Origin of the sequence: Bacteroides sp. RTP21281st1_H5_RTP21281_210402, from assembly GCF_040918965.1 — a bacterium.
GTDB lineage: Bacteria > Bacteroidota > Bacteroidia > Bacteroidales > Bacteroidaceae > Bacteroides > Bacteroides congonensis.
This window is the reverse complement of record NZ_JBCOWR010000001.1, coordinates 440915-495296: the sequence shown is the minus strand read 5'-3', so window position 1 is coordinate 495296 and position 54382 is coordinate 440915. Positions and strand designations below refer to the sequence as shown.

44 protein-coding genes are annotated in these 54382 nt (G+C 43.5%); 22 read left to right on the top strand and 22 right to left on the bottom strand.

The annotated features are described in order from the left end of the window. The 7 genes from AB5443_RS02030 to AB5443_RS02000 all read left to right on the top strand — a co-directional run. Positions 1 to 268, top strand: a 268-nt coding sequence (locus AB5443_RS02030) for a hypothetical protein (RefSeq protein WP_368119583.1), incomplete at its 5' end; no start/stop codon positions are given. A gap of 12 nt (positions 269 to 280) precedes the next feature. Further along, entirely contained in the window at positions 281 to 1999 is a 1719-nt protein-coding gene (locus AB5443_RS02025; RefSeq protein WP_289621884.1) for a RagB/SusD family nutrient uptake outer membrane protein, read from the top strand. 33 nt (positions 2000 to 2032) lie between these two features. Next, positions 2033 to 3469, top strand: a complete 1437-nt coding sequence (locus AB5443_RS02020) for an Ig-like domain-containing protein (protein ID WP_333697253.1) — start codon at positions 2033 to 2035, stop codon at positions 3467 to 3469. A gap of 28 nt (positions 3470 to 3497) precedes the next feature. Continuing rightward, positions 3498 to 4886: an alginate lyase family protein gene (locus tag AB5443_RS02015; protein WP_289621882.1), complete on the top strand. Its 1389-nt coding sequence runs from the start codon at positions 3498 to 3500 to the stop codon at positions 4884 to 4886. Positions 4887 to 5094: 208 nt separating this feature from the next. Then, positions 5095 to 6909, top strand: a complete 1815-nt coding sequence (locus tag AB5443_RS02010; protein ID WP_368113105.1) for a RagB/SusD family nutrient uptake outer membrane protein — start codon at positions 5095 to 5097, stop codon at positions 6907 to 6909. 281 nt (positions 6910 to 7190) lie between these two features. Continuing rightward, positions 7191 to 8840 carry a glycoside hydrolase 43 family protein gene (locus tag AB5443_RS02005; RefSeq protein WP_368113103.1) on the top strand — a complete coding sequence of 550 codons (1650 nt, stop codon included), beginning with the start codon at positions 7191 to 7193 and terminating at the stop codon, positions 8838 to 8840. A gap of 49 nt (positions 8841 to 8889) precedes the next feature. Continuing rightward, entirely contained in the window at positions 8890 to 10110 is a 1221-nt protein-coding gene (locus tag AB5443_RS02000) for a glycoside hydrolase family 88 protein (RefSeq protein WP_022139926.1), read from the top strand. Between the two features lie 119 nt (positions 10111 to 10229). Here AB5443_RS02000 and AB5443_RS01995 read toward each other — a convergent pair whose 3' ends face one another. From AB5443_RS01995 to AB5443_RS01980, 4 genes are all read right to left on the bottom strand, one after another. Continuing rightward, the gene (locus tag AB5443_RS01995; protein ID WP_044655449.1) at positions 10230 to 10709 is read right to left on the bottom strand and encodes a copper resistance protein NlpE; all 480 of its coding nucleotides are present in this window, start codon (positions 10707 to 10709) and stop codon (positions 10230 to 10232) included. Between the two features lie 52 nt (positions 10710 to 10761). Further along, positions 10762 to 12048 (bottom strand): hemolysin family protein, encoded by a 1287-nt coding sequence (locus AB5443_RS01990; protein ID WP_022139924.1) that lies wholly within the window; start codon positions 12046 to 12048, stop codon positions 10762 to 10764. 243 nt (positions 12049 to 12291) lie between these two features. Then, entirely contained in the window at positions 12292 to 13077 is a 786-nt protein-coding gene (locus AB5443_RS01985) for a M48 family metallopeptidase (RefSeq protein ID WP_044656364.1), read from the bottom strand. Positions 13078 to 13106: 29 nt separating this feature from the next. Further along, a complete protein-coding gene (locus tag AB5443_RS01980; protein ID WP_368113101.1) occupies positions 13107 to 15485 on the bottom strand; it encodes a TonB-dependent receptor in 2379 nt (792 codons plus the stop codon). 115 nt (positions 15486 to 15600) lie between these two features. On the opposite strand from AB5443_RS01980, the gene AB5443_RS01975 reads away from it, so the two are divergent. Beyond that, a complete protein-coding gene (locus tag AB5443_RS01975; protein ID WP_368113100.1) occupies positions 15601 to 16035 on the top strand; it encodes a DUF2007 domain-containing protein in 435 nt (144 codons plus the stop codon). A 23-nt stretch (positions 16036 to 16058) separates the two neighbouring features. After that, the gene (locus AB5443_RS01970; protein ID WP_044656362.1) at positions 16059 to 16877 is read left to right on the top strand and encodes an alpha/beta hydrolase family protein; all 819 of its coding nucleotides are present in this window, start codon (positions 16059 to 16061) and stop codon (positions 16875 to 16877) included. Positions 16878 to 17388: 511 nt separating this feature from the next. On the opposite strand, the gene AB5443_RS01965 is transcribed toward AB5443_RS01970, so the two are convergent. Beyond that, the gene (locus AB5443_RS01965) at positions 17389 to 18849 is read right to left on the bottom strand and encodes a S41 family peptidase (protein WP_368113099.1); all 1461 of its coding nucleotides are present in this window, start codon (positions 18847 to 18849) and stop codon (positions 17389 to 17391) included. Positions 18850 to 19002: 153 nt separating this feature from the next. Here AB5443_RS01965 and mnmA point away from each other — a divergent pair, with 153 nt between their 5' ends. After that, a complete protein-coding gene (mnmA, locus tag AB5443_RS01960; RefSeq protein ID WP_368113098.1) occupies positions 19003 to 20070 on the top strand; it encodes a tRNA 2-thiouridine(34) synthase MnmA in 1068 nt (355 codons plus the stop codon). A gap of 30 nt (positions 20071 to 20100) precedes the next feature. On the opposite strand, the gene AB5443_RS01955 is transcribed toward mnmA, so the two are convergent. The 7 genes from AB5443_RS01955 to AB5443_RS01925 form a co-directional block, all read right to left on the bottom strand. Further along, positions 20101 to 20760 (bottom strand): response regulator transcription factor, encoded by a 660-nt coding sequence (locus tag AB5443_RS01955; protein ID WP_368113096.1) that lies wholly within the window; start codon positions 20758 to 20760, stop codon positions 20101 to 20103. Between the two features lie 101 nt (positions 20761 to 20861). Beyond that, positions 20862 to 21452, bottom strand: a complete 591-nt coding sequence (locus AB5443_RS01950) for a DUF4251 domain-containing protein (RefSeq protein WP_022139916.1) — start codon at positions 21450 to 21452, stop codon at positions 20862 to 20864. A gap of 67 nt (positions 21453 to 21519) precedes the next feature. Next, entirely contained in the window at positions 21520 to 22947 is a 1428-nt protein-coding gene (locus tag AB5443_RS01945; RefSeq protein ID WP_368113094.1) for a Na+/H+ antiporter NhaC family protein, read from the bottom strand. A gap of 155 nt (positions 22948 to 23102) precedes the next feature. Further along, the gene (locus tag AB5443_RS01940) at positions 23103 to 23537 is read right to left on the bottom strand and encodes a hypothetical protein (protein ID WP_022139914.1); all 435 of its coding nucleotides are present in this window, start codon (positions 23535 to 23537) and stop codon (positions 23103 to 23105) included. Positions 23538 to 23582: 45 nt separating this feature from the next. After that, positions 23583 to 24758 carry an MFS transporter gene (locus AB5443_RS01935; protein ID WP_368113093.1) on the bottom strand — a complete coding sequence of 392 codons (1176 nt, stop codon included), beginning with the start codon at positions 24756 to 24758 and terminating at the stop codon, positions 23583 to 23585. Positions 24759 to 24783: 25 nt separating this feature from the next. Continuing rightward, complete coding sequence (gene pbpC / locus AB5443_RS01930) at positions 24784 to 27150, bottom strand: penicillin-binding protein 1C (protein WP_368113091.1); 2367 nt, start codon at positions 27148 to 27150, stop codon at positions 24784 to 24786. A 119-nt stretch (positions 27151 to 27269) separates the two neighbouring features. Next, on the bottom strand, positions 27270 to 32987 hold the full coding sequence (locus AB5443_RS01925; protein WP_368113090.1) for an alpha-2-macroglobulin: 5718 nt from the start codon (positions 32985 to 32987) through the stop codon (positions 27270 to 27272). 98 nt (positions 32988 to 33085) lie between these two features. Between AB5443_RS01925 and AB5443_RS01920 the strand changes: the two genes are divergently transcribed. Then, the gene (locus AB5443_RS01920) at positions 33086 to 33487 is read left to right on the top strand and encodes an FKBP-type peptidyl-prolyl cis-trans isomerase (RefSeq protein ID WP_277130925.1); all 402 of its coding nucleotides are present in this window, start codon (positions 33086 to 33088) and stop codon (positions 33485 to 33487) included. Between the two features lie 18 nt (positions 33488 to 33505). On the opposite strand, the gene AB5443_RS01915 is transcribed toward AB5443_RS01920, so the two are convergent. The 6 genes from AB5443_RS01915 to AB5443_RS01890 form a co-directional block, all read right to left on the bottom strand. Then, positions 33506 to 33904, bottom strand: a complete 399-nt coding sequence (locus AB5443_RS01915) for a LytTR family DNA-binding domain-containing protein (protein WP_022139908.1) — start codon at positions 33902 to 33904, stop codon at positions 33506 to 33508. Positions 33905 to 34051: 147 nt separating this feature from the next. Continuing rightward, positions 34052 to 35152, bottom strand: coding sequence for a helix-turn-helix domain-containing protein (locus tag AB5443_RS01910; RefSeq protein WP_338127973.1), 1101 nt, complete (start codon positions 35150 to 35152; stop codon positions 34052 to 34054). Between the two features lie 126 nt (positions 35153 to 35278). Further along, complete coding sequence (locus tag AB5443_RS01905; protein ID WP_277130923.1) at positions 35279 to 35632, bottom strand: DUF1622 domain-containing protein; 354 nt, start codon at positions 35630 to 35632, stop codon at positions 35279 to 35281. A 380-nt stretch (positions 35633 to 36012) separates the two neighbouring features. Beyond that, positions 36013 to 36312 carry a nucleotidyltransferase family protein gene (locus AB5443_RS01900; RefSeq protein WP_138343319.1) on the bottom strand — a complete coding sequence of 100 codons (300 nt, stop codon included), beginning with the start codon at positions 36310 to 36312 and terminating at the stop codon, positions 36013 to 36015. 222 nt (positions 36313 to 36534) lie between these two features. Next, positions 36535 to 37545, bottom strand: coding sequence for a GGGtGRT protein (locus tag AB5443_RS01895; protein WP_044653787.1), 1011 nt, complete (start codon positions 37543 to 37545; stop codon positions 36535 to 36537). 19 nt (positions 37546 to 37564) lie between these two features. Beyond that, positions 37565 to 38266, bottom strand: coding sequence for an iron-sulfur cluster assembly scaffold protein (locus AB5443_RS01890; RefSeq protein ID WP_004296942.1), 702 nt, complete (start codon positions 38264 to 38266; stop codon positions 37565 to 37567). A gap of 238 nt (positions 38267 to 38504) precedes the next feature. Here AB5443_RS01890 and AB5443_RS01885 point away from each other — a divergent pair, with 238 nt between their 5' ends. The 9 genes from AB5443_RS01885 to AB5443_RS01845 all read left to right on the top strand — a co-directional run bounded on the left by AB5443_RS01885 (position 38505) and on the right by AB5443_RS01845 (position 46843). After that, the gene (locus AB5443_RS01885; protein ID WP_073348271.1) at positions 38505 to 38909 is read left to right on the top strand and encodes an HsmA family protein; all 405 of its coding nucleotides are present in this window, start codon (positions 38505 to 38507) and stop codon (positions 38907 to 38909) included. A gap of 444 nt (positions 38910 to 39353) precedes the next feature. Beyond that, positions 39354 to 39854 carry a DMP19 family protein gene (locus AB5443_RS01880; RefSeq protein WP_022139567.1) on the top strand — a complete coding sequence of 167 codons (501 nt, stop codon included), beginning with the start codon at positions 39354 to 39356 and terminating at the stop codon, positions 39852 to 39854. An 82-nt stretch (positions 39855 to 39936) separates the two neighbouring features. After that, the gene (locus AB5443_RS01875) at positions 39937 to 40683 is read left to right on the top strand and encodes a hypothetical protein (RefSeq protein WP_277130892.1); all 747 of its coding nucleotides are present in this window, start codon (positions 39937 to 39939) and stop codon (positions 40681 to 40683) included. Between the two features lie 32 nt (positions 40684 to 40715). Next, positions 40716 to 41261: a Yip1 family protein gene (locus AB5443_RS01870; RefSeq protein ID WP_277130890.1), complete on the top strand. Its 546-nt coding sequence runs from the start codon at positions 40716 to 40718 to the stop codon at positions 41259 to 41261. A gap of 9 nt (positions 41262 to 41270) precedes the next feature. Then, positions 41271 to 41723, top strand: a complete 453-nt coding sequence (smpB, locus tag AB5443_RS01865) for an SsrA-binding protein (RefSeq protein WP_022139564.1) — start codon at positions 41271 to 41273, stop codon at positions 41721 to 41723. Positions 41724 to 41736: 13 nt separating this feature from the next. After that, positions 41737 to 44484 carry a methionine synthase gene (metH, locus tag AB5443_RS01860; protein ID WP_368113087.1) on the top strand — a complete coding sequence of 916 codons (2748 nt, stop codon included), beginning with the start codon at positions 41737 to 41739 and terminating at the stop codon, positions 44482 to 44484. Positions 44485 to 44496: 12 nt separating this feature from the next. Further along, complete coding sequence (locus tag AB5443_RS01855) at positions 44497 to 45096, top strand: nitroreductase family protein (RefSeq protein WP_368113086.1); 600 nt, start codon at positions 44497 to 44499, stop codon at positions 45094 to 45096. A gap of 71 nt (positions 45097 to 45167) precedes the next feature. Then, positions 45168 to 45293 (top strand): symporter small accessory protein, encoded by a 126-nt coding sequence (locus AB5443_RS01850; RefSeq protein ID WP_022139562.1) that lies wholly within the window; start codon positions 45168 to 45170, stop codon positions 45291 to 45293. Next, positions 45290 to 46843 (top strand): sodium:solute symporter family protein, encoded by a 1554-nt coding sequence (locus AB5443_RS01845; RefSeq protein WP_277130884.1) that lies wholly within the window; start codon positions 45290 to 45292, stop codon positions 46841 to 46843. Before AB5443_RS01850 ends, AB5443_RS01845 begins: the two co-directional genes overlap by 4 nt. Positions 46844 to 46853: 10 nt before the next feature. On the opposite strand, the gene AB5443_RS01840 is transcribed toward AB5443_RS01845, so the two are convergent. Both AB5443_RS01840 and udk read right to left on the bottom strand, forming a co-directional pair. Continuing rightward, a complete protein-coding gene (locus AB5443_RS01840; RefSeq protein WP_368113275.1) occupies positions 46854 to 48245 on the bottom strand; it encodes a transporter substrate-binding domain-containing protein in 1392 nt (463 codons plus the stop codon). 37 nt (positions 48246 to 48282) lie between these two features. Next, complete coding sequence (gene udk, locus AB5443_RS01835; RefSeq protein ID WP_044653296.1) at positions 48283 to 48894, bottom strand: uridine kinase; 612 nt, start codon at positions 48892 to 48894, stop codon at positions 48283 to 48285. Positions 48895 to 48995: 101 nt separating this feature from the next. On the opposite strand from udk, the gene AB5443_RS01830 reads away from it, so the two are divergent. Next, positions 48996 to 49295, top strand: a complete 300-nt coding sequence (locus tag AB5443_RS01830; RefSeq protein WP_022139558.1) for a Dabb family protein — start codon at positions 48996 to 48998, stop codon at positions 49293 to 49295. Between the two features lie 16 nt (positions 49296 to 49311). After that, a complete protein-coding gene (locus AB5443_RS01825) occupies positions 49312 to 51372 on the top strand; it encodes a cytochrome c biogenesis protein CcdA (RefSeq protein ID WP_277130880.1) in 2061 nt (686 codons plus the stop codon). Between the two features lie 73 nt (positions 51373 to 51445). Here the strand turns inward: AB5443_RS01825 and bglX are convergent, their stop codons facing one another. Beyond that, positions 51446 to 53686, bottom strand: a complete 2241-nt coding sequence (bglX, locus tag AB5443_RS01820; RefSeq protein ID WP_277130878.1) for a beta-glucosidase BglX — start codon at positions 53684 to 53686, stop codon at positions 51446 to 51448. Between the two features lie 7 nt (positions 53687 to 53693). Continuing rightward, a partial coding sequence (locus tag AB5443_RS01815) for an FAD-dependent oxidoreductase (protein ID WP_368119582.1) occupies positions 53694 to 54382 on the bottom strand: 689 nt, incomplete at its 5' end.

Sequence of the window (54382 nt, the reverse complement as noted above, 5' to 3'; positions counted from 1 at the left end):
CTATAACTATCAGTGTTCCTCGTGGGCGGTAGAAGACGGTTCTTATCTCCGTCTGAAGAATGTGACATTGGGATATACATTGCCTTCTACTTTGCTGAACAAGACAAAAGTGCTCTCTAAAGCTCGTGTCTACGTATCGGGAGCCGACCTTTGGGAACACAGTAATATCAACGACGGTTGGGATCCGGAAGCCAGTCGCACTGTGGACGATGCAAAGCGTTATCCGTTCTTACGTACAGTGACTTTTGGATTAAACTTAACCTTTTAATTGAGACGAATTATGAAATATACATTAAAAGCTATTTTGATACTGGCATTGGGATGCCTTACTTATTCATGTCTTGATTTGGATCCGAAAGACCAGATTGCAGATGGTAACTATTGGGGAGAGGCATCTGATTTCAAATTATTTGCCAATCAGTTTTATGGTTGGACGCGCGACTTCTCGAACAGTGTCTATGATGCGCCCCATTCAGACAAACGTTCGGACTTGATTATGGATAAAAGTGGAACGAATGTTTATAGCAATGGGACAAACTCCATTCCGGCAGGCGATAATAACTATACGGACAACTACAACCGTATCCGCCGTACTAATATTCTCTTGCAGAAAGCTGAAACTTACAGTAACCAAAGTGATATTGCTCAATACATAGGCGAAGCAAAATTCTTCCGCGCTTACTGTTATTTTGAACTGTTGCAGCTCTATGGCGATGTCATAATAACAAAAACTCCACTGGATGTTACTGATTCCGAAATGAGTGCTGCCCGTAATGACCGTGGAGAAGTTGCCGATCTGATGATTCAGGATTTGAAGGATGCTGCCGGATTGTTGCCGCTTACTTCTGCGGTAGAAAATGGTAGAGTTGGAAGCGAAGGTGCTTGGGCATTCTTGTCAAGGGTTGCTCTTTATGAAGGTACATGGCAGAAATTCCGCGGCAATGAGGCACGTGGTAAAGAATTGCTGGATATTGCTGCAAAAGCTGCCAAAGAAGTGATAAACAGCAAGAAGTTCTCTTTGTACACTCCGGCTGTGTTGGGGGATAGCGCTCAGAAATACATGTTTATTCTGGAAGATGTGAAATCCAACCCTGCAGGACTCCTGAAGGCTTCTAATACAGAATATATTTTCTCCCGCCGTCATGACGAAACATTGAACCCGATAGGCAAGAATATTACAAAAGAATGTCTTGCTAATGCACAACTGATTTCTCAAAAGTTTGCGGCGATGTATCTTTGCCAGGATGGGCTTCCTATTGAAAAATCGTCTTTATACTTGTTCAAGACAGATGGAAAGATTGCCCATGAGTATTTGAACCGTGATAACCGTATGCTTTACACTTTGTGTGTTCCCGGTGCTTATTATTGGAGTAATGAAAATTCTCGTGTCAATTGGACTAATGATGCTGTGGATAGAGCTTCGGCTTCCATCAAAGGGTATTCTCCTGCAAGCGGCAGTGGGTACGCTAATCAGAAGTGGGCGGCAGAACGAAATGTGAAATCAGAAAATGAAGGCTATGATTATCCGATTATTCGTTATGCAGAAGTGCTGTTAAACTATGCGGAAGCAGTCTTTGAGCGTGATGATGCCATTTCGGACGAAGATTTAAATATATCTCTGAATTTGGTGCGTAACCGTATCAATGCGAAAATGCCGAAACTGAGTAATAGCTTTGTTACGACAAACGGACTGAGTATGCGTGATGAAATTCGTCGCGAACGTACAGTAGAATTGTTTAACGAAGGTTTCCGTATCGACGACCTGAAACGATGGAAAACTGCAGAAACAGAAATGCCAAAGGATTTTTTGGGTATCAAGTGGAAGGGTACGGAGTACGAAACCAAATGGCCGAATGTCTCTTACGCCAAAAACAGCGAAGGTTATATTATACTGGAAACCGGACGTAAATGGGAAAGCAAACATTATCTCTATCCGTTGCCGACAGACCAGTTGCAGTTGAACCCGAACTTGAAGCAAAACCCGGGTTGGGGAGAATAACCGTTCCTTTCATTCATTAAATTATAATTAGGTATGAAAAATAGAAAATCGATATATAAGAACTTGCAAGGTGTGTCAATGGGAATTGTGGCTGCCTGTCTGGCTTTAACTGCATGCGACAAGGATAAAGAATTTACACCTGCCATGCCTGAAGCAAAATTGATAAATTCCATTACGTTTGATGTCAGTCCAATATTGCCGTTGGCTATTGATATGGATTCTACTATTGTTTATAAAGTTGAGGCCCCGGATGATTTGGAAGATCGGACTATTCTTTGGAGATCTACGAATGAAGCTGTGGCGCGTGTGTCGCAGGACGGTACAATTACCGGTGTCTCAGAAGGTACGGCCGTGATTAGTGCTACTCCTTCTATCGGTTTTGGAGCTGAGGCTACAGTGGCAGTAAATGTTATTCCTCAGATAATAAAAGCCGAAAGTGTGACACTTGTTAATCCACGTGAGGGAGAAGTGATTTACGAAACGGATCGTTTGCAGTTTGCTGCTGACATATTACCAGCCAATCATACATATTCTTATTTGACATGGAGCAGTACTGATGAAAATGTGGCTACTGTTTCGCAAAATGGATTAGTGACTTGCCAGAAAGCCGGAACGGCAAAAATCCTGGCTTATACGCACGACTATAGCAAGGTGTTTGGTTCGTATGATTTGACTGTAGTGAAATATATTCCGGTAGAGAATGTTGAGATCAAATCCTATACCGAACCTGTCTGCGTTTCTTTGGGGGACATCAATTTGGATGTCGTTTATACACCAGCTAACGCAACTTTAGGTTCTGTTGACTGGGCATCTAGTAATGAAGATGTAGCTACTGTGGATTTGGGTGTGGTTACTCCGAAGGGATTCGGTACAACTGAGATTACTGCTACTTGTCAGGCAACAGGCGTGAAATCTACCACTACTATCACGGTTGTAAGTGGCTGGTGGATTTGGGACGGTCGGAATGAATTTAAGAATTGGGGACTGGGGCAAGCATATTCAAGCATCGCTATTGAAGATGGGAAAATGGTTGTCACCGCCGGTGCACAAAATGCAACAATGAAACGTGCCGACTTGAAATATACCGCTGTACCCGTTACTATGGACTTTGGACAATATCCTGTTATTGCATTGCGTACCACTCTGCCGAGTGGCGGGAAAGGCTCCGGAAAAGGAGGGGAATATACATTGGATTTAGTGACAAGTGCCGGAAACGTAAGTGGTAAAAAGTGTAATACGGGGGTAATACTGGATGATGGCACACACATGTTGTATTATGATGTGGCTCAATTAAATCCTGGCGTTGCTGCGGCAGGCGCAGTAACTGCTAATACTTTTCAAGTGAAAATAGCTGATATAATGAATGAAAACTTGCCAACTAGTAAATATACAGTTTACTGGATTCGCACTTTCAAGAGTCTGGATGAAGCTAAAGCTTTTGCCGAAGCAGAAGTGGCGGCAGGCAAGTAATTGAATAATAACCATTAATGAAGACAGTATGAAAAAGAATATGATATTTGCATTAGGATTTTTATTGGCAACAGGCTTTTCAGCCTGTTCCAGTGAAATCGAAGATGGAACAACCGATATAGACAGCTGGCCAATGCCCTATATTGAGGTCGACGGGCGTTATACTTACCAACATCCGTGTGCTATGTACAATGATGCAGATTTTGCTCGTGTAAAGACTATGTTGGATGACGGTACGGCTCCACAGGCTGTAAAAGATGAATTTGAGAAATTGAAGAACAGTGCCTATGCTTTGCCAAGTTATGTAGCAGACCCCACCGAATGGATTGTGCGTGGTGATCCTACTGGTACGGGAGTGGATAGGGAAAACTATGATAAAGCTATGCGCGACGCGGCTGCTGCCTATCAATTGGCTATGTTGTGGAAGCTGACGGGAAATATAGAATATGCTAATGCTTCTATCAAGGTAATGAATGCCTGGGCGGATAAGTGTAAAGGAATTACATCTAATGATGCTAATCAAGTGTTGGCAGCCGGTGTGCAGGGATACACCTTTGCCAATGCTGCTGAAATTATGCAAACTTGTGATAAGTGGGCGGATAATGATAAGGCAGATTTTAAGAAGTGGATGATGGATGTATTTGCCGCCAAGAATCTTGACTTCTTGAAGAATCATGCCGGACAGTGTAACGACCACTATTGGGCTAACTGGGATTTGGTGAGTCTGGCTTCTTATTTGGCTATTGGCATCTTAAACGAAAAAGATGATATGGTGAACTATGTAGTGAACTATTTTTATAATGGGGTAGGAAATGGTTATATTGGAAAATTGATTCAAGGTACATTTACAGATCCGTTGGGAAGCGGTGAAGGAATTGCGCAGAATCAGGAAAGTGGTCGTGACCAAGGACATGCCATGATGTCTGTTGCAGTAACGGCAAATCTTTGCCAGATGGCTTATACTTTCTATTTAGGCAATAAATCAGTGCCGCAACTTGATTTCTTTGCAGCTAATGACAACGTTGTCATGAAGATGGGTGAATACACGGCGCTTTTTAATTTGCGTAACGGTTCCGACCAAATGAATACGACCGGTGCGTGGTTACTGGCAAAAGACCAAATGCCTTTTAATACGTATAAATATTGTGTTGACTGCTCATGTTCCAATAAAAGCCACGGTGTCACCCATACATCTGTTGCCGATGATACAGGGCGAGGAAGCCTTCGTCCGGGATGGGAGATTCTATACAATCACTACGCTAAAGTGAAGAATTTGGGTAGCGGTTATAAATATGCCAAGCAGGCCGCCGACAAGATGCGTCCCGAGTGCGGTGCCGACGGAACGAGCCGTTATGGCACTAATAGTGGAGCGTTTGACCAGCTAGGCTGGGGAACACTGATGATGTATCGTGAATAACCGGAAAGTTTTGGAAAAAATAGTTTATGGGGGGATTAGGCGCTTGCCTATTCCCTCTTTTCATATCATAAACAAATATGGCTGGGTGGAATCGGATTGCCTTGTTATATCCCGGGAAACAACCTTGTTTCCGAAAAAGCAAGATACATCTTCATGAAAAATATATAATTTTGCCACAAGCATTGTGTTTTACTTAATTTTATATCGTATGAACAAGAAACTATTAATGTATTTGTTTGGGGTAATGATATGCTTTATGGCTGCTTGCTCCGATAATGAAGATGAACAACCGAAGCCACAGGAACTACCCAAGGAAACGCCGGAAGTGATAATAGAAATAGTAGAGACACTGGAAGAGACAGTGCCTCAGGCTAGTGACTTTGTTGAAGTGTTGAAGAAGGCCGATCTGACAGGAGTGACTGCTGAGAAAATCACTGTATTTGCCGTCAGGAATGAACTTGCTGACACAAGGGCGAAAGCAGGACTGGATACTGTGTCTGTGAAACGTCACATTGTTGTCGGTACTTATAAAAAAGAAGAGTTGACGGACGGGCAGGAACTGACGAGTGTGAGCGGTGAGAAATTATTAGTTTCCAAAGCAGGCGACGAAATTTCAATAAATGGTGTGGTGGTAGCGGGAGAACCGGTACAGGCAGGTGATAGTTATATCTATGTGGTTCCCAAGTTGATACCGGCACGTGAAACCGGCTCGTCCGAACCGATATTGCATCGTACCACATTTAAGGTCATGAAGTTGACAGGAGATGATTACGGCAATTGTATACCATTAGAAGGAGTTGTTGTAAAAGCCTTGAATAGTACCAGGGATTCTTTGGAACGTAATGTAACGAATAGTTTGGGTGAAATCACAATCAGTCACGCTTCCGATACCATTTTCTATCAATTATATAGAGCCGGTTATCAAACGTACGTTGACTGGAATGTCGATGGCAAGATTGACGGGAACGAACAGATACCGGAAGGGGGATTGAATATGGTTATCTATACAGATACCGGAAATAAGACAGAATACTGCTTCATGAGAGAGCAGGCGGATGATGAAATGCCATTAGACAAGGCAAAGGAACAGTGGCAGTCTTGCATTAAGAATTTTTATGACCAGAACCGTATTCTTAATCAAAGGCTGTGTTACGGATATGGCAATTTCTCGTATCGCAATGATATTGATTCGTGTTCTTATGAATATTGGAGAACGGCTTATAAGGCAATAGATTTAGGTGCGGGCTTGCAGAAGAAAGGTACAGATGCAGATGCTTCCTGGAAGGACTTCTTTAATTCGGTACAAATTGACATGAGTCTGATTTATGCGGATGTACTGGGATTTTATAATCAGGTTGCGGTATGGGATGCCGGAAATGATAAGTTTGTATGTACGACGGATGCCTTGACCAATTCTTTGAATGAAGCGGTACAACATCTTCCGGAACAACAGAAGGGAGCTGCTTATGCGATAGCCGCAAGGGTTTACCTGAGCCAGAAAAGATATCAAGAGGCGTATGAATATTGTAAAAGAGTGATAGATATGGGGCGATATGCACTTGTTTCGAATACAGACGTATTCTCCAGTCGGGCTAATAAGTCTGTTATTTGGGGAGACTATGACGATAGCGTTTTCTCGTGGAGTGGCTTGAGTAAAGGCCTTTATTATCATCCTGTCCGCTATCAGGAAGTTCTTCTGATGTATGCGGAAGCGGCCAACGAATTGGGGAATATAGCGGACGCGATAGCACCTTTGAACCAAATAATGCAGGTGGAGGGTAAAGTTGAAATAGCACCTGCCGGTTCTACAAAGGAAGATATTAGAAACCACATCAATACGCTGTTTAGTTCCTATTTGCAATATGAAGGCTTGGAATATTCGACTTGGAGACGTTGGGGAGTACTGGATGCAAAGATTGGAAACAGGTTTGGCTATCAGTCTCCTAAGAACTCATTGCTCCCGATTCCTAAGGCAGCCTTGATGCGATATCCTGAACTGAGACAAAACGCGGGATATTATTAAGTAAGCGGCTATGGTCAGGAAATCTTTCCGGATAGCCTGATGAATAAGACAGGCTTGAAGAGGGAAACTGATAGATTGGAAGATTTACAGAAAAAATATTGGAAGGGGATTAGGTATTTACCTAATCCCCTTCGTATATATAAGCAAATAGGTCAGTAAATAGATTGTTTTAGGAAAGAGAATATATTCAGTTCTCCGATAGATTAGTTTTTATAAAGGTGGAAAGAACCTGTTTTTAGGAATAACAATTGAATTTAGAAAAGAATTATTAGTTAGGTACTATGCGTAAAAAGATTCTGTTTTTAGCAGGAATGATGGCTTGCTGCACCATGGCAGGCGCACAAGAAATTTCAAAGACCTGGGTGGCTGATAAGGGAAACGGTACTTATCAGAACCCGGTTCTTCATGCTGATTATTCCGATCCGGATGTTTGTGCAGCCGGAGATGATTTCTATATGACAGCATCCAGTTTCAATTGTATCCCGGGTATTCCTATCCTTCATTCCAAGGATTTGGTGAATTGGTCGCTGGTAAACTATGCGTTGCCGGTGCAGGAACCGAAAGAGTTTTTTGAGATGGCACAGCATGGAAAGGGCGTATGGGCACCGTCTATACGTTTCCATAACGGGGAGTTTTACATTTACTGGGGCGATCCTGATTTTGGAATCTACATGATAAAGGCGAAAGACCCCAAAGGGGAATGGAGCAAACCGGTGTTGGTAAAGGCGGGAAAAGGAATGATTGATCCGACTCCTCTTTGGGACGAAGACGGTAAAGTATATCTGGTACATGCCTATGCCGGAAGTCGTAGCGGAGTGAACAGTATCGTGGTGATTTGTGAACTGAATGCCGAAGGAACGGAAGCAATATCCGCTCCTGTCATGGTATTCGACGGAAATGATGGAAAGAACCATACGGTGGAAGGCCCGAAACTTTATAAACGTAACGGATACTATTACATATTTGCTCCGGCAGGTGGAGTAGCGACCGGTTGGCAACTGGTACTTCGCTCGAAGAACATCTATGGCCCTTATGAATCGAAAATCGTCATGGCGCAAGGAAAGACGAATATAAACGGCCCTCATCAGGGAGCTTGGGTAGACACGAATGCGGGAGAATCCTGGTTCGTTCACTTTCAGGATAAAGGGGCTTACGGACGTGTGATTCACCTGAATCCGATGGAATGGAAAGCAGACTGGCCGGTAATCGGAGTAGATAAGGACAAAGATGGTTGCGGAGAACCTGTCACTTCATATAGAAAGCCGAATGTAGGAAAGACATATCCGGTAGCCACACCGCCCGAGAGTGATGAATTCAACACCCGCCATTTGGGATTACAGTGGCAATGGCATGCCAATAAGCAGGACACTTACGGGTTTACTACCGATTTGGGATACATTCGTTTGTACGCAGGCAGCCTGTCAAAAGAATTTGTGAACTTCTGGGAAGTGCCCAACCTGCTGATGCAGAAGTTTCCGGCGGAAGAGTTTACAGCAACCACGAAGCTGACTTTTACAGCCAAACAGGACGGCGAACAAGCCGGACTGATTGTGATGGGATGGGATTACAGTTACCTGTCCGTTCGCAAAGCAGGCGATAAGTTTATTCTGCAACAGGCAGTCTGCAAAGATGCGGAGTTGAAAAATCCCGAACAGGTGAAAGAACTTGCCAGTTTCCCGGTAGAATATCTGAAGATGCCGGGCGTGGCGGACAATGAATGGAAAACTGTTTACTTACAGGTAAAAGTTCGTAAAGGAGCAGTTTGTTCGTTTGCTTATAGCCTGGACGGAAAGAAATATACGACGGTAGGAGAGAACTTCACCGCCCGTCAAGGTAAATGGATTGGAGCAAAAGTCGGTGTATTCTGTGTGACTCCCAATGAGGGAAACCGCGGATGGGTGGATGTCGACTGGTTCCGGATGACTAAGTAAAAAAGAATAAAAATAGATAGATTAAGAATTAACGCGAAGATATTGAACGATGAAAAAGGTTGTAGTAGGTTTGGCTGTGATGTTAGGATTCTGTACGTGTGCTCACAAGCCTTCCGGTACATTGGATGTGAATAAGGCATTAGATTACTGTGCGGAACAGACACAACGTACGCTTGCAGAACTGAAAACGGATTCCGGTATTGACTATACGATGATGCCGCGTAATATCATGCCCGACGAGCAGCACTGGAACTGCCGTAAGGCGACGAAAGAAGAATGGTGTGCCGGTTTCTGGCCGGGGGTTCTTTGGTATGATTACGAATATACACAGGATAAGCAGATTCGGGAAGAAGCTGAGAAGTTCACCAACTCCCTGGAGTTCCTGTCTCGAATTCCGGCTTTCGACCACGACCTGGGTTTCCTCGTATTTTGTAGCTACGGAAATGGTTATCGCCTGACCAAGAATCCTGCTTACAAACAAGTGATACTGGATACAGCCGATACATTGGCTACATTATTCAATCCGACAGTGGGCACTATCCTTTCATGGCCTCGCGAAGTGAAGCCGCGCAACTGGCCGCACAATACCATCATGGACAATATGATTAATCTTGAAATGCTTTTCTGGGCAGCGAAGAATGGCGGTAATCCCTATCTGTATGATGTAGCGGTTGCCCATGCGGACAAGACCATGAAATGCCACTTTCGTCCTGACTATACTTCGTATCACGTAGCTGTATATGACACGATTACGGGGAATCTTATTAAAGGAGTCACCCATCAGGGATATGCTGACAGCACTATGTGGGCGCGCGGACAGGCATGGGCAATTTATGGCTATACCGTAGTCTACCGTGAAACGAAAGACCCGAAATACCTGGATTTTGCGCAGAAAGTGACGGATGTCTATCTGGAAAGACTGCCTGAAGATAAAGTTCCTTATTGGGACTTCGATGACCCGGCTATTCCAAATGCTCCTCGTGACGCTTCGGCAGCTTCGGTGGTTGCTTCCGCTTTGCTCGAATTATCTACGTATCTTCCGAACGGAACAGGAAAACGTTATAAGGATGCGGCTATCGGGATGTTGGCGAGTCTGAATTCCGACAGCTATCAGAGTGGTAAAAGTAAGCCTTCATTCCTGTTGCACAGCACAGGACACTGGCCGAATCATTCGGAAATAGATGCTTCTATTATTTATGCGGATTACTATTATATCGAAGCCTTGTTAAGATTAAAACGTCTTCAGGAAGGGCATGGAGTGCTTGGATAAGGCGATTAAGTGAAGTATGCTGCCAATGCCACAGTACAGATTGGCTTAAAAAATAAATGCTCTGCAAGAACTATTCATTCTCTGCAGAGCATTTTTACTGGTTAGGGTCAGGTTGTTTATTATTGTTTCACCTTGATGATGTCATAATTCAAATCGCTTACAGCTTCCTGCAAACTATCGTTTACCAGGCGAAGAGTAGTATCGTTTACAATCACGAAATACATCGGTTCGTCATTACCATCTTTCGGAGTTAACTTAACAGCGGTAACAGGCTTTTTGTTCACGACTTTGTGTACAGTCTGCTGTTTTCCTTTTGAAGTGAAGGTTTTATTTTTACCTTGTCCATCGGCATCCAGGTAAGTCATATCCAGTGTATAAGTGGTATCTACACCGTCGGTTGCAGCGTTCAGGGTCAGTACATAGTCGATGCCCGGGCCGTCGGCAGCAGGAAGGGTACCGGCATAAACTTCAGTCATTTCTGTGATTGGAGTCATGGCAATGGCAAGGCTGTCTGCTTCTGCCTCTGCGGTTTTGTTGGCTTTTGATTGGCAAGATGCCAAAGCAGCTACAACGGCTGCTAACATAATTACTTTTTTCATCATTAAGTGCTTTAAGTTAATATAAATATAGTGAGCTATCGCTCGGTTTTCTCTATTCTTCATCCCGTTTGATGACCAGCAGTTTGTCTACTCGTCCCCGATCCATATCCACTACTTCGAATTGCAGGTTCTTGTAAGTAAAGATGTCTCCGGCTTTCGGGATACGGCCTATCAGGAACATGGCCAGTCCGCCTAAAGTGGTGAAGTCCTCGGACTCCAGGTCTTCATAAGATAAAATTCCCATTTCTTCCATGAAGTCGTCAATGTTCATTGAAGCTTCCACCAGCATCGAACCATCCTGCCTTGTGACGATTTCTTCTTCTTCCGTTTCATCCTCTTCAAGGATGTCTCCAAAGATACTTTCGGTCAGGTCGTGCAGTGTGATAATACCTTCCGTACTACCATACTCGTTAACAACAACTCCGAACTTGTTTTTGTTCTTCTTAAATAGCTCTAAAACTTTATTTGCATACAAACTTTCCGGAATAAAGAGGGGCGGACGGGCTATTTCACGCAGATTGAACTGCCGTTGGCTGCCTACCATCAGGATAATATCTTTGACGGAAACCACTCCGATAATCTCGTCTTTCCGTTCATCCACCAACAGGTATTTGCTGTAATGTTCTTCCTCGATAACTTTCATCACCTTCTCCCGTGTATCGTCAGGATGGAGAATGATGAGATCCCTGCGATGTGTCATCAGTTCGTTGGCACGCTTGTCCGAGAAGCGGAATACGTCACGTATCATTTCCGTCTCTTCCTTGTCAATCACTCCCTGTTCCGAACTTTGATGGAGAATCATTTTAATTTCTTCCTGCGTCATGGGGCGTTCTTCGCTTTTCAGACCGATAAGTCTGTTCAGCAGCCGGGTAGAGATACTTAGCAACCATACAAAAGGGTAAGATACTTTTGTCAGCAGAATCATAATCGGACTGAATAAGATAGCGTATCTTTCCGGATTACTCAGGGCAATGGATTTGGGAACCAGCTCTCCGATGATGAGGGAAAGATAAGTGATGACTGCCACGGTTGTAATCATGGCGAGGTTGCGTGCGTAGGCTTCTGCTCCCGGAATAAGGGAGAACAGGGGGACGAGGTCGTCGGCAATGGCTACTCCACCATATGCACCGGATACAATACCGATCAGTGTAATGCCGATTTGAATAGTGGACAGGAACTTTTCCGGCTCTTCCAGTTGTTTCAATACTCCGCGTGCAGATTTGTTGCCTTTCGCGACAAGGGTTTCAAGACGTGCTTTACTGGATGATACCAGCGCAATTTCATACATGGCAAACACGCCATTAAGTATGAGTAAGAAAAGAATGATAAGAAATTCCATAAATGGATTAAAATGGTTATTGCTTCGAAATTACATAAAAAATGAATACTCTCTATATTTATTAATGATAATTGGGTAAAATTGTTTGCTTCATCATATCAGAATTTTGCATAGTGGGGAAAATGTGCGGATGACCTAAGGCATTAGGATATAATTTGTATTGATAGTATTCAGGCACGGAATTGCTTCAAATTTCGTGCCTGAATGTATTCATTAGAGAGTACTACTCTTCTTTTATTCTAATTATTTCTTTGCGTAGCTGTCTGCTTTGGCTTTAGCGCGTTCGATACGTTTTGCGGTATCTGGGTGAGAGGAGAACATTCTCTGTACATAAGAAGATTTCGGAGCGTCCTTTGCCAGTTCAGCCAGTTTGGTTAATGAATTGGCCATAGCGTAAGGGTCGATGTTGTTTTTTACGCAGAATTCAACACCATACTCGTCTGCTTCGTTTTCTTGCTTCTGTGAATACTGTGCGCCGGCAAGAGCTTCTGCCATGGCTCCAAGTTCGGAGTCGGTCAGTTTGGCAACCTTGTCGCTGGCTGCTCCCGCTGCGTTCTTCACTGCCGAGCGGAGATAGGCGTTCTTCATTGCGTCTTTTGAGTCTGTGTGAACCACGTGACCGATTTCATGTCCAATCACCGCCATCACTTCTTCGTCAGTCATAACGTCCATCAGTCCGGCGCAGATGCGTACGCTACCGTCGCCGCAGGCAAAGGCGTTGACGTCTACTACTTCATAAACACCGAAGTTCAGTTTCAATCCGTCCATTTCTTTGATGTGTCCGGTCAGTTTCTCCAAACGTTTGCCGTACTCTGTGTCAGGTTTTGTCAATGGATTGTGTGTGTCCATCCACGCCATGTATTCCTTACTCATGTTGGCGATGTCGGCATCTGATAAAGTTACTGCCGATACTACGTCTTTTCCTGCTTGCAGGGCTTTACCTACATTAAATTTCTTTCCGAACTGTGCGGAAGCTGTCATTCCCATGCCTAATAATACTAAGGCAATCATAGCAATTTGTCTTTTCATACTCTTTTAATTAACGTTCAATTATAAAATTAATATTCAAATGTAATTCCTAAAGTTGGTAGCAACGTACCGCTTGATTGTTCAATCCGCTTCATCCGGTAGTGCCGGCTATCGGCGGGAGCATCCGGGTTTTCAATGATACCAGTGCTCATAAGCACATCTTGTTGTTTCTGTTTACTCATCGTGATATTCTGCAAGTCGATATAGAATCCCAACATGCAGTGTTTCAGATAGAATGTCTTGTCGATACGGATGTCTGCCTGTGCAAAAGCGGGAAGGCGTTCTTGATTGTATCTCGAATAATCATAGTATGCCTTTCCTTGCGCATCCCAAGCAGATACAAGCGATGATTTGCTCTCGTCATAAGGCGTGTAGGGAGCACCACCGATGCAGCTCACTTTCATTCCGACACTCCATTGATGGGGGAGATTATAAGTTCCGTGCAGGTTGAAAATAAACCGGTTGTCCCATGCGGACGCGATGTATTCGCTCTCTTTGTCGTTGCGGTATTCACTTTTAAATAAGGTAAAGGAAGAAGCTAGGTTCAGCTTCTTGGCTATGAGCCATTTTACCAAAACCTCTGCGCCGTAGGAGCGTCCCTGTGCGGTGGAAGTCAGTAATTCGTTTCCGACTACTCCATAGTCATTTCCTTTGCAGGCAAGGGGAATTCCGTCTACCATAGAGAGTGGTATCTTGTCATAATCCTTGTAGAATCCTTCAACGGAGACCTCGAACGAATCTCCTTTGCGCCAACTGATTCCCAAGCTTTCCTGGCTGACTTTCATGTAGCGGAGATTGTGTTTGTTGGTATACGTTCCATTGTTATTCTTAAAGCCGAGGGCCGTGTAAGGGGGAAGCTGATAGTAAAGTCCTGCATTGCCACTGACGAACCAATGGTCGGTCAGTTGGTAAGAGAGCGAGATGCGAGGGGATAGTTGGTCGGAAAGTGACTTCATTGCCGACGAATAATTATTGGCATCGGCTCTCAATCCCAGGGAAGCAGTGAAGCGTTCGTCCATTGAGGAATAATTGATAGTTCCGAAAAGTCCCCAACGCAGAATTCCCAAGTAGGTGTGATAATCGAACGTTTGTGCCTGGTTGGTATATACTTTCTGGAAGGTAGTATTGGAATACTGGCTGTAATCCAAATTCACTCCAAGGTTGATTTTCCAGTTTCGGAAAGAAGAATTGTTCTCGAAACGGAACTTGGTTTCCTGTTCGGTTGAACGAAGGCGGAGCATCAGGTTTTCAGGAAGACTTTCGTCATTCTGGCGGTATTTCGTATTACGGTTGTTCAGGTAACTGTGGCTGACAACGACCGATTGCACATGTGCGCCTGCATAATGGCGATATACAGCACCCAGCGTAAATGTCTCCTGCTTGATTTTAGGCAAGTAGCTGAGAATATATTCGTTGTCTTCACTGTCGGCTTTCGTATTCAGTCGCATATTGTCGATTCCACCCAGTCCTAATACGGTCAGTTCGTTCTGCTCGTTGAAGCGGGTTTTCAGTTTGAATTGGGCATCGGTGAAAGTCGGCAGGAAAGGCAGGTCGAGCATATCAAAAAGGAACTGCAAGTAGGATTGGCGCACGGATACCAGATAGGAAGTCTTTTTCCCGATGTGTCCATTGGAAGCGAGAGAAACTTCGGAAGCTCCGAGAGTTGCCTTTAGTGAATTACGTTCCATATCTCCGTCACGCAATTTGAAGTCGAGTACCGAACTAAGTGCGTTCCCTTTATCGGTAGGGAAAGCGCCGGTGTAGAAGTTCACTTCACGTATCAGATCGGCATTGAGGATGCCTACGGGGCCACCGGATGCTCCTTGTGTGCTGAAATGGTTGATATTGGGGATTTCTACTCCGTCCAGATAAAAACGGTTTTCAAAAGGAGAACCGCCACGCACGATGAGGTCATTACGGTAACCTATCGGTGAGAAGGCAACTCCGGGATAAGACTGTACGATACGCGAAATATCCCGGTTGGCTCCCGGACTCTTTTCTATTTCCTGTAGTCCGATGATACGCAGGCTGACAGGGCTTTCCATATCACGACGGAAAGGAGAGGCGGTGACGGTGACTCCTTCGAGTTCGGTCAGGTTCTCTTCCATCTCAATCGGGATATTCAGATTTTTGGTGGAAAGGATGTATTCGGGAGTGGTGACACTTTTGTATCCGATGGCTGATGCTTGCAGGCGATAGATGCCGGGCCGCACTTGTTCTATTGTAAAATGTCCTTCCGCGTCGGTGACACCGCCTTTGTTCAGCCCGATAACCATCACATTGATAAATTCCAATGGTTGGCGGCTGTTTCTGTCAATCACTGTTCCTTTTATTTGATGCATGGGTTGAGCATGCAACGGAAAGAACAGGATATTGAAGAATAAAAGAAGTGTCAACAGTCTTTTCATGTGATTGCAGTTTAGTGCTGCGAAAGTACGAAAAAAGTATTAAAGAATGATATATTCGGTGAATAAAAAAGGAATAAGTCTTATATTTGTAGGACATATTAAAAACAGATTCCTTATGAAGACTGTAAAATTGATTACTTGCAATGATGCGATGAAGGCACATATCCTTCAGGGAGCGTTGGAAAATGAGGGTATTGAGTCTATCCTGCATAACGAGAACTTCTCCACCTTATATAAGAGTTGTGTGAGCAGTATAGCAGGAGTCGACATTTTGGTGGCGGACGAAGATTATTCAAGGGCTGTCCAGGTGTTGAGAGATAACGAGAGCTGGCCGGAAGAGTTGACGCTTTGTCCGTTTTGCGGTTCGCCGGATATTAAGTTTATATTAAAAAAAGGAAAGAAGTTGCGTGCAATAGGGGCGGCAATCCTTTCGGTGTTGGCGGCAGCCCCTCCTGGAGATAATCATTGGGAGTATACCTGTGCACAGTGCCATAAGACTTTTGAAATGCCTGTTTCCAAATTTTCTTCTTCGGAAGAAAGGGAAGAATAACTTTATATAATTATATACATATAATGAATAAGAGAAATTTTTTGTTAGCCGTTTTATTATTACTATTGGCAGCGCCTTCTTTTGCTGCCCGGGTAGATACTTTATTAGTAAATAGTCCTTCCATGAATAAAGATGTGCAGGTGGTAGTCGTTACGCCGGATGCTGCACTGGGGAAGAAAGCGGTGGCTTGCCCTGTCATCTATCTGCTGCACGGTTACGGCGGAAACGCAAAGACATGGATTGGGGTAAAGCCGAATCTTCCGCAGATTGCTGATGAGAAAGGAATTATCTTTGTCTGTCCGGACGGAAAGAATAGCTGGTACTGGGATAGTCCGAAAAATCCGTCCTACCGTTATGAAACTTTTGTTTCATCAGAATTGGTGAAGTATATTGATGAGCATTACAAGACGGTTGCCGATAGGAAAGGACGTGCCATCACCGGCTTGAGCATGGGCGGACACGGGGCGATGTGGAACGCTATCCGTCATAAAGATACGTTTGGTGCAGGCGGAAGTACCAGTGGTGGAGTGGATATTCGTCCCTTCCCGTTAAACTGGGAGATGGCGAAACAGTTGGGCGAATTTGCGCATAACAAAAAGTCATGGGACGAACATACGGTCATCAATCAGATTGACAAGATTGAAAACGGGGATTTGGCAATCATCATCGACTGTGGTGAATCGGACTTTTTCCTGAATGTGAACAAGGATTTGCACAACCGTCTGCTGGCTAGAAAGATTAATCATGACTTCATTACCCGTCCGGGCGGACATACCGGAAAGTATTGGAACAACTCTATTGATTACCAAATCTTGTTCTTTGATAAGTTTTTCAAGAAATAAAACGGTAAATACTTGACTTTGGCTTTTTGATGCCGTATCTTTGGATACGTAATCATAAAATAGATTGAGGGTAAACTACGATAGAAGGAGAAGGTGAGAGCTTTCTCCTTTTTTGTTGTAGGCCAAAGGAACGGAGAGCTTTCTCCCGGCTCATATTGGGAGTGAGCCCGGGGATAAAGAGGTTTTAGCTGCCGGATGATGGTAAATCAGACCGTTTGTTAGGTAGAATCAGATGCTTTGTCCGGTGAAAACAGACGCTTTGTTAAGTGAAAACCGATGCTTTGTTTGGTAATAAATAAGGTTGAGGTATGAAAAGAACCTTTATAGGTTAAGAATTTGTAATTCTGCTCTTGACAAAAATGGAGTGACTCTGCTGGTTTATACTGTGGGTTGTTGTTCGGAATGAGATCATTCGAAAGAAATGGAGATGTTGCGTGTGTATGGATAATAACCGGACTCTCCTTTGGCATAGGTAGTTTGACAACCCATCTTTGTTGGATTTCCTTCTTTCTTATTTTAGTCGTAATCCACCCGTAAACCGTCTGCTTGCCGGACTGCTGACACTCTTCTCTATCTTGAATTGTGCTTTTGATTTATCTTCCTCTTCCTCTTCTTGCGGTGGATAAGTGCCTTCGATAACTCCAATTGCAACTTTTAATAGTCTTTCATTAGGGTCACCAAATGGCAGGAATTCACTATAATTGGTAACTCCGTCAATGCTTGTTTCACTGACTTTTAGCTTGTCGTTAGGTACGATAGCTCCCCAATCGTCGTGAGTGGAATTATAAACCGCGCAGACTACCGGATTCACAGACCATCGGAATTCTTCATTGATGAACTGTTCCGTTGCCACAGTTTGTCCTTTAGTGGAACTACCGATAGTTGCAATAGGATAACTGTCTTTCAGGAAAAGACTTCTGATTAGCATTTCCGGTGCTCCGGCAGTTGTTGAGCTGGTGATGGCATATAGGCTGGACTGATTTAAATTAACACCGGTTTTCAATACGTCGGGGTCAAAGTTAATAGTGGCATCCTTATCCCTGTTTTTATCATTGTATTCCAGATAAGCCATAGGCTCGTTTAATCGGGCGCTTGAAGTTAGGATTGTGCCTAAGAGTTGGACGCAATCTAATGAACCACCGGCATTATAGCGCAAATCGAGTATGACATGTTCCACGCCCGCTGCCAGAAACTCTTGTGAAACTTTACGCAATTCATTGTTGTATTTCTCAGGTTCGGTTTTGGTTCCGGCAGTGAAGCTGTTGTACATTAGGTAACCAATTATAGTAGTGCTCTCGGGCGGAGATATGATTTTATATTCGTGTACCGGATTATCTTCCACAACTCGTGCGGCAGGTAGTTTTTTTGTTATACCGTTAGGTATTACCTTATATACATATTTTTCTTCTTCTTTATTTCCTTCTTCTGTATCAGCTTTTGTTTTATCTCCTTCTTCTACCTTTACTTTCTCCCATATTCCCATCACCAAATCCCGAGCTTCTGTTCCTTGCAACAATTTAGTTTCATATTTCTTACTGATATAAGAAGTGTCTACTTTCATAATCCAGTCGCCACGTACTAGTCCGGCTTGTGCTGCTGGTGAACCGGGAATTACATAAGTAATCAACGCATTGTAAGCCGTATCAATGTCTGCGCTTCTGACAAGTGAATAATCAAAGCCATACGTAGGCAGTGGAGTCTCCATCACGGAATCCACGAATGAATAACTGTCGTTTTTTGATTTTACTTTAGACAGGAATGTAGCAGGCTCCTGAAACAGGTTCACATCGTCATAGGAAGGTAGGTCTTGATACCACAGATAATTCTGTTGCATGATGTCGTACATCCATGTATCCAGTGCAGTCATGTGGGCATACTCCGGCCAACGGTCGACGCCGCAGGAGAAAAAGCCGCTGATAAATACGATAACCAGGGCAGGTATGAGGATTATCTTTCTTAATTTTGTCATCATAAAAAGCTTTTCACTGTGCAAATGTAGGAAATACTTTGCTTATCTACCACATTTATGGTATAAAAATGCCTTTAATGTGTGATTGGCTGTTAGCAGATATAGCCTTATTTTTGCAATATCAAAGTTATCAATAGGTATTAAAAGATTTTTTGAATGGATATAGCTGCATTATTATCAGGAGGTGTCGACAGTTCGGTTGTCGTGCATCTCCTTTGCGAGCAAGGATACAAGCCGGCTCTTTTTTATATCAAGATAGGCATGGACGGTGCGAAATATATGGACTGTTCGGCGGAGGAAGATATTGAACTGTCTACCGCTACTGCCCGAAAGTACGGTCTATCTCTGGAAATCGTTGATTTACACCGGGAGTATTGGGAGAGTGTGGCAGCCTATGCCATTGATAAAATCCGGCAGGGATTCACGCCGAATCCTGATGTGATGTGCAATAAACTTATTAAGTTCGGTTGCTTTGAACAGCGTATCGGAAAAGATTTCGACTATACAGCGACCGGTCACTACGCTACCACATTAGAGCGTGACGGTAAAACCTGGTTGGGTACGGCAAAAGACCCCGTGAAAGACCAGACCGATTTTCTTGCTCAAATTGATTATCTGCAAGTCTCTAAACTCATGTTTCCCATTGGTGGATTCATGAAAAACGAAGTGCGTGAAATTGCCAATAAGGCAGGATTACCGAGTGCAAGGAGAAAAGATAGCCAGGGCATTTGTTTCCTGGGAAAGATAAATTATAATGATTTTGTCCGTCGTTTCCTTGGAGAGAAAGAGGGAGCGATTATAGAACTGGAAACCGGAAAGAAATTGGGTACCCATCGCGGCTATTGGTTCCACACTATCGGACAGCGAAAGGGACTTGGTTTGAGTGGTGGCCCCTGGTTTGTGATAAGGAAGGATATTCAGGAAAATATTATCTATGTATCCCGTGGTTATGGTGTGGAGACGCAATACGGTAATGAATTCCGAATGCATGACTTCCACTTTATTACCGATAATCCCTGGGCAGGACAGGACAAGGAATTGGATATTACTTTTAAGATTCGCCATACTCCTGAATTTACCAAAGGAAAACTCATACCGGAAGGAGAGAACCAATTCCGTATCTTATCTTCCGAAAAGTTGCAGGGCATTGCTCCGGGACAGTTCGGAGTGATTTACGATAAAGAGGCAAGAATCTGCATGGGAAGTGGGGAGATTATCTGTTAAATAGTTATGGAGGAAGATTGAAGGGTAGCGTCAGATATAATATTCCGCCAAATCCACAATCCCCGCCCGCATGGCATACTTAGTTGCTTCATGCACATTATTCACCCCCAACTTACGAAAGATATTTTTGCGATGACTGTTTATCGTATGAAAGCTAAGGTTTTTCTCTGCCGCAATCTCCTTAGTCGTTTTTCCTAATGCGATTTCTTTTAGAATATTCTTTTCCGTCTGCGTCAGCAAATGGTCGTCTACGGCAGATGCCGCCATCGGAGAAGTGGCGCCGGAAAGTAATAGATTGCTGACATGATTACAGATATATCGCTGTTTGCGGGTAGCGCATTGGATGGCAGTCATGATTTCCTCTTTGGAGTTATCTTTCATCACGACTCCGAAAGCCATGCTGCTGAACAGAATCTGCCGAAGAAAATTAAGACTAAGCTCGTCAGAGAACAGAATCCAGTCGGCTTCCTTAAACCTCTCTTGCAGTACAATCAGTTCGTCTGCTCCGGCAAAGTCGAATAACGTATAATCCAGGATAATCACCGCTTGCGGATACAATCGTAGTTGCTGAATCAGTTCAGCCTTATTGTCAGCTTCTAAAAGGGTGGATATATCCTTTTGCTTGCTTAGCAGAAACATCATTCCTGCCTTGCTGATATCTTGATTGTCTGCGATGATAAATTCTCTCATGGTTTAATGGACTAACGGACGGATAAATAAAAAACTCCGCTACAAATGTACGCATTTTGCGCGATTTGTAGCGGAGTTATGATAAGATTCTTGTATTCCGGTTACCAGGAACGTCCTTTGAAGATGTTTGACTGGTCGAGCGGAACGATATTTCCGTTCAGTGTCAGGTTATTGTTACTGAAGTTAGGGCTGATTGTAACTGAAGCATTGTTGTTTCCACTGCTCATGGTGATAAAGACTTGAGCCGAAATACCGATGCCTTGAACACTAAATGAACAGTTCACATTTCCTTTCTTGTCTACATTCATCTTCATATCTGAAGAATTGCCATCCACTGTAACACCACCGATACCGTTAGGGCCGGGATAAGGAGTGTTGAAAGCAGTCTGTACAGTAGCTCTGTTGCCATTCATCAGAACGAAGTTGGTGTTTGAAGTCACAAACGCACTCATGCCATTGCGGAAGATTACTTGATTGGCTTCCAATACGAATTGCTTGTTCTTCAAAGCCTGTACAGCTTGCTGATAGGCTGCCATGTCCTGCACCTCTTCTTCGGCGCGGAGTTTTGCTCTTTCCGCATCTCTTTGAGCTTTTCTTTCTGCGCGGCGTGCTGCTGCGTTACTTTCCTGTGCATACATCATCGTGCTTGCACTCACTAATACTAATGCTAATAATGCAATAAACTTTTTCATAACTTTTTTTTGTTTAGGTTTAATACGTTGTCCGTTTATTGCAAAAACAAAGTCTATGCCAGATTGTTCATGAACGCCTTGCAATTTTATATCCGATGGCTGCAACGGCAATACTCATTAAAGGGCTGATAATGTTGAAAAAACAATAGGGTAGATACACAAGTGTAGGCACACTCAGGATTGTAGCCTGGGTCATTCCGCAGGTATTCCATGGAATCAGCACGGATGTAACGGTTACTGAATCTTCCGTAGTCCGGCTCAGCAAGCAACTTTCGTATCCTTTTTTAGCATAAATATCCCGGAACATATTACCGGTAAGAATGATACTGATATATTGGTCGGCAGTTGCCAGGTTGAGAAAAAGACCGGAGCAAACCGTTGCAGTCACCACACTGACTGTCTTCTTCATGAAGCGGACAAAGATGGAAGTGATACTTCCCAGCATGCCACTCGCTGTCATTGCTCCGCCAAAACACATGGCGCACAAAATCAACCAAACGGTATTCATCATCCCGGACATACCGCGCGTAGCAATTAAATCTGTTAGAACGGCATTGTCAGAATGCAAATTTGTCCCTCCATAGACAGTCATCATCAGCCCTTTAAACAGGGAATCGGCACCGGAAGTCATTATCCCTGAAATCTCCCGCAACAAATCCGGCTGAAAAATCAAAGCAAAAATACCGGCCAACAGTGTTGACAGGAATAAGGTAATAATGGAAGGTACTTTCCGGGCAATCAATATTCCGGTTGCCACAGGGACTATCAACAGCCAGGGAGTGATATGAAATTTCTCATTTAGTGCGGCTGCCACTTCCATGATATGCTGCGTATTGCTCGCGTCGTGCGAGAATCCCGCCACGGTGAAAATAATCAGCGTGATAATGAGGGAAGGAACGGTCGTTATCATCATATAGCGGATATGCCTGAATAGGGGAGTATCTGTTACGGAAGCAGCTAATATGGTCGTCTCCGATAGAGGTGAAACCTTGTCTCCAAAATAAGCACCGGAGATGATGGCTCCCGCAATCCATCCATCCTCAAATCCTTGTGCCCTGCCGATACCCATCAATGCGATACCGATGGTAGCGATTGTCGTCCACGAACTACCGGTCATGACGGAGATGAGTACACAAATGATGCAGGTAGATGCGAGGAAGAAGCTGGGATGAATGATTTGCATTCCATAATAAATCAGAGTAGGTACTATGCCGCTAATCATCCATACACCGCTTAGTGCGCCGATAATGAGCAGGATAATGATAGCTGTTGTCACTCCGGCTACATTGTTGGTAATTGCTATCTCGTAATCTTTCCACGGAATTTTGTAAAAAGCCATACCGATAAGGATGCACACAGCGGTAGTGCTAAGTAATGATACTTGGCTTCCACCACTCAGGGCATCACTGCCGAAAGTGTGAATAGTGGCCACTAACATTAATATGAGTACGATAATTGGTATCAGCGATACAATAGGGGAAGGAGCTTTTTTCATGCTGAATTCTATAACGCTTTATTTATTATTTGGCTGATGTTTATTTTTGACTGCAAAGATACAATAAATAAAGTGGAAATTTTGTGCATTGCGGGATAGAGCAATAAAAATTATTATAAGTTTATATTTTCTTGGAATATAGGCAGATGTGAGCGTTAGTCAAGAATTGCCTTACGTCTTAGCCACCAATAACGGATAAAGAGTATTCCGGTGAGAATCAGTGCTATGGACAGTCCTGTGTAAAATACAGAAATGAAACTGTCCGGCAATAGGCGGAGACTTCGGATGGTGATTCCCAAAGAAATCATGAATATCATCACTATCCAGCTTTTTACGTCGAAGAAAGAGAAAGGACAGTTACGGGTTTCTTTCTTTTCTTCAATCCGGCGGGTATGTTTATAATAAAGTCTTCTGAAAATCAAGATAAAGAATAATAAGAAAACAACAGTTGCCTCTCCAATTTTGAACATCCACTCTTGAGAGCTGTTCAGCCAAGTCACAATTCCTATTCGTAAGATGTTGGCACCGGCGATAATCCAAACAGTGCCGGCGGTGATTAGTAAGATTTGTTTGTTAACTCCGTATTTCATTGGCTTTTTTTTGTAATAAACGGTTTGACCTTTTATTTTGTTGACTCATTTCTTATAGAAAAGCGTAATTAATAAAGAAATCACAGTTAAAATGACTCCGACACCAATGACACCGTGCCAACCATACAGTTGCCAGAAACTACCGGCAAGGAATGTTCCCATAGACCCGCCTATAAAGTAAGTTGTCATAAAGACGGTGTTGATACGGTTCGAAGCGCGGGGAGAAAGCTCGAAGATACTCGTCTGATTACTAAGCTGGATGCACTGCATACCTATATCAATAATGATAATGCCGGCAATAATACCTATATATGTACTTTCTCCCACATAAAACAGCAACCAGGCGAAAAGAATCAATCCGCAGCCGATAAAGTTGAAGCGGCGTACACCTACCTGCTTTACGTATCTTCCTACAAAAGATGCCGTCAACGCACCGGCTACTCCGCAGAGTCCCAGCAGTCCGATGACGTCGCTAGTGGCGAAGAATGGAGCTTGCGCCATCTTGAAAGCCAGGCAAGACCACATGGCTAGAAGGGAGCCGAAGTTCAGCGCTGCCCGGATGGAATAAATGCGTAGTTGGGGAAACTCTTTAACCAAAGCTACCAGGGATTTCATCAGGTCACTGTATTTTCCTATGAAGTTAGTCTGGATATCGGGAAGGACTTTCAATACAATAATCGCGCAGACCAACATCATACCTGCGGCGATATAGTACATTTCACGCCACCCGAACAGTTCGCCAACGAATCCGCTGACGACGCGTGAAGCCAGTATGCCGGTGAGCAATCCTGAAAGTACGATTCCTACATTCCTGCCTTTGTGTTCGGGACGTGAGAATTGGGCGGCTATGGGAATGAATATCTGCGGAATCATGGAACAGGCTCCCGTAAGGAATGAGGCAACAAGTATCAGGTGGATGTTATGCGTCAGGGCAATAGTCAGCAGGGAGAATATCAGGACGGTAAAGTTGGCGAGTATGATTTTCTTCCGTTGGCACAAATCACCTAAGGGAGTGATAAACAACAGTCCGGCTGCATAGCCAATCTGTGTGACCATGGCAATCAGGTTGGTTCGGAACTCTGATATGCCAAGTTCATGGCGTATCATATTCAGAAGAGGTTGGACATAATAGATATTGGCTACCGAGATACCCGCCACAATAGCAAGTGTCCAGAGGATAGACGCCGGTAGTCCCCCGTTTTCTTTTAATGGCTGTTTCATGCCGCAAAGATAGTAAAATTGATGCTCACTCAATGAAGAAAGTGGTGGAAACTGTATTGCCTTCCCCATCTACTGCTGTCAAAGAATGTTTTCCGGGAGCGGGTTGCAGGGAAATCTTGTGGAAATCCTGCGTTTGCGTCAGATAGGTGTCATCGAGATGCCAGAATAGGGTGGCATTGGGGTCGTTGTGTGCCAGTTCAACGGTCATGAATCCTTTGCTGCCGTCCAGTTGTTTCGGCAATTTGATGTGCGCATTTATCGGGGGATAGATGAATTGCATAGGTTGGAAAGTGTCTTCCCCGCAACCTGCTTTGAAAGGGGGGAGAGGACTGTATTCCGGATGGTGCTGCTTGTAGTACCATTCCCATACGGGGGGAAGGGTAAACCATGACTTTTGAAGGGTCGGTTCTGTGTTGGCACAGTTCTCGTAGACACGGTGCTTTTCGTCAGCAGATAATGTGATTAGATGATGGTAGGGGCAAGCGTCCGTGCGCAGTCCGGCAGGAAGAATCAGGATTGTGTCCGTTTCTTCACAGAATCTACCTTTCAAATGCCCTGAACGGCGGCATACTTCCGCATCCACAAAAACACCGGTCGGACGTTCAAACCAGGATGAAGCGGGAAGGTAATTGAATATATCAAATAATACGGGGCCTGCCGTTTGCGCACCGACCAGTCCCGGCTTTCCTTCACCGGTTGCATTTCCTACCCATACCCCGACTGCATAGCGAGGGGTGACCCCGACTGCCCAGGCATCCCGGAATCCATAACTGGTTCCTGTCTTCCAGGCAATGGTCTGCATGGACGGGATAGATTTCCAGTCGATTTCTTCGGGGCGGTTTACTTCTTTCAAGGCATCGAATGTTTGCCACACAGCACCTTTATCCCAAATGAGATTCTTCTGAGTGCTCTTCCGGGTAGTCTCGTTTTCTTCTTCTTTCTTTTCCTCTTTCGCCATTATAATCCCGGCTTCTTTCTTTTCGGAGAGCTTTGAATCCGGGTGAGGAATGAGACTCCTTCCCATTTGGGCATAAGCATTCGTCACATCCCACAAAGTCGCTTCCGCTCCCCCTAGAATCAAAGATAATCCATAATGAGACGAAGAGCGGGTGATTGTCTTGAATCCGGTCTGTTGCAGGAAATTATGAAATTTAGGTACTCCGTATCTTTGCAGCATCGTCACGGCGGGAATATTCAATGAGCGGGCAAGTGCTTCCGAAGCCGGGACAGCTCCTTCATATTGCAGGCTGAAATTCTGAGGAGTAAATCCGTTTATATTAATAGGTATATCCGGCAACAACATATCGGGCAATAAAGAACCTTCCTGCAACATGGCATAATATAGAAAAGGTTTTAAAATACTGCCTGTGCTCCTGGGAGCTTGAATCACGTCAACTTGATTGCCACCCTGCTTCCGGTCGAAATGCACATTCCCGCAATAAGCTATCACCTGATTGGCGGGTATATCAATCACTAGAATAGCCAGATTACGAATATCGCTCCGGTTGAACTCATTGCTCCAACGTTCTGCCAAATCTTCTATGTGGGTCTGTATCCCCCGGTCGATGGTAGAACGGGTATATTGCCCGTTTCTCTCCTTATAGAAACGGCTGACCAAATGGGGAGCTATCTGCGGAAGAGGATGCGGCTCGTCGGGAAGCGGTTCGGTGACAGCCAGTTCATAGGTCGATAAATCTATGACTTTCTTTTCAAGGAGTTGTTTCAATAACCGGTTTCGTTTGGAAAGCAGCATCTTTCGTCCTTTAGACAGGTGAATCATAGCGGGAGCATTGGGAAGCACGGCAAGCATGGCGGATTCCGCCCATGACAGGTCTTCCGCCGAATGCCCGAAATATCGCCAGGCGGCTGCGTCCAGTCCTACTACATTGCCGCCGAAAGGTGCATGAGATACATACATGGATAAGATTTCTTCTTTGGAAGCCCGGAATTCGAGCCGGGTAGCCCAAATCATTTCGATTATTTTCTCTCCGAAAGTCCTCGATTCATTCCGGGCAAGGCGGATGGTTTGCATAGTCAGTGTACTTCCACCACTGATGATACGTTTGTGCTTGGTGTTCTGATAGATAGCTCTCCCGACAGATAACAGATTGACGCCCCAATGGTGATAGAAATGTTTGTCCTCGAATGTGATGAGACATTGTTTGATTTTCTCCGGTGTGGTCTCGCGTGGTGGAAACCGCCACTGTCCGTCGGAAGCAATACGTGCTCCCAGTAACTCATCATTACGGTCGGTGACGACAGTAGAATAGGGGACATGAAACAGTTGCCGGGGAAGACAAAAGATATATCCTATCACCAGGAGAGTAAGGATGCCAAGCATTACTTTCCTGAATACTGATAATCGTTTGAAGAACTTATAGATAGAAATCATTGAGTGGCAAAAGTTGGGATATATATATTTATGACGAATGATTAGGCACGGATTACACGGATTTCACGGTTTTAGTTAACGAGTAGAACCGTGAAATCCGTGTAATCCGTACCTGAAATTTACTTGCTCACCGTCGTTCTTCCTGCTTTGCTTCGTGCTTGTACGGTTGCGTCATACATGGCTTCGCATTGAATAGCCGGAAGGATGAAGTTACCTGCATAGGTCGCTTGCAGCCTGACTGTAAATACTTTCGTTTCTCCACGGCGTAGATTGAAATAAGTCAATACACGGTCGTCGCGAATATCCTGATAGGAATACTTGCTGATTGAGTTTCTTGGGGTACTGGTTGCACTGGCGGCGTTCTCTGTATCAGCAACCAACATTCGTTCATTGTATATCTCCCATCCGGACGGTATGATATGCGTCAGTGCCAGGTTGATATAGTCCGAAGTGCCACTGATATTGGATATTGCGGCAACAGCGATAAAATCAGTACCTTGCCTGATATCATCTATTGATATAGGTGTACCGTTCAGGTCTGCATATCTTATATCCATCCGGATATTGTCCGAAATGGCAGGCAGCGTATCATTCAGCAACTGTGTACGTGTGATAACATCTACGCCCAGTGCTCCCTTGCCTTGATTCCTTATCGAAATCGTACCGGATTTCGGGGAAGTGGAAATCTCTTTCTCAAATACAGCTTTGGCAGATTTTACCGCAGGTTGTTGTTTGCCGTTCCATGTCCATGTGAAATCCAATGTACCTGACAGCTTCTCGGCCAACCGTCCCATTGCCATAAGGGCGAAGGCGGTGGATTGAGTACTGAACCAGTTCTCTTGTGACAGATTCTGTGATACTTTCTTCGCCTGTTGAAGCGCATCCCGTTCGCGGTTTATCAGAATCAATGTTTCCAGAATCATCGCTTCATCCCGGTCGGATGAACCATATATCAGGTTCATTGAAGAATAGGGGATAACGGTAGTCTCGGCATTGTACACTAATTCCTCGGCAGGTTTCATCTTTCCTGTCAAAGCATAGGCGGCCGCCAGTCTCCATTTTGCCTGGATAGACAATCCTTGTTGCTCTTTCATCCGGTTCATAGCCCCGTATTCCGGTGCGCCTGCCAATGCCAAAGTGTACAGGCGGAAAGCCTGCATCAATTCCGACTGCCATTGCTGCCAACTACTAGCATCCTGCGGCATACGCCAGTTTTGAGCCGCCGCACGTTGGAAACGTTTCCACTTATTCAATGCATTGGAATGAACGGCATAGCCTTTCTCTTGAGCCAGTGTGAGGAACATTCCCGTATATGAACTAATCCATTCGTCGGCAACGGCATTTCCCGGCCAATAGATAAATCCGCCGTTCGGAAGTTGGCGGGCATAAACCTGACGGATGGCTTCCTGTACATTTGTTTTTATTTTCTCTGCTTCCTGCTCGTCCACCGCTTTAAATTGGGAGACGAATAAGAGTGGCAGGGCTTTGGAAGTCAACTGTTCCGTGCAATGGTGCTGATAGTTGTACAAGAAGTCGAATCGACGGCTGATGTCTACCGATGGAATACGGGAAACTTCCAGTTGGATATGATTATCGTTGGAAGAACCGGCAAGGCTGTATGACAGTTCCCCGCTTTGTCCGCTCTCTACCCATTGGCTGTTGCGTAATGTCACAATCGGGTTCGGGTTGCGCACTTCGATTTCAATGGTTTCTTTCGTCTGTTGTCCGCCACCGCTTGCTGTTAGGTGGATGGTTGCTTTTCCCGTCTTACTGCCCGTCTTTAATGTAAAGAAAGCAAGTTGGTCGCCCGGCTGATTGAAGGTCAGTGATTGTTGCGGAGAACCGACAACCTGAACACCGCCACCGGTAGCCTGGATAGATACTGTAACATTCTTCACCTGATTTTCCATGGCAAAGATATTTACCGGAACGGTAATCTCCTCTTGAATGCTAAGTACGCGTGGTAAAGTAGACAGCAGCATTAACGGTGTCCGTACATAAGACGTCTTTTCCGCATTGCCATAAGCTCCGTCCTGCCCTGCTACTACCATGGTACGTACCGAACCTACATACATCGGCAATTTCAATGTATGTGTCTCACGCTTGCCTTTACCCAGATAGAAAGGCCCTATAAATTTAACTACCGGTTTGAAACGGTTCGCTTTGGCATCCGCCGGCTTCAATGAAGCGTCACCGCCTGTGCTGAAAAGAGAACTGTAACTTCCGGCGGAAGCTCCCAATACATTATCATACATATCCCACGTCCGGATACCGAGCGCTTCACGTGAATAGAAGTCGTTCCAGGGGTCGGGAGTCTTGAAGTTCGTCAGATCCAGCAAACCGTCATCTACGATAGCCAATGTATAAGTCATCGGCTTCCCGTTCTTTTCGCTGACGGTGACATTGAAACTCGTTTCCGGCCGCAACACTTCCGGCATCTGTATCTGTGGTTGCAATATAGTCTGGTTATTAGTCACGAATACCGGGACAACACCATACATACGAATCGGCAAGTCATTGACCGTTTGTGCATGAGGTTGCAACAGGCTGATGTGCAAATATACGTTCGGTGCCATTTCCGGCGTAACCTTAAAGCTGTATTTCGTATCTTCCTGATTGGATACCTCTATCCATTCCTGTTTAAGTACTGTCGAACCGTTTTCGATGGATACCAACGCACGACCACCGGCTGCTGCGGGGATAATGGCTGTAGCTGTTTCGCCTATTTCATAAGAATCCTTATTCAGTGAGAAAGCAAGCATCTTGATACCGCTGGGGTCAGATTTGCTTGAACGTCCTCTCCAGTCGGGCCAGTCTACATAGATAGTGCCCCCGGTGGCGTGTCCGCTCTCTTTATCTTTCACATATACGAGATAACGTCCCCAACTTGGATAATCGACACGGAACTTGAAGGAAGCCTTCCCGCCGTTGGTTTGCAGGTTGCCACTGGCTACCGGAGTGATGGAACTGCTGTTTATATAGGAACTGAAAGATTCGTCACTGTTCTCCCACCACCAGCTCCAACTGATACGGTATATTTTGTATTCCAGATTGGAACGGCTTACCGGTTTTCCTTCTGGATTAACGGTAACAACATCAAATACATGGTCTTTATCCGTTTCAATGTATTTCCCTTTCGGCTGATTCAGATTGATACCCACATAAGATGTGAACGGTGAGAAAGGAACGCTTTGTGTGTAAATGCTTGCGTCTCCGCCCGGTTCAAAAACACGCGTTGTGAAAGAAGCGTTCAGCATCCCCGGCGCATTGGTTGCAGCCGGTAGTTTCAGCGTAACTCCCGCTCTTCCTTCCGCGTCGAGAACACCATCGAATACATCCGTCTTGATGGTTGAGAAGTCCGTAGCCGGATTATTGAAGATATATTGTCCGTAGTTCTTGAATTGTGTGTTTACCCTGGACAATGACATTTCTACTTTAGCTTTCAGGCGTGAAGCGGTTGCTCCTGTCAGCCATGCGGAAGTGAGCGGAGCATAAAATTCTTTATCTGTTGCCTGAAGTACTCTGGGCAGTGCCAGTGTTATTTTGAGCCGGTTAGGCTTTATCGTCTCAATGCGCAGCCCTTTGTGGAAAGTAGTTCCGCCTACTTTTACGTATGCATTCCACAGTCCGGTGGGGTCATCGGCCTGCGTCGGGACATCAAAGGTGTAGAAACCGTTCATTCCCTGCGTCGAAATCATCTTGGTATAGAACTGTCCTTTCGGATTGTAAATCTCCAGTGCTACCGGATGCTTGTCCGGTATTCTTTTTTCGCGGTCTTCCAGAATGAAGGATATATGCAACGTATCTCCTGGCCGCCATACACCTCTTTCACCGTATATAAACCCCTTCAACCCTTTCTGAATATCTTTTCCGCCCACATCGAACCGGCTTACGGATTGTTCTTCCCCGTCCACCACACGTACATAGGCTTTTTGCTTGTCCGACTCTGCCACGACAATAAAGGGTACGCCTTTCGGAGCGATTTCCGCCAGTCCTTCTCCGTTTGTTTCCCCTTTGCCTATCACTTGCAACTGGAAGTTGTAAACGGTAACTTGCGCTTTTCCGACCGGTTTGGTATCCAGGATATTGCTGACTGCGATCCATAAATTATTCAGGGAGTTTCTTTTTACAATCATTCCCAGGTTAGAAGCAAAGACATTGCAGGCTGCCGTCCGATCCGAACCCATGTAGTAGGATGGATGGCAGGGATTATTCCGTTCCTGCCAACGATATAAACTCCAGTCCATTGTTGAACCGTTATAGTAATAATAGGCTTCGGGAGTATCCCAAACGGCTTCGTCTTCTTCCGATATAACGTTTCCGCTTACTTTTGTCAGACCATCGGAAGTGCTATCGGCAAATTTCATTTCCTGATTGTCACTACCACCGCAAGGATAAGCCGAATACTCTTGCCGGAAAGATAGGATGACACGATAGATAGCACCCGGCTCTTGATGAATCAGTCCGGCAAGGTCAATCGAGTAATCTTCCCAACGGTGAACATCCTTGGAAGAGTCTTTACCCAACCACAATGTTTTCTTATAAACCAGTCGTCCCGAACGGCGCAACTCATTGGCGGAAGCCAGTGAATTGCTCTGCATGAACATCAATACATTATTCTCGAAAATGCGTATCACACTCAAGTCCACCGCATACAGATTGACAGCGCGGAACGGGATAATCAAGCTTTTGGAATCGGGAAGAATAGCTGCCGAAGTGGACATTTCAACCTGCGGCTTCAGATTCAGTTCGCTGAACGAGATAGAATGTGAAGTTCCCAAAGTCTGCTCCTGACTGCTTTTTACTCCTTCGTGAATATTTAAAGTCAGCTTATTTATCTTGTTCGCTTCGAAATAGATAAATACTTTATTGTCCTTGATTTGAGTGATAGAAGAAGATACTTCCGGTATTTCAATCAGTCCTTTCAAATCCTGGGTATTGGATACGGGATCGGAGAATACAATTTCAATCCCATTCTCCGGTTGGTCAACGCGTTCGGCAGTCAGAAAGCGGAAACTGTCTTTTGCCGGAATCAGAATTTCTTCGCTTTGTGTATGGTCGATCCGTGCGGGTTTCCCGTTTGCCTTTATCTCCAGTTGGTAATCTTCCGCCTCTCGTGGAATCCGGTTGATATGGAATTCATAACGGGTAGAATTGTCGGTGGAAGTAATCTCTACCGGATAGTTTTTGCTTTTCCCATTACCGGTTGTTTTTATTTTCCCTATCATTTCTTTTCTCGGCGTAGCGCTGAGGTGTACTTCTTGTTTAGAGCTATTGTCAGTAATGGCTGTCAACATCTTCTCCACCTCTTCTTTCTTCACTACATCACTGAAACGTATTTCTCCTTTTATGCTTACTTCATCGGGTTGGGTAGCGGTAATCGTTATCGGTTCTGTATGGATGGTAAAGTTACGCTCCTGCACCCGGAATGAGAAGTTGAACTCTTTTAGTTTCTTATCGACTTCAATAAAATCTCCGAGTTGGAAAGTCCCCTCATAAAATGCTCCCGGTTTCAGTGTCCCTTCTTCCGGAACAAATTCAATGGTATTATTGCTGACCCAATATGCTTTTCCTTTCAATGAGGGCGAGAAGCTGAACGGGTTATCTTTCAATTCATTATTCATATCCACCATTGGTTGGTCGTGCGTCAGTTCGATGCGTATGGTCGAGCCTTGTGAAATGACTCCACCGGTATAAGCGTTAACGTATGGCGCATATTCCGCGGAAGGGATAATGTCTTTTTGACTGTGCGTACATGCGGAAAAACTCACAATCAGCATTAAAAAGAAGAATAATCCGGTAGCAATGTTGCTACATCTGGTTTTAATTTGTCCCATAGCGAAGAGGTTTTTACGATTCAACGAACAAATATACTGTTTTTATGATAGATTCTTTTCAAATCTCCTTATTTTTGTACACTCTAATAAGATTGTTTATGGGAAAAAAGAAAGAATACAAAGAAGCTAACCGCCGGTTTCTGAAAAGATTGGCTTCTCAGGAAGGTGTTTTTGCATTGCCGGGCGGTATCTATTATAAAGTGTTGGAGACTGGTGAAGGAACGATTTCTCCCGGTGCGCGGAGTATTGTCACCGTGCATTATACGGGAAGTCTGATTGACGGCCGGATATTTGATAATTCTTATGAACGCAATTGCCCGGATGCCTTGCGGCTTAGTGATGTGATAGAAGGTTGGCAGGTGGCACTTCAAAAAATGCACGTTGGCGATAAATGGATTATTTATATACCTTATACACTGGGATACGGTAATAAGAATACTGATTCTATACCGGCTTACTCAACATTGGTATTCGAAGTGAAACTATTGGCTGTTGCATAAAGACAAGGCTTTTGATTGTCAGAGACAAGGATATCTTTCCTTCAGCTTTTTCATAAAGGATTTGCTTACTTGCAGGGATTCCGAGTTACTGAAGGGAGGAAGTAGCAGGCAATTATTATCTTCAATAGATGCCAGATAAGTGATATTGATAATATAAGACTGGCTGATCTGAATCAGATAAGGATGCAAACTCAGTATTTTCTGTGAGTTTGTATTTCTCTTCAATATTAAGGTATGCTTATTATACAATACAACTTCCCACAATTTACTTTTGGAGTTATAACGGAAATAACCGATTTCTTCAAAATGAACCACTTGTAAATTTCCGGTAATAGTAGTGTATAAAAAAATGTTTTTCTGATTCTTCTCGATGATTGTATGATTACAATGTTCGATGTGTGTCTCTTGGTTGTCCATGTGATTAGTTTGTCTATATAACTTATGTCATACGTTTGTTTTCAGCCAAAGGTAGAGTTTTACTTTTAATCATAAAAATAAAAAGTGTCTCATTTCTGAAATGAGACACTTTTACATAGTGGTATTGGCAGTATTTAAAATGAGTTTTTATTCTTCATTGTTCTGATTTTCAAGGAACTGACTGGGTGACACACCATACTTGTCGGAAAAGTTCCGATAGAAAGTTGCCCGTGAACTAAAACCGGATGCGAACATTAATTCTTTCATGCTTTTTCCCGGATTCTCGACTGCTAACCGTTTGAAATATTCCAGGCGGTTACAATTTATATATTCACGGAAACCGCTAAAACCCTGACTTTTGATTGCCATCGAAATATCATGTTCTTTTTTGTTTAAGGATTTTGCTAAATCTTTCATGTTATACAGTTGGTCTGTATAAGGATGCTTTTCTTTAAGATAGGTTTCAATAGTTGAGAAGAGTGGGAGAGACTGAGGTGAGTTTTCTATGTGCGGCATCTCTTTTTCTGTGCTATATACCATACTGATATGATCCGAGAATGGATTCTCATGTCGTAAATATAGTACTGAAAATAAAACGGTGAAAACAATTGCCGTTATGCCGAATAAATTGAATATAAATTCGTTGATACTCAACGTAAACAGAGTGTATATTCCTAAAAACAAGAACAGGAAACCTATGAATAAGTGCATATTCTTATTTATTCTGCGATAGGTCTTAGTGCTGAATATTGCATAAATAAGAATAAAGAGGGGCGTTAAAACAGAAAGTAAGAATATGCAAATCCTAAGTTTGACATCCGTATTGTTTATATTCGGTATTATTTCATTCAATGAATAAATAGGAGTTATGACACCGTTGAACCCTAAATAACAGATCCCTACGGTTATTGTAATGATAGGTGGCAATAGGAATGTAAATATTCTGAAGTGGTTAAGATGCCCCGGAGATAGTGAAGCAATGGGGAATAGTGCGACAATATTGGCTAAAGCATACCATTTGAGCATCTTTTCGATGTTAAGCAGATCGATGAAATTATATTCCGGAGTATCTGTAACAATTGTCAGCCATCCGATATTTTCCCATGAAAACATAAGCCCTATACACGCTGCTATAATTCCCCAATATAATTTCGGGTAATTGTCTTTAGCCCGGAAAATAAGAATAATTCCTGATATCAGTGCAATCAAATCAAGTGTGAGTTCAATTGATAAATGTAGTATTCCCATGTTTATATGACGTGTTTCTAATTTTCCCTTATTTTAATTGAAAAGTCAATGAAACAAAGATAAGTAATTTAGTCATATCAGACAATAGGAAAAATGTCTTTGAGTATTTATTATACCTATATATATTTATTTTTCTTTCAGAGATTCATTTTCTGCCAATTCTTTGATCTCTTTATTCAGAAAAACAGAAAGCACAGTTCTTACCACAACTACTCCGCCTAAGATTGCCAATTCATCTAAAGCCGGATCAACCACAGTTTTCAGTATATCGGATGCAATCAGAAACTCCAGACCAAGTAAAAGATAACTGCCGAAATCAGCTCTGAGCTGCCGGATGTTATTGATGGTATATGTTCCGTTGAACCGTTTTATTTCATTGCGCATGAAAGCGATGAAGCCGACGAGTACTCCATAGGTGACGATCAGCAGGCTTATAACGCTGATGATAGTAGCAAGCATATTCAAGAAAGTCAGTAGCATTGTGTATAATATTAGGGATATAAAATATAAACAAATAAAGTGATATAATGGTTCTTGTATTTAATAGTAATGAATGGAAGTTGCTAATAATGCTCTGTTTATGTGCAAAAAAGATATATAGGTGAATTGGCAAAATGAAATCAGTTCTTCGATTTGCCCTCTCTTATAGTTTTCTGTTGATCCAAGCGTTCTTGCTGCTTCTTTTTTTCTTCTAACGATGCAGACTGCTTGCTCCAAAAGGCTATTGATTGGCGAGTACGCTCTATCCATAGCTTGTGAAATTCATTGATATACTCCATACTTCTTTTTAATTACGATCCATTGTATCCGTCATACCATATGAGTTAGTGCTACGCTATCTCTATAATTTCTTTGTTAAATCATCCATAAATTAAAGTTTTAGTTGTATCCACATTCTTCTTCAAATATGGGTTCTTAATAGTTTGTTCTTCCAGTAAATCTACTTTTCTGTCAAATAAATTTTCTAAGGCATATTTAAAGTCGAAGAAATTATCAAAGTAATCACTTACTTCTGCTTTGTTGAAATCGACAACAAAATCAATATCACTGTTGTCATTAAAGCGACTCGTAAGAACAGAACCGAAGACAAATAATTTATGCACCTTATGCTTTTTGCATAGGTCAATAATCTTTAGGATATTGTTTTCAATCAACTTCATAGGTTTATCTCCTTTCATTGCAAAGATAATTAATAACTCTTACTTTAACAAGGACTCATGAAGGATAGTTATATTTATGCTCAATATTTTGTATGGTAGATGAAGTTTAATTAAAAAGTTTGGAAAGAAGGATATATCAAGTACTTGATATAAGAGATGTAAAAATAAAAATCCCCATAACCTTTTAGGTTACAGGGATTTAATATGTCGTAATCGTTATAATTACTTAGCTAAAGCCTGAGCTACGTCAACAGCACAAGCTACAGTACAACCTACCATCGGGTTGTTACCAATTCCCAAGAATCCCATCATTTCTACGTGAGCAGGAACAGATGAAGAACCGGCGAACTGAGCGTCTGAGTGCATACGACCCATAGTATCAGTCATACCATAAGAAGCAGGACCAGCCGCCATGTTGTCCGGGTGAAGAGTACGACCTGTACCACCACCTGAAGCTACTGAGAAATAAGGTTTGCCAGCAAGAACACGTTCTTTCTTGTAGGTACCGGCAACCGGGTGTTGGAAACGGGTCGGGTTAGTAGAGTTACCTGTAATAGATACGTCTACACCTTCTTTCCACATGATAGCTACACCTTCGCGAACGTCGTCAGCACCGTAGCATTTTACTTTGGCACGAGGGCCGTCAGAGTAAGCGATTTCGCGAACAACTTTCAGTTCACCTGTAAAGTAATCGAATTGAGTCTGAACATAAGTAAAGCCGTTGATACGAGAGATGATCTGAGCAGCGTCTTTTCCAAGACCGTTCAGGATGCAACGCAACGGTTCTTTACGTACTTTGTCTGCTTTTGCGGCAATTTTGATAGCACCTTCGGCAGCAGCGAAAGATTCGTGACCTGCCAGGAATGCGAAACATTTAGTTTCTTCGCGCAGCAACATAGCAGCCAAGTTACCGTGACCGATACCAACCTTACGGTCGTCAGCTACAGAACCTGGGATACAGAATGCTTGCAGGCCGATACCGATAGCTTCAGCAGCTTCAGCAGCGTTGGTGCAACCTTTCTTAATAGCGATAGCGCTACCTACAACATACGCCCATTTTGCATTTTCGAAGCAGATAGGCTGAGTTTCTTCACACGTTTTATAAGGATCAAGTCCATGAGCTTCACAGATAGCGTTAGCTTCTTCGATATCTTTGATGCCGTTAGCGTTCAAAGCAGCGATAATCTGCTTGATACGACGGTCTTGGCTTTCGAATTTTACTTCTCTAATCATAGTTTCTTTCCTCCTTATATTATTCGTGACGTGGATCAATAGATTTAACTGCTCCCTGTTCTGCTGTTACGCGACCATAAGTACCTGTAACTTTCTTCAATGCTTCGTTAGCATCAGTACCTTTTTTGATTTCGTCCATGAACTTACCCATGTGTACGAATTCGTATCCGCAGATTTCGTCGTTCTTGTCCAAGAAGATTTGTTTGATATAACCTTCTGCCATTTCAAGGTAACGGGGGCCTTTTGCCAAAGTACCATAAAGAGTACCTACCTGGCTACGCAGACCTTTACCCAAGTCTTCCAAACCTGCACCGATGATCAAACCACCTTCAGAGAAAGCCGATTGGGTACGTCCGTAAACGATTTGCAGGAACAGTTCGCGCATAGCTGTGTTGATAGCGTCGCAAACAAGGTCAGTGTTCAGTGCTTCAAGAACTGTTTTACCCGGAAGGATTTCAGAAGCCATAGCAGCCGAGTGAGTCATACCGGAGCAACCGATTGTTTCGATCAAAGCTTCCTGGATAATACCTTCTTTAACGTTCAGTGTCAGTTTACAAGCACCTTGTTGAGGAGCGCACCAACCGATACCGTGTGTCAAACCAGAAATATCAACGATTTCTTTAGATTTTACCCATTTGCCTTCTTCGGGTATGGGAGCCGGTCCGTGGTTAGGACCCTTCTTTACAACACACATGTGTTCCACTTCGTGTGAATAAGTCATAATTAGCTCTTTTTTTAAGTGATATAATTAAAAATACGTAGTCACGATTCTCTAAATCGCCCACAAAGGTAGTCGATTTATTTGTTTCTGCAAATCGCCTTTTATTACTTTTTTGTGAAAAGTGACAATTCAGTTTACGTTTTTTCGCAGTTTGTAAAGTCGGGATTGCATTTGCGGAAGATTGAGGATGGACGAACTATCTATTTGTTGCTTTGTTATTAGTAGAAAACCAAAATTTATGGAACTGAACCAAATAGATATACATTATTTAATTGCGGCAATTTGCGTTATTTCATCTGCGCTTATTTTTTATTCGATTGGTGTTTGGGGAGAACGTCTCCAAAAGAAATTGAAGTTTTGGCATATTATTTTCTTTCTTCTCGGTCTGATAGCCGATGCGGTTGGCACGAGCCTGATGGAACATATTGCAGAGTTGACTCATTTGCATGACGAGATTCATACAGTGACGGGTACGATTGCCATTCTTCTTATGTTTGTACATGCTTCATGGGCGATATGGACTTACGTGAAGGGGTCGGCACAGGCGAAACGGCATTTTAACCGTTTCAGCATTGTGGTTTGGTGCATCTGGCTTATACCTTATTTTATAGGTATGTATTTGGGGATGCGTTTACATGCATGATAAGCGGTCTGAATAGAGTCTGGTATTCATAAACATTTTACTTTATACTTGTCGGCCGGCTATAGTTGTCCTATTAGCCAACTATAGCCGGCTAATTAGCTGACTAGAGTTGGCTAGGTGGTCAACTGGAGTCGGCTACTATTGAACAAACATTTTTTATTCGGAATATATACACTATTTGTCTGTTCCTATAATATAGCCAATATTAGTTCTCACTATATTGTAAGATTGGAAAATACATATCTTGTGAAGGGTGTGAATAGAGGTGAATACGGTGTTTTATATGAATTGTTCACCGGAAATGTCTGTAAATGAGATGATAAGATTCGTGTGAAGAAGGTGGAGGACTGATAATGAAATTAAGATTGGTAAGATTGTAGAAGGATTGTTATTGGATGTAGAATAAAATTCGTAGCTTTGCTGCATCATTTATAAAAAAAGATTATGATCGAAGTTGTAGAATCAGCTTTACAAAAGGCTGCGGGTGAAGGAATGGATGAATTTATCCAGGCGTTTACAGATAAATATAAAGAGGTGATCGGTGGCGAACTGACTGCGGAGACGATGCCTTTATTGACAGGAGAACAACATTCTTTGCTGGCTTATCAGATATTTCGTGATGAGGTGATGGCAGGGGGATTCTGCCAGTTGATTCAGAACGGTTATGGCGGATATATCTTTGATAATCCGTTTGCTAAAGTAATGCGTTTGTGGGGAGTGGATGAATTCTCGAAGCTAATCTATAAAGCAAAGAAGATATTTGATGCCAACCGGAAAGACTTGGAGAAGGAACGGACGGATGATGAATTCATGGCTATGTATGAGCAATACGAAGCTTTTGATGACTTGGAAGAGGCTTATTTAGAGATGGAAGAGCAGATTACGGCAGTGATTGCAAGTTATGTAGATGACCATTTGGAACTTTTTGCAAAAATAATAAAGTAGCGGATGCAGTATTTTTTAAGTATCTGCATTTATTAATTGTGAATTAGAATTTATATCTTTGCAAAATCTAAAAAATATGTTTATGAAACAGATGAAATTTTTCTTGGTAGCTTTGATGGCTGTGGTGATGGGTATGTCGGTTACTTCTTGTATGAATGGGGATGATAATGGACCGCAAACTTTAAGTGTCATAGCTAGGTTAGACTATTACAATAGTAGCTTTAAAATGATGGATGGGACTAAGTTGGTACCTACAGATCCGAGTAGTATTATGCTTTTAAATTCAGGCATGTATATTGTTAATGGTCAATATAATCAGGAAGATGTGAATGTAAGTACTGCTTCTATAACTTTGACTTTGACTTCTACTCCCACTAAAATTGATGGAGCAGCTGTAACTAGTATGGAGCAAACGCCGGATGCCGCAATTTATGCTTTAGATTATCAAAATGTATATCCTTTCTTGTTCGATAAAAATACATTGATTGTACCAGCTATGATTTGGAGTAAGGGCACAACCAATGCCGAAGTCGCTGAGGATGTTAAAAAACATACTGTATATATAACCTATGATGAGATTAAAGAAGGGGATACAGAATTGGTTTTAAATTTGAGTGATGTTATATCTGAAGATAAAACAGAAAAACGTGCAGTGTTAACTATAGTACATCAGTCTTATGACTTGACCTCTGTTATATCTCAATTTGATGGAAAATTAAAGAAAATAACGATAAAGGCTAAGGTAAATGGTGAAAATAATAAGTTGGATGATGCAAATTATACCAAGGATGGAAAATTTGAAATAGATTATTCAAAGATTACGCAGTAACATTGAACTACAAAGAACTATTTAACATAGCAATGAAACTGATTTCCTCTCCGGCCAAGGCTTGGGAGGAAATTTCTATGGAAGAGGATAGGCGAAAAGTATATATGGCTTTTGTCTATCCTATGATTGGTTTATGCGGTCTGTCCGTGTTCATCGGTTCATTACTGACGAATGGGTGGGGTGGTCCGCAAAGTTTCCAGATAGCTATGACCAATTGCTGTGCCGTAGCTGTAGCCTTGTTCGGTGGCTACTTTCTGGCTGCTTATGCCATTAATGAGATGGGGACAAGAATGTTTGGCATGCATAGCAATATGCCGCTGACACAACAGTTTGCAGGATATGCACTTGTTGTACCTTTCTTGCTTCAGATTGTAACCGGACTATTACCTGATTTTAGAATTATTGCCTGGCTGCTACAGTTTTATATCGTCTATGTAGTATGGGAAGGAGTTCCTGTGCTGATGGGAGTAGAAGAAAAACAACGATTGAGATACACCCTTTTGTCGTCTGCATTGTTAATACTATGTCCGACGGTGATTCAAATTGTGTTTAACAGACTGACGGCCATACTTAATTAATGTGTGAAGATGAAACAACCCTCTGTAAATATTAAGAATAAACGGGCTACGTTTGATTACGAACTGATAGATACCTACACAGCAGGTATTGTACTGACCGGTACTGAAATCAAGTCCATTCGTTTGGGAAAAGCCAGCCTGGTAGATACGTTTTGTTATTTTGCGAAAGGCGAATTATGGGTGAAGAATATGCACATCGCCGAGTACTTCTATGGTTCGTACAATAATCATACGGCGCGCAGGGAGAGGAAGTTGTTGCTTAGTAAGAAAGAATTGGAGAAACTTCAACGGGATATGAAGAATCCCGGTTTTACGGTTGTTCCCGTACGCTTGTTTATCAATGAAAAAGGTTTGGCGAAACTGGTGATCGCTTTGGCGAAAGGTAAGAAAGAATATGATAAACGAGAATCCATTAAGGAAAAAGATGACCGTAGAGATATGGCAAGAATGTTCAAACGATGACATGATAGGATAAATGAAAAAGACTATTTCGCAGATCGTATCCGAGCGCATCCTTATTTTGGATGGAGCAATGGGTACCATGATTCAACAATATAATCTCAAAGAAGAAGATTTTCGTGGTGAACGTTTCGCGCATATTCCCGGACAGTTGAAAGGGAATAATGACTTGTTGTGTCTGACACGTCCCGATGTGATTCGGGATATTCACCGTAAATACCTGGAAGCAGGCGCGGACATTATTGAAACCAATACATTCAGTTCGACCACTGTTTCTATGGCCGATTATCACGTAGAAGAATATGTGCGTGAAATGAATCTTGCCGCAGTGAAGCTAGCCCGTGAACTTGCGGACGAATATACTGCAAAGAATCCCGACAAACCCCGTTTTGTAGCCGGCTCCGTAGGGCCTACGAACAAAACCTGCTCCATGAGCCCCGACGTGAACAATCCGGCTTACCGTGCTTTGAGCTACGACGAACTGGCCGCCGCCTATCAGCAACAGATGGAAGCAATGCTTGAGGGTGGGGTAGACGCCATTCTGATTGAAACGATATTTGATACGCTGAATGCGAAAGCGGCTATTTTTGCCGCTGAACAGGCAATGAAAGCGACAGGTGTTGAAGTACCTGTCATGTTATCAGTGACTGTATCCGATATTGGCGGACGTACTCTGTCAGGACAAACATTGGAAGCATTTCTCGCTTCCGTACAGCATGCCAATATTTTCTCTGTCGGCCTGAACTGCTCGTTCGGTGCCCGTCAGTTGAAACCTTTCCTTGAGCAATTGGCAGCCCGTGCACCTTATTATATTAGTGCCTATCCAAATGCCGGATTACCGAACAGCCTCGGTAAGTACGACCAGACACCTGCGGATATGGCTCACGAAGTGAAAGAGTATATTGACGAAGGATTAATCAATATTATCGGTGGTTGCTGTGGAACGACAGACGCCTACATTGCCGAATATTCAGCCCTGATAGAAGGTGCTCAACCACACGTCCCGGCTGCAAAACCGGATTGTATGTGGCTTTCCGGCCTTGAACTGCTGGAAGTGAAACCGGAAATTAATTTTGTGAATGTCGGCGAACGTTGTAACGTAGCCGGTTCACGTAAATTCCTTCGTCTTATCAATGAAAAGAAATACGATGAAGCTCTTTCCATCGCCCGCCAACAGGTAGAAGACGGAGCTTTGGTGATCGACGTCAATATGGACGACGGTCTATTGGATGCCAAGACCGAGATGACTACCTTCCTGAACCTTATCATGTCCGAACCGGAAATAGCCCGTGTCCCGGTTATGATTGATTCATCCAAATGGGAAGTGATTGTTGCCGGATTGAAATGCCTGCAAGGTAAGTCAATCGTTAACTCTATTTCTTTGAAAGAAGGGGAAGAAGTATTCCTCGAACATGCCCGGACTATCAAACAATATGGAGCTGCCGCTGTCGTAATGGCTTTTGATGAAAAAGGCCAGGCGGATACGGCCGCCCGCAAGATAGAGGTGTGCCAACGTGCATACCGCCTGTTGGTCGACAAAGTCAATTTTAATCCCCATGATATTATCTTCGACCCCAATGTGCTCGCCGTAGCTACGGGAATCGAAGAACATAACAACTATGCGGTAGACTTCATTGAAGCTACCGGATGGATTAAGAAAAACCTTCCCGGTGCGCATATCAGTGGTGGAGTAAGTAACCTTTCTTTCTCTTTCCGTGGCAATAACTATATCCGTGAAGCCATGCATGCCGTGTTCCTTTATCATGCCATTCAGCAAGGAATGGATATGGGAATTGTGAATCCGGGAACTTCCGTGCTTTATAGCGATATTCCGACAGATGTACTGGAGAAGATTGAAGATGTCGTTTTGAACCGTCGTCCCGATGCTGCGGAGCGTCTTATCGAACTGGCGGAATCTCTGAAAGCTACCATGAGTGGAGCAGCGGGAGAATCGGCTGTCAAGCAGGATGCTTGGAGAGAAGACTCTGTTCAGGAACGTTTGAAATACGCTTTGATGAAAGGAATTGGCGATTTTCTCGAACAGGATTTGGCAGAAGCACTGCCACTTTACGATAAAGCGGTCAATGTGATTGAAGGCCCGTTGATGGATGGAATGAATTATGTCGGTGAACTGTTCGGCGCAGGTAAGATGTTTCTTCCACAAGTAGTAAAGACTGCGCGGACAATGAAGAAAGCCGTTGCTATCCTTCAGCCTGTCATTGAATCGGAGAAAACTGATGGAGCAACCTCTGCCGGAAAAATATTACTTGCTACCGTGAAAGGAGACGTGCACGATATCGGAAAGAATATCGTTGCCGTGGTGATGGCCTGCAACGGTTATGATATTGTTGACTTAGGAGTGATGGTGCCCGCAGAAACAATCGTTCAGCGTGCTATTGAAGAAAAGGTGGACATGATTGGGTTGAGCGGTCTGATAACTCCTTCCCTGGAAGAAATGGCTCACGTAGCCGTCGAATTGGAAAAGGCAGGACTGGATATACCTCTTCTGATCGGAGGAGCTACTACCTCAAAGATGCATACGGCATTGAAGATCGCCCCTGTATATCATGCTCCGGTGGTGCACCTCAAAGATGCGTCATTGAATGCGGGTGTTGCCGCCAGATTACTGAATCCGCAAGCGAAAGCCGAACTGGTGAGCGAATTGAAAACTGAATATGAGGCACTTCGTGAAAAGAGCGGCTTGATGAAACGTGAAACTGTTTCACTGGAAGAAGCCCAGAAAAATAAGTTGAACCTATTTTAAAACATTACCACAATGAAAAAGATTTTCTCTTTCCTGTGTCTGTTCATAGCAGTAATTGCTATGATGTCATGTTCTTCTGCAAAAGAAGAAAAAGGAACGTCCGAGACCGGAAATGCTGCATTGGATAATATCTTCGAGCGCAAAAGCGTGCGCACTTATCTGAATAAAGGAGTGGAGAAAGAGAAAATCGACTTGATGCTTCGTGCCGGAATGGCTGCACCTTCGGGAAAGGATGTCCGTCCTTGGGAGTTTGTCGTAGTGACCGACCGTGCCAGACTGGATTCGATGGCTGCCGCACTTCCTTATGCCAAAATGTTGACGCAGGCTCGCAATGCCATTGTTGTTTGCGGGGACTCTGCACGCTCATCCTATTGGTATCTGGACTGTTCCGCTGCCACCCAGAATATTCTGCTTGCTGCCGAAAGCCTGGGATTGGGGGCTGTATGGACGGCAGCTTATCCTTATAAAGATCGTATGCAGGTAGTACGCAAGTATACCGGGCTTCCGGAGAATATTCTTCCGCTTTGTGTCATTCCTTTCGGCTATCCGGCTACAAAAGAGAACCCGAAACAGAAATTTGACGAGAAAAAGATACATTATAATCAGTATTAGTAAACAAAAGTTTTGTCTTTTCAATAAATTCCTTACATTTGCGACTTAATTGATTAAAATCTGATACGCAAATGTTTGGAATAGAAGACCCTTTTATCATTATGCCATACCTGCTTTCGGTGGTATGCGTGATTTTTGCTGCCTGGTTTGGGCTGAAATATTGGAATAAGGACGATGAAAAAGACGAAACACGATGAATACATTTACACTTGGACTGATTGTGATAGCTTATCTGCTGTCACTTGCCTATCTTGGCTTTTTAGGATATAAGAAAACGACGTCTACCAGTGACTATCTGGTGGGGGGACGACAGATGAATCCTATTGTGATGGCACTTTCTTATGGTGCTACGTTTATTTCCGCATCTGCTATCGTGGGTTTTGGTGGTGTGGCTGCTGCTTTCGGAATGGGTATCCAGTGGTTGTGTTTCCTTAATATGTTTATCGGCGTTGTCATTGCCTTCATTTTCTTCGGGTTACGCACCCGGCGTATGGGGGCAAAACTAAACGTGAGTACTTTCCCTCAATTATTAGGGCGGCATTTCCGTTCACGTAATATACAGGTATTTATTGCCGCCGTTATTTTCATTGGGATGCCACTTTATGCGGCAGTTGTAATGAAAGGCGGAGCGGTATTTATTGAGCAGATTTTTCAAATAGACTTCAATATTTCCTTATTGATATTTACATTGGTGATTGCCGCTTATGTTATTGCCGGCGGTATGAAAGGTGTAATGTACACAGATGCTTTACAGGCAGTTATCATGTTTGGGTGTATGCTGTTTCTGTTGTTCTCTCTATATCAGGTACTTGAAATGAACTTTGTGGAGGCTAATAAAGAATTGACTGCCATTGCTCCGTTAGTTCCGGAAAAGTTTAAGGCATTGGGGCATCAGGGATGGACGGCTATGCCTGTGACGGGTTCTCCACAATGGTATTCATTGGTAACTTCTCTTATATTAGGAGTTGGAATCGGCTGTCTTGCGCAACCGCAGCTAGTAGTTCGTTTTATGACGGTGGAGAGTAGCAAGCAGTTGAACCGTGGTGTGTTTATCGGTTGTTTCTTTCTGATTATAACGGTAGGCGCTATCTATCATGCCGGGGCATTAAGCAATCTTTTTTTCCTGAAAACAGAAGGGGCGGTTGCAACGGAAGTGGTGCAGGATATTGATAAGATTATTCCCTACTTTATTAATAAGGCAATGCCCGACTGGTTTGCCGCACTCTTTATGTTGTGCATCCTTTCAGCCAGTATGTCTACCCTTAGCTCACAGTTCCATACGATGGGAGCTTCGGTAGGTTCAGATATTTATGGAACTTATAAGCCGCGCTCACGGGGTAAACTAACGAATGTAATCCGTCTTGGCGTATTATTCTCTATTTTAGTCAGCTATATTATTTGTTATATGCTGCCCCATGACATTATCGCCCGTGGAACTTCTATCTTTATGGGAATCTGTGCGGCTGCTTTCCTTCCTGCTTATTTCTGTGCTTTGTATTGGAAGAAAGCTACCAAGCAGGGTGTAATGGCAAGTCTTTGGGTAGGAACAGTCGGGAGTTTGTTTGCTCTCGTATTCCTTCATCAGAAAGAATCTGCCGCATTGGGTATCTGCAAGGCTTTGTTCGGACGGGATGTATTGATTACCACTTATCCTTTTCCGGTCATTGACCCGATATTGTTTGCTCTGCCTTTATCGGTGTTGGCTATTGTCGTGGTTAGTTTGGTAACCTACAAAAATAAGTATTAAGTTACTTTCTTTACGCTTTGATTTTCTTTTTGTAAGATTCATAGCGTGACATAATGTCGCGAACGAAATTGTAAGTCTCTATGCCACGGAAGTAACCGTTCTTACAAACGGGGTCGGTGAAGTATTCTTCATTGCTTTTGAGTAAGATGAAGTTTTCTACATTATCTTTCCATACCAGTTTGTTCTTCCCGTATTTCTCGGCTAGTGCCATGGCATCGTAAATATGTCCTAGACCGGCATTGTAGGAAGCGAGGATAAAGTTGAGACGTTCCTCTTTATCGGGAATCATACTGAAACTACGGTCGGTAGCAGTAATATACTTGATGGCAGCCTTAACGCTCTCTTCCGGATTTTGTTCTTTTCCTGATGGCACTCCCATTGCCCGGGCAGTGGCGGGCATTAGTTGCATGAGTCCTTTGGCACCTGCCCAGGATACGGCAGTTGTGTCAAAATTGGATTCCGTATAAGCCAAAGACGCCAGTAAACGCCAATCCCATCCGATGTCTTTGGAATACTTCTTGAATAGATCATCATAATGGGAAATCTTTCCCTCTCTCAATGAAAGGATAGGAGAGTGGGGCATCATTTTACTATTTTCAAAGTAACGTTTCATACTGGCTGTATAAGCAGGAGAAGTCATGTTCTCCTGATGCCATTTAGTGGCGGCTGTGGCTAGTTCCGGGCTGCCTTTCCGTACTGCCCAGGAAGAACGCTGGTCGAAGCTGATAGACAGGTTTATATCCAGATTGGGATAATACGTCTTATTAAGTTTTGCCAAATCATTGTCGGCTACCGTGTATGGTATTTTACCTTGCGCCACTTGTGTGATCAAGTCCTCAATAGTGATACTGTCATTGTTCACTTCATGGATTTGGATGCCGCCGCCCAGTTCGTTGTTCAGGTTGACAAGGCGGTCATAATACTTTCCGGGTTTCACATAGACATCTTTTCCAATCAGTTCGGTGACATCTTTCAAAGGTTTCTGCTTACCTCTCCCTTGCTGGACAATAACCTGATGGGTAATCACGTCTTCCCCACAATAAAGGAGACTGTCTTTCCATTCTTTGGTGATAGGCAGATTGTAGGTAATCATGTCTCCCTCGCCTGCCAGCAATTTCCGAATCAGTTCGTCAACGCTGTTAGCTACTTCGATTCTGAGCTTTAATCCCAGGCTTTTGGCAAATTGTTCGCTGAGTTCATACTGGAAACCCATTTCCTGTCCCCGGTATATGAAATAGGAAGTGGAACTGTATAATGTCAATACAACCAATTCACCGCTATCTTTTATCTGTGGAAGATCGTGGACGGATTCATCCGTCTTACTATGCTGCTTATTCCGGCATCCGATTACGCAACAGAATAACACAAGGAATAAAGGGATAATCAGTGTCCTGACATTCATATCTGACATTTTGTTTTTAACTTTCAACTCTCCATTCTCAACTCTTCAAGTGTTTCTTGATATACATGGTCAGTATATCAATAGCCACTTTATTGCTGCCGCCTTCCGGTACGATAAGGTCGGCATAGCGTTTGCATGGTTCGATGAATTGCTGGTGCATTGGTTTCAGAACCCGTGTGTAGCGTTCCATTACAGCTTCGGCAGTACGTCCGCGTTCTACAACGTCTCTTTGGATAACGCGTATCAGCCGTTCATCGGGATCGGCATCTACGAATATTTTAAGATCCATCATATTACGTAGTTTCTTGTCACACAAGGCAAGAATACCTTCGATGATAACTACTTCGCGCGGTTCGATATGAATCGTTTCGGGTTGGCGGGTGCAGGTCAGATAGGAATAGGTAGGCTGTTCGATACTCTTTCCTTCTTTCAGCGTCATGACATGTTTGGAGAGCAGGCTCCATTCAAATGCGTCCGGATGGTCAAAATTAATATTCTGGCGCTCTTCGACAGGGACATGACTACTGTCTTTGTAGTATGAATCCTGAGGTAATAATACTACTTCTCCTGCGGGGAGACTTTCTACGATTTTTCGTACGACGGTGGTCTTTCCGGAGCCAGTTCCACCTGCAATTCCTATAATTAACATCTCTTTAAGTGTATATTTAAACCAAATAGAGTAAATTTGCATTGTTTATGCAAAGTATTAACAAGACAAATATAGAAACAATTCATTAAAATAACAACGTAATGGTAAAACACATTGTATTATTTAAGTTAAAAGACGAAGTTTCTGCCGAAGAGAAGCGGGCAGTTATGACAAAATTCAAGGAAGCAATAGAAGCGCTTCCTGCTAAAATCTCCGTGATCCGGAAAGTGGAAGTCGGATTGAACATGAATCCCGGAGAAACGTGGAATATAGCTCTTTATAGTGAGTTTGATACTCTGGAAGACGTGAAATACTATGCGACGCATCCCGACCATGTGGCTGCCGGTAAGATTCTGGCTGATACAAAGGAAAGCCGTGCGTGTGTAGATTATGAATTATAACCCCCCAATTATTAAAATGAAAAAGTTTGTATCTTTTCTGCTTTTAAGCTTTGTAGTCTATGCCTTGCAGGCACAGATTAAAGATCCGGTAAAGTTCAAAACTGAGTTGAACACTCTTTCTGATACCGAAGCGGAGATTGTTTTTACCGCCACCATTGATAACGGATGGCATGTTTATTCTACCGAACTTGGAGATGGCGGACCTATTTCTGCGACATTCAATGTCGATAAGAAGAGTGGACTGGAGCTTGCCGGTAAACTGAAGCCGGTTGGTAAGGAGGTGGCTACTTTCGACAAGTTGTTTGAAATGAAAGTGCGCTACTTTGAGAATACTGCGAAGTTTATCCAGAAAGTAAAACTTACGGGTGGGGCTTATGAAATAGAAGGTTACTTGGAATATGGCGCTTGTGACGATGAAAGTTGTCTTCCGCCTACTGAAGTTCCGTTCAAATTCTCCGGAGTAGCGAAAGCCGCAAGTGCTGCCGTGGCTAAAACGGAGCAGCCGGAGAAAAAAGAACCGGAGAAAAAGGAAGAGCCTGCTCCGGCTTCTGCTGAAGTGAAGGATACTGCTACCATGATGGAATTGGTTCCCGCTACTCCGGTGGATGCTGCTACGGATGTTCAGTCGGCAGTTAGTTCCAGTGAGCTTTGGAAACCGGTTATCAGTGACCTGCAAGCGTTAGGCGAAGAACATGGTCAGGAAGATATGTCTTGGATTTATATTTTTATAACAGGTTTCCTTGGCGGATTAATCGCTTTGTTCACTCCTTGTGTGTGGCCGATTATCCCTATGACAGTCAGTTTCTTCCTGAAACGCAGTAAAGATAAAAAGAAAGGTATCCGGGATGCGTGGACATATGGTGCGTCCATCGTTGTGATTTATGTAGTGTTGGGATTGGCTATTACGTTGATTTTCGGTGCTAGCGCGTTAAATGCTTTGTCTACCAATGCCATCTTTAATATCCTCTTCTTCCTGATGCTGGTAATTTTCGCTGCTTCATTCTTTGGGGCGTTCGAGATCAGACTGCCGTCGAAGTGGGGAAATGCAGTAGATAGCAAAGCGGAATCCACCACCGGATTATTGAGTATTTTCCTGATGGCTTTCACCCTTTCCTTGGTATCTTTCTCTTGTACAGGCCCGATTATCGGATTTTTGCTTGTACAGGTATCCACAACAGGAAGTGTCGTTGCTCCTGCAATCGGTATGCTGGGCTTCGCCATTGCACTGGCTTTGCCGTTTACCCTGTTTGCCCTGTTCCCGTCATGGCTGAAATCTATGCCGAAATCGGGCGGATGGATGAATGTAATTAAGGTAACGCTGGGTTTCCTTGAACTGGCATTCGCGCTTAAATTCTTATCAGTAGCCGACTTGGCTTATGGATGGAGACTGCTTGACCGTGAAACATTCCTTGCTTTATGGATTGTTATTTTTGCTTTGCTCGGATTCTATCTGTTGGGTAAGATTAAGTTCCCGCATGATGACGATGATAATAAGGTGGGAGTTACCCGCTTCTTTTTGGCGCTCGTCTCTTTGGCATTTGCCGTATATATGGTTCCCGGTTTGTGGGGAGCACCTTTGAAAGCGGTAAGTGCATTTGCTCCGCCTATGCAGACGCAGGACTTCAATTTGTATAAGAATGACGTACATGCAAAATTCGATGACTATGATTTGGGAATGGAATATGCGCGTCTGAATGGAAAACCTGTTATGCTCGACTTTACCGGATATGGTTGCGTAAACTGCCGTAAGATGGAAGCAGCAGTGTGGACTGACCCGAAAGTAAGCGATTTGATTAATAACGACTATGTATTGATTACCCTTTATGTAGATAACAAAACTCCTTTGAGCGAACCCGTGAAAATCGTAGAAAACGGTACGGAACGTACTTTGCGTACGGTTGGTGATAAATGGAGCTATCTGCAGCGTGTGAAGTTTGGCGCTAATGCCCAGCCTTTCTATGTGTTGCTGGATAATCAGGGCAAACCGGTGAACAAGTCATATGCTTACAATGAGGATATTCCTAGGTACATTGAGTTCTTGCAGACAGGATTGGAAAACTATAAGAAAGGGAAATAACAACTGTTTCCCTGATAGACTGGTAATAGAAAAGCGGCCTCATCCTTTTGGTGAGGTCGCTTTTTCCATGTTGTTATTTTACCTCGAAGAAGGTTTCCAACCCATTCTGGCTATCTGTGCCAACCATTATTTTGAACTTACCCGGTTCCACTACTTTCCTCATGTCGATATTCCAAAAGGCTAATTCGTATGAAGGGAGTTCGAATTCTACCATCTTTTCTTCATTGGGGCTTAACTCTATCCTTTTAAATCCTTTTAGTTCCTTTACCGGTCGGGTGACGGAACCGAAAAGATCCGATACATAAAGTTGAACCACTTCTGTTCCTTTATATTGTCCCATGTTTTTCACTTTGACGCTGATTGAAAGTGTATCTCCCGGAGTGAGAACGGTGCGGTCTGTCTTTAAATCGGAATATTCGAAAGAAGTGTATGACAGGCCATATCCGAACGGGAATAAAGGTTGTGCTCCTAAATCAAGATAATAAGAGGAATGTCCTAATACGGATTGTTTGGCATTTAAAGGTATTTCGTCCAAAGGCTTTTCTTTTCCTGTGGCCGGACGTCCGCTATTGGTGTGATTATAGTAGATGGGAATTTGTCCCGTTGCTTTTGGGAAAGTAACGGGTAGTTTGCCACCAGGTGTGGTCTTGCCAAATAAAATATCCGCCAGTGCATCGCCACCCATCGTTCCGGGATGCCAGGCATACAATACGGCATCGGACAGGTTCAGTTCCTCATTAATAACCAACGGGCGTCCCGCCATAATAACTGTAATGAGCGGCTTATTTGTTCCGCTTAATACCTTGATAAGTTCGGATTGCGCTCCTTGCAGTTTTATATCAGCCAGACAATGTGCTTCACCCGATAGGATGGCTTCTTCACCGACAAAAGCTATAATGGCATCTGCCTGGTATGCTTTCTCCAATACCTTATTGAAGTTTGTCTTATTTTTATCTCTGCTGTACTCCAGACCTTTCACAAAATGAATTTTCACTTTGTCGCCATACTTTTCACGTAGTGCTTTTATAGGCGTCCGCGTTTTCTCTGTTTCTCCGTCCATTGTCCAGGTTCCGAGTTGGTCGTGAGGAGCATCGGACAACGGGCCTACTATCAGGATACTTTTTATGTTCGAAGACAGCGGTAATGTGCGGCTTTCATTTTTCAATAGTGCAACAGACTCTTCCGCCATTTTCTTTGCAATAGCCAGATGTTTGTCCGAGTAGGTTTCTTTTCTCTTATTGATATCAGTGTACGGATTATCAAACAGTCCGAGCCTGAATTTTAATCTTAGTACATTTCGCACAGCATTGTCCAATGTCTCTTCGGAAATTATTCCTTTGGCGATTAATTCTTCGATATTCTGAATGAATGCTTTGGAAGACATATCCATGTCCAGTCCGGCTTCTATCGCTTTTCGGGCCGCATCTTTCCGGTCTTCGGCGAAGCCATGTTTTATCATTTCCGTTACAGAACCCCAGTCGGAAACGGCAACCCCATCGAAATTCCATTCTTTGCGAAGAATATCCTTTAATAGTTTTTTGTTACCCGTAGCCGGAATCCCGTCGTTATCATTGAACGAAGTCATGATACTGGAACAGTTGGCTTTTACTGCTTTCTCGAAAGGCGGAAGATAGACATCTCTCAACAGTCTTTCAGGAATATGGGTTGAATTATAATCACGTCCTCCTTCTACGGATCCATATCCTATAAAATGCTTGGCGCAGGCAGCCATTGATTGCGGATTTGATAAATCGTCACCTTGAAATCCATTTACTACGGCGACAGCCATCTGTTCTGTGAGATAAGTGTCTTCACCGAAACTTTCGGCTATGCGTCCCCACCGGGCATCTCTGGATATATCTATCATAGGTGCAAATGACCATCTGACACCATGTTCCGTGGCTTCTATGGCTGCGATTCGTGCCCCTTCCTGTATCAGTTCCGGATGGAAAGTGGCAGCTTGCCCTAACGGAATGGGCAGCATGGTCTTGAAGCCATGCACAACGTCGCGTGTAAAAACCAAGGGGATACCCGTTCTTGATTGTTTGCAGGCAATTTCTTGTAACTCATTGACCACTTCGGGTTCGGTAACATTCATTACCGAACCGATCTCTCCTTTACGTATCAATACCTTCAAATTCTCAATTGTACCTCGCCCGTCAAGCTGGTTAAGTTGCCCTACTTTTTCACGGATAGTCATGCTTGATAGGGTTGAATCAATCTTTTGTTCCAAGTACGTATTCTTATTCTGGGCATGGGAAAAACAAAATATTGATAACAGATACAGTAAACACCAATTCTTTTTCATATACATATAAATCTTATTTTACGGGTATGAACAGCACAGCGTCGGCAATGACCGTCCCGCTTGTGTCTCCAGTGGATATTTCTACATAGGGCATGCGGCTTTTTTGAAAATCGTATGTTCCCAGTTCCACCCATTCTCCCGAAGTTTGTCCTTCTATTCTCACGCTGTCTTTATGTATGACTCTTGTCCAACTATCGGTTCCGTCCGAGATGGAATATGTGATAGTCGGCGAAATGTCTTTTCTCATGTGATAATAAGTATATACTTTGTACTTTCCTTCATGTTCTATATGTGGGGTGAAACGGACAGGTGAACCGTTGCGGGCTTTGGATTTCAGGAAAGTGGGGCCATATCCTCCTCGCTTTTTTATAATCTCCCAATCATTATTCGCGGATATGTCCAAATCGCAGTCGTCTATCAGTATCTCAGAAGAACTGCCGTCCAATAGTGGATTTTCGTGTAGCAATGCTTGTACTTTTTTGATATCGACGGTCTGCACGCTTCCTGTGTTTATGGCTTCTGTTGCGGCGATAGCGGCAGACTGTGCCAGTACCATGAATACCGGCTCCATACGGATGGAACCATAGGCGATATGACTGGCGGAGAGACAAACGGGAACGAGCAAGTTCTTACATTCTTCTTCTTTTGGGATGATGGAACGATAGGATATGGGGTAGGGGAGTCCGCCGCCGATTTCTACAT

Coding starts and splice junctions, on each gene's coding strand:
- AB5443_RS02025 (WP_289621884.1), top strand. CDS start 281: ATGAAATATACATTAAAAGCTATTTTGATACTGGCATTGGGATGCCTT.
- AB5443_RS02020 (WP_333697253.1), top strand. CDS start 2,033: ATGAAAAATAGAAAATCGATATATAAGAACTTGCAAGGTGTGTCAATG.
- AB5443_RS02015 (WP_289621882.1), top strand. CDS start 3,498: ATGAAAAAGAATATGATATTTGCATTAGGATTTTTATTGGCAACAGGC.
- AB5443_RS02010 (WP_368113105.1), top strand. CDS start 5,095: ATGAACAAGAAACTATTAATGTATTTGTTTGGGGTAATGATATGCTTT.
- AB5443_RS02005 (WP_368113103.1), top strand. CDS start 7,191: ATGCGTAAAAAGATTCTGTTTTTAGCAGGAATGATGGCTTGCTGCACC.
- AB5443_RS02000 (WP_022139926.1), top strand. CDS start 8,890: ATGAAAAAGGTTGTAGTAGGTTTGGCTGTGATGTTAGGATTCTGTACG.
- AB5443_RS01995 (WP_044655449.1), bottom strand. CDS start 10,709: ATGAAAAAAGTAATTATGTTAGCAGCCGTTGTAGCTGCTTTGGCATCT.
- AB5443_RS01990 (WP_022139924.1), bottom strand. CDS start 12,048: ATGGAATTTCTTATCATTCTTTTCTTACTCATACTTAATGGCGTGTTT.
- AB5443_RS01985 (WP_044656364.1), bottom strand. CDS start 13,077: ATGAAAAGACAAATTGCTATGATTGCCTTAGTATTATTAGGCATGGGA.
- AB5443_RS01980 (WP_368113101.1), bottom strand. CDS start 15,485: ATGAAAAGACTGTTGACACTTCTTTTATTCTTCAATATCCTGTTCTTT.
- AB5443_RS01975 (WP_368113100.1), top strand. CDS start 15,601: ATGAAGACTGTAAAATTGATTACTTGCAATGATGCGATGAAGGCACAT.
- AB5443_RS01970 (WP_044656362.1), top strand. CDS start 16,059: ATGAATAAGAGAAATTTTTTGTTAGCCGTTTTATTATTACTATTGGCA.
- AB5443_RS01965 (WP_368113099.1), bottom strand. CDS start 18,849: ATGATGACAAAATTAAGAAAGATAATCCTCATACCTGCCCTGGTTATC.
- mnmA (WP_368113098.1), top strand. CDS start 19,003: ATGGATATAGCTGCATTATTATCAGGAGGTGTCGACAGTTCGGTTGTC.
- AB5443_RS01955 (WP_368113096.1), bottom strand. CDS start 20,760: ATGAGAGAATTTATCATCGCAGACAATCAAGATATCAGCAAGGCAGGA.
- AB5443_RS01950 (WP_022139916.1), bottom strand. CDS start 21,452: ATGAAAAAGTTTATTGCATTATTAGCATTAGTATTAGTGAGTGCAAGC.
- AB5443_RS01945 (WP_368113094.1), bottom strand. CDS start 22,947: ATGAAAAAAGCTCCTTCCCCTATTGTATCGCTGATACCAATTATCGTA.
- AB5443_RS01940 (WP_022139914.1), bottom strand. CDS start 23,537: ATGAAATACGGAGTTAACAAACAAATCTTACTAATCACCGCCGGCACT.
- AB5443_RS01935 (WP_368113093.1), bottom strand. CDS start 24,758: ATGAAACAGCCATTAAAAGAAAACGGGGGACTACCGGCGTCTATCCTC.
- pbpC (WP_368113091.1), bottom strand. CDS start 27,150: ATGATTTCTATCTATAAGTTCTTCAAACGATTATCAGTATTCAGGAAA.
- AB5443_RS01925 (WP_368113090.1), bottom strand. CDS start 32,987: ATGGGACAAATTAAAACCAGATGTAGCAACATTGCTACCGGATTATTC.
- AB5443_RS01920 (WP_277130925.1), top strand. CDS start 33,086: ATGGGAAAAAAGAAAGAATACAAAGAAGCTAACCGCCGGTTTCTGAAA.
- AB5443_RS01915 (WP_022139908.1), bottom strand. CDS start 33,904: ATGGACAACCAAGAGACACACATCGAACATTGTAATCATACAATCATC.
- AB5443_RS01910 (WP_338127973.1), bottom strand. CDS start 35,152: ATGGGAATACTACATTTATCAATTGAACTCACACTTGATTTGATTGCA.
- AB5443_RS01905 (WP_277130923.1), bottom strand. CDS start 35,632: ATGCTACTGACTTTCTTGAATATGCTTGCTACTATCATCAGCGTTATA.
- AB5443_RS01900 (WP_138343319.1), bottom strand. CDS start 36,312: ATGAAGTTGATTGAAAACAATATCCTAAAGATTATTGACCTATGCAAA.
- AB5443_RS01895 (WP_044653787.1), bottom strand. CDS start 37,545: ATGATTAGAGAAGTAAAATTCGAAAGCCAAGACCGTCGTATCAAGCAG.
- AB5443_RS01890 (WP_004296942.1), bottom strand. CDS start 38,266: ATGACTTATTCACACGAAGTGGAACACATGTGTGTTGTAAAGAAGGGT.
- AB5443_RS01885 (WP_073348271.1), top strand. CDS start 38,505: ATGGAACTGAACCAAATAGATATACATTATTTAATTGCGGCAATTTGC.
- AB5443_RS01880 (WP_022139567.1), top strand. CDS start 39,354: ATGATCGAAGTTGTAGAATCAGCTTTACAAAAGGCTGCGGGTGAAGGA.
- AB5443_RS01875 (WP_277130892.1), top strand. CDS start 39,937: ATGAAACAGATGAAATTTTTCTTGGTAGCTTTGATGGCTGTGGTGATG.
- AB5443_RS01870 (WP_277130890.1), top strand. CDS start 40,716: ATGAAACTGATTTCCTCTCCGGCCAAGGCTTGGGAGGAAATTTCTATG.
- smpB (WP_022139564.1), top strand. CDS start 41,271: ATGAAACAACCCTCTGTAAATATTAAGAATAAACGGGCTACGTTTGAT.
- metH (WP_368113087.1), top strand. CDS start 41,737: ATGAAAAAGACTATTTCGCAGATCGTATCCGAGCGCATCCTTATTTTG.
- AB5443_RS01855 (WP_368113086.1), top strand. CDS start 44,497: ATGAAAAAGATTTTCTCTTTCCTGTGTCTGTTCATAGCAGTAATTGCT.
- AB5443_RS01850 (WP_022139562.1), top strand. CDS start 45,168: ATGTTTGGAATAGAAGACCCTTTTATCATTATGCCATACCTGCTTTCG.
- AB5443_RS01845 (WP_277130884.1), top strand. CDS start 45,290: ATGAATACATTTACACTTGGACTGATTGTGATAGCTTATCTGCTGTCA.
- AB5443_RS01840 (WP_368113275.1), bottom strand. CDS start 48,245: ATGAATGTCAGGACACTGATTATCCCTTTATTCCTTGTGTTATTCTGT.
- udk (WP_044653296.1), bottom strand. CDS start 48,894: ATGTTAATTATAGGAATTGCAGGTGGAACTGGCTCCGGAAAGACCACC.
- AB5443_RS01830 (WP_022139558.1), top strand. CDS start 48,996: ATGGTAAAACACATTGTATTATTTAAGTTAAAAGACGAAGTTTCTGCC.
- AB5443_RS01825 (WP_277130880.1), top strand. CDS start 49,312: ATGAAAAAGTTTGTATCTTTTCTGCTTTTAAGCTTTGTAGTCTATGCC.
- bglX (WP_277130878.1), bottom strand. CDS start 53,686: ATGTATATGAAAAAGAATTGGTGTTTACTGTATCTGTTATCAATATTT.